General features: G+C 55.4%; 44 protein-coding genes and 5 tRNA genes (2 of these 49 only partly in view). 40 read left to right on the forward strand and 9 right to left on the reverse strand.

Features of this window, described 5'->3' with window-relative positions; translation table 11 throughout:
• On the forward strand, nucleotides 1–405 hold the final stretch of the coding sequence (locus KGP21_RS00995) for an IS110 family transposase (RefSeq protein WP_059199132.1). 531 nt of this gene lie to the left of the window's left edge; the window shows 405 of its 936 coding nt (coding positions 532–936); its start codon lies beyond the left edge, outside the window; it ends in the stop codon at nucleotides 403–405.
• Nucleotides 406–502: 97 nt separating this feature from the next.
• Here the strand turns inward: KGP21_RS00995 and KGP21_RS01000 are convergent, their stop codons facing one another.
• Nucleotides 503–1102, reverse strand: coding sequence for an HD domain-containing protein (locus tag KGP21_RS01000; protein ID WP_021807723.1), 600 nt, complete (start codon nucleotides 1100–1102; stop codon nucleotides 503–505).
• A 130-nt stretch (nucleotides 1103–1232) separates the two neighbouring features.
• Between KGP21_RS01000 and KGP21_RS01005 the strand changes: the two genes are divergently transcribed.
• From KGP21_RS01005 to KGP21_RS01055, 10 genes are all read left to right on the forward strand, one after another.
• Nucleotides 1233–1658: an organic hydroperoxide resistance protein gene (locus tag KGP21_RS01005; protein ID WP_024486966.1), complete on the forward strand. Its 426-nt coding sequence runs from the start codon at nucleotides 1233–1235 to the stop codon at nucleotides 1656–1658.
• Between the two features lie 222 nt (nucleotides 1659–1880).
• A complete protein-coding gene (gene eptB, locus KGP21_RS01010; RefSeq protein ID WP_094982243.1) occupies nucleotides 1881–3575 on the forward strand; it encodes a kdo(2)-lipid A phosphoethanolamine 7''-transferase in 1695 nt (564 codons plus the stop codon).
• Between the two features lie 125 nt (nucleotides 3576–3700).
• A tRNA-Pro gene (locus KGP21_RS01015) sits at nucleotides 3701–3777 on the forward strand.
• A 1034-nt stretch (nucleotides 3778–4811) separates the two neighbouring features.
• A complete protein-coding gene (gene dppA / locus KGP21_RS01025; protein ID WP_223500644.1) occupies nucleotides 4812–6419 on the forward strand; it encodes a dipeptide ABC transporter periplasmic-binding protein DppA in 1608 nt (535 codons plus the stop codon).
• Nucleotides 6420–6581: 162 nt separating this feature from the next.
• Entirely contained in the window at nucleotides 6582–7601 is a 1020-nt protein-coding gene (dppB, locus tag KGP21_RS01030; RefSeq protein WP_071681699.1) for a dipeptide ABC transporter permease DppB, read from the forward strand.
• Nucleotides 7602–7612: 11 nt separating this feature from the next.
• Nucleotides 7613–8515: a dipeptide ABC transporter permease DppC gene (dppC, locus tag KGP21_RS01035; RefSeq protein WP_218520002.1), complete on the forward strand. Its 903-nt coding sequence runs from the start codon at nucleotides 7613–7615 to the stop codon at nucleotides 8513–8515.
• A gap of 14 nt (nucleotides 8516–8529) precedes the next feature.
• Nucleotides 8530–9510 carry a dipeptide ABC transporter ATP-binding protein gene (gene dppD / locus KGP21_RS01040; RefSeq protein WP_021807726.1) on the forward strand — a complete coding sequence of 327 codons (981 nt, stop codon included), beginning with the start codon at nucleotides 8530–8532 and terminating at the stop codon, nucleotides 9508–9510.
• A complete protein-coding gene (dppF, locus tag KGP21_RS01045) occupies nucleotides 9507–10496 on the forward strand; it encodes a dipeptide ABC transporter ATP-binding subunit DppF (protein WP_021807727.1) in 990 nt (329 codons plus the stop codon). The genes dppD and dppF overlap by 4 nt, the downstream gene beginning before the upstream one ends.
• A 286-nt stretch (nucleotides 10497–10782) precedes the next feature.
• Entirely contained in the window at nucleotides 10783–11073 is a 291-nt protein-coding gene (locus KGP21_RS01050; RefSeq protein WP_371822216.1) for a type II toxin-antitoxin system RelE/ParE family toxin, read from the forward strand.
• The gene (locus KGP21_RS01055; RefSeq protein ID WP_021807729.1) at nucleotides 11070–11369 is read left to right on the forward strand and encodes a helix-turn-helix domain-containing protein; all 300 of its coding nucleotides are present in this window, start codon (nucleotides 11070–11072) and stop codon (nucleotides 11367–11369) included. The genes KGP21_RS01050 and KGP21_RS01055 overlap by 4 nt, the downstream gene beginning before the upstream one ends.
• 161 nt (nucleotides 11370–11530) lie before the next feature.
• Here KGP21_RS01055 and bcsG read toward each other — a convergent pair whose 3' ends face one another.
• The 3 genes from bcsG to bcsE are packed head-to-tail and all read right to left on the reverse strand — an operon-like array spanning nucleotide 11531 to nucleotide 14945.
• Nucleotides 11531–13186: a cellulose biosynthesis protein BcsG gene (gene bcsG / locus KGP21_RS01060; protein ID WP_094982245.1), complete on the reverse strand. Its 1656-nt coding sequence runs from the start codon at nucleotides 13184–13186 to the stop codon at nucleotides 11531–11533.
• Between the two features lie 2 nt (nucleotides 13187–13188).
• Nucleotides 13189–13386, reverse strand: a complete 198-nt coding sequence (gene bcsF, locus KGP21_RS01065; protein WP_021807731.1) for a cellulose biosynthesis protein BcsF — start codon at nucleotides 13384–13386, stop codon at nucleotides 13189–13191.
• The gene (bcsE, locus tag KGP21_RS01070; RefSeq protein ID WP_094982246.1) at nucleotides 13383–14945 is read right to left on the reverse strand and encodes a cellulose biosynthesis protein BcsE; all 1563 of its coding nucleotides are present in this window, start codon (nucleotides 14943–14945) and stop codon (nucleotides 13383–13385) included. Before bcsE ends, bcsF begins: the two co-directional genes overlap by 4 nt.
• 194 nt (nucleotides 14946–15139) lie before the next feature.
• Between bcsE and bcsR the strand changes: the two genes are divergently transcribed.
• The 9 genes from bcsR (at nucleotide 15140) to KGP21_RS01115 (ending at nucleotide 31396) form a co-directional block, all read left to right on the forward strand.
• Nucleotides 15140–15334, forward strand: a complete 195-nt coding sequence (bcsR, locus tag KGP21_RS01075; protein ID WP_021807733.1) for a cellulose biosynthesis protein BcsR — start codon at nucleotides 15140–15142, stop codon at nucleotides 15332–15334.
• A gap of 3 nt (nucleotides 15335–15337) precedes the next feature.
• The gene (bcsQ, locus tag KGP21_RS01080; RefSeq protein ID WP_021807734.1) at nucleotides 15338–16075 is read left to right on the forward strand and encodes a cellulose biosynthesis protein BcsQ; all 738 of its coding nucleotides are present in this window, start codon (nucleotides 15338–15340) and stop codon (nucleotides 16073–16075) included.
• Nucleotides 16072–18675 (forward strand): UDP-forming cellulose synthase catalytic subunit, encoded by a 2604-nt coding sequence (bcsA, locus tag KGP21_RS01085; RefSeq protein WP_059199121.1) that lies wholly within the window; start codon nucleotides 16072–16074, stop codon nucleotides 18673–18675. Before bcsQ ends, bcsA begins: the two co-directional genes overlap by 4 nt.
• A gap of 64 nt (nucleotides 18676–18739) precedes the next feature.
• The gene (bcsB, locus tag KGP21_RS01090) at nucleotides 18740–21049 is read left to right on the forward strand and encodes a cellulose biosynthesis cyclic di-GMP-binding regulatory protein BcsB (protein WP_223536954.1); all 2310 of its coding nucleotides are present in this window, start codon (nucleotides 18740–18742) and stop codon (nucleotides 21047–21049) included.
• Between the two features lie 8 nt (nucleotides 21050–21057).
• Nucleotides 21058–22170, forward strand: a complete 1113-nt coding sequence (gene bcsZ, locus KGP21_RS01095) for a cellulose synthase complex periplasmic endoglucanase BcsZ (RefSeq protein WP_037376586.1) — start codon at nucleotides 21058–21060, stop codon at nucleotides 22168–22170.
• Nucleotides 22152–25625: a cellulose synthase complex outer membrane protein BcsC gene (gene bcsC, locus KGP21_RS01100; protein WP_223536955.1), complete on the forward strand. Its 3474-nt coding sequence runs from the start codon at nucleotides 22152–22154 to the stop codon at nucleotides 25623–25625. Before bcsZ ends, bcsC begins: the two co-directional genes overlap by 19 nt.
• A gap of 334 nt (nucleotides 25626–25959) precedes the next feature.
• Nucleotides 25960–27972: a biofilm formation regulator HmsP gene (gene hmsP, locus KGP21_RS01105; RefSeq protein ID WP_223536957.1), complete on the forward strand. Its 2013-nt coding sequence runs from the start codon at nucleotides 25960–25962 to the stop codon at nucleotides 27970–27972.
• Nucleotides 27973–28287: 315 nt separating this feature from the next.
• On the forward strand, nucleotides 28288–29580 hold the full coding sequence (locus tag KGP21_RS01110) for a dicarboxylate/amino acid:cation symporter (RefSeq protein WP_021807740.1): 1293 nt from the start codon (nucleotides 28288–28290) through the stop codon (nucleotides 29578–29580).
• 319 nt (nucleotides 29581–29899) lie between these two features.
• The gene (locus tag KGP21_RS01115) at nucleotides 29900–31396 is read left to right on the forward strand and encodes a pitrilysin family protein (RefSeq protein WP_223536960.1); all 1497 of its coding nucleotides are present in this window, start codon (nucleotides 29900–29902) and stop codon (nucleotides 31394–31396) included.
• A 234-nt stretch (nucleotides 31397–31630) separates the two neighbouring features.
• Here the strand turns inward: KGP21_RS01115 and ppiC are convergent, their stop codons facing one another.
• Nucleotides 31631–31912: a peptidylprolyl isomerase PpiC gene (gene ppiC / locus KGP21_RS01120; protein WP_021181563.1), complete on the reverse strand. Its 282-nt coding sequence runs from the start codon at nucleotides 31910–31912 to the stop codon at nucleotides 31631–31633.
• A gap of 115 nt (nucleotides 31913–32027) precedes the next feature.
• On the opposite strand from ppiC, the gene rep reads away from it, so the two are divergent.
• A complete protein-coding gene (rep, locus tag KGP21_RS01125) occupies nucleotides 32028–34052 on the forward strand; it encodes a DNA helicase Rep (protein ID WP_021181562.1) in 2025 nt (674 codons plus the stop codon).
• Nucleotides 34053–34082: 30 nt separating this feature from the next.
• Here the strand turns inward: rep and KGP21_RS01130 are convergent, their stop codons facing one another.
• The 3 genes from KGP21_RS01130 to rhlB form a co-directional block, all read right to left on the reverse strand.
• Nucleotides 34083–35234 carry a Fic family protein gene (locus tag KGP21_RS01130; RefSeq protein ID WP_021807743.1) on the reverse strand — a complete coding sequence of 384 codons (1152 nt, stop codon included), beginning with the start codon at nucleotides 35232–35234 and terminating at the stop codon, nucleotides 34083–34085.
• A gap of 181 nt (nucleotides 35235–35415) precedes the next feature.
• Entirely contained in the window at nucleotides 35416–36909 is a 1494-nt protein-coding gene (ppx, locus tag KGP21_RS01135) for an exopolyphosphatase (protein ID WP_021807744.1), read from the reverse strand.
• A gap of 9 nt (nucleotides 36910–36918) precedes the next feature.
• Complete coding sequence (rhlB, locus tag KGP21_RS01140) at nucleotides 36919–38208, reverse strand: ATP-dependent RNA helicase RhlB (protein ID WP_024484189.1); 1290 nt, start codon at nucleotides 38206–38208, stop codon at nucleotides 36919–36921.
• 131 nt (nucleotides 38209–38339) lie between these two features.
• On the opposite strand from rhlB, the gene trxA reads away from it, so the two are divergent.
• From trxA to KGP21_RS01235, 19 genes are all read left to right on the forward strand, one after another.
• Nucleotides 38340–38666 carry a thioredoxin TrxA gene (trxA, locus tag KGP21_RS01145; RefSeq protein ID WP_021181559.1) on the forward strand — a complete coding sequence of 109 codons (327 nt, stop codon included), beginning with the start codon at nucleotides 38340–38342 and terminating at the stop codon, nucleotides 38664–38666.
• A gap of 447 nt (nucleotides 38667–39113) precedes the next feature.
• The gene (gene rho / locus KGP21_RS01150) at nucleotides 39114–40373 is read left to right on the forward strand and encodes a transcription termination factor Rho (RefSeq protein ID WP_021181558.1); all 1260 of its coding nucleotides are present in this window, start codon (nucleotides 39114–39116) and stop codon (nucleotides 40371–40373) included.
• Between the two features lie 277 nt (nucleotides 40374–40650).
• Nucleotides 40651–41748 (forward strand): UDP-N-acetylglucosamine--undecaprenyl-phosphate N-acetylglucosaminephosphotransferase, encoded by a 1098-nt coding sequence (gene wecA / locus KGP21_RS01155; protein WP_024484187.1) that lies wholly within the window; start codon nucleotides 40651–40653, stop codon nucleotides 41746–41748.
• Nucleotides 41749–41767: 19 nt separating this feature from the next.
• The gene (gene wzzE / locus KGP21_RS01160) at nucleotides 41768–42820 is read left to right on the forward strand and encodes an ECA polysaccharide chain length modulation protein (RefSeq protein ID WP_021181556.1); all 1053 of its coding nucleotides are present in this window, start codon (nucleotides 41768–41770) and stop codon (nucleotides 42818–42820) included.
• A gap of 86 nt (nucleotides 42821–42906) precedes the next feature.
• Nucleotides 42907–44037 (forward strand): non-hydrolyzing UDP-N-acetylglucosamine 2-epimerase, encoded by a 1131-nt coding sequence (gene wecB / locus KGP21_RS01165; protein ID WP_021181555.1) that lies wholly within the window; start codon nucleotides 42907–42909, stop codon nucleotides 44035–44037.
• Nucleotides 44034–45296, forward strand: coding sequence for a UDP-N-acetyl-D-mannosamine dehydrogenase (wecC, locus tag KGP21_RS01170; protein WP_021807747.1), 1263 nt, complete (start codon nucleotides 44034–44036; stop codon nucleotides 45294–45296). Before wecB ends, wecC begins: the two co-directional genes overlap by 4 nt.
• Nucleotides 45293–46360, forward strand: a complete 1068-nt coding sequence (rffG, locus tag KGP21_RS01175) for a dTDP-glucose 4,6-dehydratase (protein WP_021807748.1) — start codon at nucleotides 45293–45295, stop codon at nucleotides 46358–46360. Before wecC ends, rffG begins: the two co-directional genes overlap by 4 nt.
• A gap of 66 nt (nucleotides 46361–46426) precedes the next feature.
• A complete protein-coding gene (rfbA, locus tag KGP21_RS01180) occupies nucleotides 46427–47308 on the forward strand; it encodes a glucose-1-phosphate thymidylyltransferase RfbA (protein ID WP_059199113.1) in 882 nt (293 codons plus the stop codon).
• The gene (gene rffC / locus KGP21_RS01185) at nucleotides 47286–48005 is read left to right on the forward strand and encodes a dTDP-4-amino-4,6-dideoxy-D-galactose acyltransferase (RefSeq protein ID WP_223536962.1); all 720 of its coding nucleotides are present in this window, start codon (nucleotides 47286–47288) and stop codon (nucleotides 48003–48005) included. Before rfbA ends, rffC begins: the two co-directional genes overlap by 23 nt.
• Nucleotides 47992–49122, forward strand: coding sequence for a dTDP-4-amino-4,6-dideoxygalactose transaminase (gene rffA, locus KGP21_RS01190; protein WP_223536964.1), 1131 nt, complete (start codon nucleotides 47992–47994; stop codon nucleotides 49120–49122). Before rffC ends, rffA begins: the two co-directional genes overlap by 14 nt.
• Nucleotide 49123: 1 nt before the next feature.
• Nucleotides 49124–50374 carry a lipid III flippase WzxE gene (gene wzxE / locus KGP21_RS01195; protein ID WP_059199111.1) on the forward strand — a complete coding sequence of 417 codons (1251 nt, stop codon included), beginning with the start codon at nucleotides 49124–49126 and terminating at the stop codon, nucleotides 50372–50374.
• Nucleotides 50371–51456: a TDP-N-acetylfucosamine:lipid II N-acetylfucosaminyltransferase gene (locus tag KGP21_RS01200; protein WP_037376579.1), complete on the forward strand. Its 1086-nt coding sequence runs from the start codon at nucleotides 50371–50373 to the stop codon at nucleotides 51454–51456. The genes wzxE and KGP21_RS01200 overlap by 4 nt, the downstream gene beginning before the upstream one ends.
• Nucleotides 51453–52820: an ECA oligosaccharide polymerase gene (wzyE, locus tag KGP21_RS01205; protein WP_021807752.1), complete on the forward strand. Its 1368-nt coding sequence runs from the start codon at nucleotides 51453–51455 to the stop codon at nucleotides 52818–52820. Before KGP21_RS01200 ends, wzyE begins: the two co-directional genes overlap by 4 nt.
• An 8-nt stretch (nucleotides 52821–52828) precedes the next feature.
• Nucleotides 52829–53569, forward strand: a complete 741-nt coding sequence (gene wecG / locus KGP21_RS01210; protein ID WP_021807753.1) for a lipopolysaccharide N-acetylmannosaminouronosyltransferase — start codon at nucleotides 52829–52831, stop codon at nucleotides 53567–53569.
• Between the two features lie 349 nt (nucleotides 53570–53918).
• The gene (locus KGP21_RS01215) at nucleotides 53919–55322 is read left to right on the forward strand and encodes an amino acid permease (RefSeq protein WP_209529123.1); all 1404 of its coding nucleotides are present in this window, start codon (nucleotides 53919–53921) and stop codon (nucleotides 55320–55322) included.
• Nucleotides 55323–55457: 135 nt separating this feature from the next.
• Nucleotides 55458–55534: transfer RNA gene (locus KGP21_RS01220), tRNA-Arg, on the forward strand.
• A gap of 70 nt (nucleotides 55535–55604) precedes the next feature.
• A tRNA-His gene (locus KGP21_RS01225) sits at nucleotides 55605–55680 on the forward strand.
• Between the two features lie 47 nt (nucleotides 55681–55727).
• Nucleotides 55728–55814, forward strand: a tRNA-Leu gene (locus KGP21_RS01230).
• Between the two features lie 76 nt (nucleotides 55815–55890).
• Nucleotides 55891–55967, forward strand: a tRNA-Pro gene (locus tag KGP21_RS01235).
• A 1653-nt stretch (nucleotides 55968–57620) separates the two neighbouring features.
• Here KGP21_RS01235 and hemY read toward each other — a convergent pair.
• Nucleotides 57621–57671: the end of a protoheme IX biogenesis protein HemY gene (hemY, locus tag KGP21_RS01240; protein ID WP_021181545.1), read on the reverse strand. It continues 1143 nt past the right edge of the window; 51 of the gene's 1194 nt are visible here — the last part of the coding sequence; its start codon lies beyond the right edge, outside the window; its stop codon occupies nucleotides 57621–57623.

Here is a 57671-nt window from a genome sequence, read left to right on the forward strand (position 1 = left end):
AGGCAAATAAAAGTGATGCCTCTGTGGCGGGAAAAGGCGACGTTGTTGGAGGAAGTCAAAGGTATCGGGCCGACAACGATGGCGGTGCTTCTTGCGATGTTGCCGGAGCTGGGGAGGCTGAATCGGCACAAAATAAGCGCGTTGGTTGGCGTGTGTCCCTATGCCCATGACAGTGGAAAAATGAAAGGGAAGCGAAGTATCTGGGGAGGGCGAAGCGCGGTGCGTTCAGCGCTATACATGGCGACCTTGTCAGCGGTGCGGTACAACCCGACAATCCGGGAGTTTTACGAGCGCCTGACAGGGCGTGGAAAACCGTTCAAGGTGGCGGTAACCGCCTGCGTGAGAAAGCTGCTAACCATCCTGAATGCGATGCTGCGGGATAATAAAAAATGGGTGACAAATTAATCATCACCCGTTGACTTTAAACACAGCTGCTCTCCCTGTGGGAGAGGGCTAGGGTGAGGGGCCATAGCAGTGCTTATGTCTCCCACCTATCTCAAGCTTACGTCACCTCGTTTGCCTGATATCGCTGCCGGGCATGGTCAAACCAACGGGCCGGGACGTTATGCGGAGGCAGCTGCAGCGCCTGCAAGCCCTGTTCGATGATATAGCTAGCCTGCCGCCACAGCTGTGGATCGCCTTCGGTCAGCACTTCCAGCAGGCGCTGTTTTTCCACCAGGTAGGTTTTGGCGAAGTGGCTATCGTATTGCAGCAGGGAACGGGTGTTGTCGATCAAATCGGCCAGCTTGATGGTTTTGGCCTGTGGGGAGGCATTGGCGCTGTGGCGACGATCGCGGTTCTTGCGTTGATAGCGATTTTCCGCGCTGCCGACGCTGACGTTGGTCAGCATAGCGACCAGGCTGGCAACCTGCAGGCCAAAATGGCTTTCGATATCGGCCAGCGTAGAGGGGGTATCTTCCACGGTGTCATGCAACCAGGCCGCAGCCAGCATCTCTTCGCTGTGCGGCACGCTGCTGACAATCTCCATCACTGCCTGCGGATGCACAATATACGGGTCGTTCGTGTATTTGCGGCGCTGATCGATCGCTCCATGCGCTTTGGTGGCATAGCGGCGGGCGCGTTCGGCCAAGGTGTCAGTCATGCTTTGATTTCCCTGCGGCATCCGATAGATAGAACTTAGCATACCGTGCTTAACGTCGGTTGTGCGAGCCTGGGCTACGCGCAGAATGGTCTACACTGGATCGGGTCACCAACCCGAAAAGGAACGATCTATGTCTATTGAGAAAGTGGTTTATCGCGCCCATGCCAAGGCAACCGGTGGCCGAGACGGCCGTGCAACCTCATCCGACGGCGTGTTGGACGTGAAATTAGGCGTGCCGAAAGAGATGGGCGGCGCCGGTGGGGAGGTTACCAACCCTGAGCAACTGTTTGCCGCGGGCTATTCGGCCTGTTTCCTGGGGGCACTGAAGTTTGTCGCCTCGAAGGAAAAAGTGAAAATTCCTGCTGAAGCCTCCATCGAGGGCACCGTCGGTATCGGTGAGATCCCCAACGGTTTTGGCATTGAGGTTCAACTGGATATCAGCTTGCCGGGCGTTGAGCGTAGCGTCGCGGAAGACTTGGTGAAGAAAGCCCATGTGGTCTGCCCCTACTCCAACGCCACGCGCGGCAATATCGATGTAACCCTTAACATTAAATAATGTTCTCTGCCAATAACCGGTGAAAGAGGGGGACAGTGCTCCCCCATTCACAAGTCCTGTCTCCCCGCTATTTTTCTCACAAAATTGGCAAAAAATGCTCGTTTACTGAGATTTTTCTTGATTCTGTTCTGCAGAATGATGCTTATTGCCCATCGGCTGAACCTGAGGGCATATCGACTGTCTGATGGTTTCAGAACTTGAAGCCCGGAGCCACTGCGTTACATGAACAAAGTTAAATCGCTATCACAGCAGAATTTATCGTTATTGTTAGCGATCTATATCGGCATCTTTTTAAACCTTTCCGTTTTCTATCGTCGTTTTGATTCTTTTGCGCACGGCATTCAGGGGATCAAGGTGGTTTCTGCGGTGACAGAAGTCATTGCCATTGTCCTGTTCACCTTCTTTATCATGCGGCTGGTATCCCTCGGGGGCCGGCTGTTTTACCGCATCGTCGCCTCTTTGCTGGTATTGATCTCCGTCGCTGCCAGTTACTACATGACGTTCTTCAACGTGGTGATTGGCTATGGGATTATCGTTTCGGTGATGACCACCGATATCGATCTCTCCAAAGAGGTGGTCGGGCTGAATTTTGTGCTGTGGATGATCGTGGTCAGCGCTTTGCCGCTGTTGTGCATCTGGAGCAATAACCTGCGCGATACCCTGATCGAACAAATGAAAACGCCAGGGCAGCGGATTAAGCCACTGTTGATCATGTTGGCGGTGGTCGCGCTGGTGTGGCTGCCGTTGCGTACCTTGGATAAAGAGCAAAGCGCACAGGAAAAGATCACCAATATCGATCTGCCGAGCTATGGGGGGGTGGTTGCGCACTCTTATCTGCCTTCCAACTGGCTTTCGGCGCTGGGGCTGTTTGCCTATACCCGTTATGATGAAAGCTCGGATGCAGCCAACATGTTCGATCCCAGCAAGAACTTTACCTATGTTGCGCCAGAGGGCATTGATGACACCTACGTGGTGTTTATCATCGGTGAAACCACCCGCTGGGATCATATGGGCATCCTGGGCTATGAGCGTGATACCACGCCAAAGCTGTCGCAGGAGAAAAACCTGGTGGCATTTCGTGGGGAATCTTGTGATACCTCTACCAAGCTTTCGTTGCGCTGTATGTTCGTGCGCGAGCATGGTACCTCGGATAACCCGCAGCGAACCCTGAAAGAGCAGAATATCTTTGCCGTACTGAAAGAGCTGGGCTTCAGTTCCGAACTGTTCGCGATGCAGAGCGAGGTATGGTTCTACAACAATACTGATGTAGATAATTATTCATTCCGTGAAATGATCGCCTCAGAGAAGCGTAACGACGGTAAATCGGTGGACGATATGCTGTTGGTGGATGAGATGAAAGAGTCGCTGGCCCGCCATCCCAACGGTAAGCATCTGGTGATCCTGCATACTAAAGGGTCGCATTACCTCTATTCACAGCGCTATCCGCGTAGTTTTGCTCGTTATCAGCCGGAATGCATGGGCGTGGATGAGTTCTGCTCCAAAGAGCGCTTGATTAACGCCTATGACAATTCGGTGCTGTACACCGATACCTTTATCGACAGTGTGATTGACCAGGTGCGCGATAAGAAGGCTATCGTGTTCTACGCGGCCGACCATGGCGAATCCATTGGTGAAAACTCGCACCTGCATGGTACGCCGCGTGAAATGGCCCCGCCGGAGCAGTTCCGTGTGCCGATGATCGTCTGGGCTTCCGATAAATACCTCGAAGACCCACAGCACAAGAGTGCGTTTGAGCAGTTGCAGACCCAACAGCGTGTGGGCCAGCCGCACCGTCACGTAGAACTGTTTGACTCTATCCTCGGCTGCCTGGGTTACACCTCGCCAGACGGTGGTATTGTTGAGAGCAATAACTGGTGTCGTCTGCCGCAGAGTAAAGCGGACGCCAAAGTGCTGTAAACCGAACCTGAAAGGCCGTATCCGCTCAGATACTGGCCTGTTTGGCGCTTTTAGCGCCACTTGGTGTGCGGGGGTGAAAAAGAGATTGACGCGTATACGGCCCGGCAGTAAGATGCGCCCCGCATCGGCGAGTAGCGCAGCTTGGTAGCGCAACTGGTTTGGGACCAGTGGGTCGGAGGTTCGAATCCTCTCTCGCCGACCACATTCAAGAAAGCCCGCTTTTTTAAGCGGGCTTTTTTACGTCTGGAGTTTATGAGGATGAGAACCTCCGCGGAGGTCGACAAATCTGTCGGGAACAGATTTGCATATCGCGTCAGCGATACCCCGAAGTGGCGAGTATCATGGACGATACGAGTGAATCCTCTCTCGCTGAGTACATTCAAGAAAGCCCGCTTTTTTAAGCGGGCTTTTTTACGTCTGGAGTTTATTGCTCAGGCTGCCTTACCAATGACAAAATCGAAATGGATTTGGTCGTAGGGGAAAATCACCCCGGCTGTACCCTTATCAACGATGCCGCAAGCCAACAACGCCTGAAGATCCGTATGCACAGCTTTGACATCCCGCTCAACGCGACGAGCAACTCCTGCCCGTATGGCAAAAAATGTCTACCTCTAGCTAGGCATCAATAGTGTGAGGGGAAGTAGAGGCTGGCAAGAGGGCTCTTTTAATGGTTGCGAGTCCACTCGCAACGTGGGGTCAGTAGCCAGCGGAATGGTAAGAAATCCCTCACGCACAACCCCTCCACCCAGCTCCCTCTTTCGGGTAGTGCCCCAGCATTTCCTCCTGTCTTTTACCAGGATCACAAAAATAACCGCTCAGATATTCATCATTCAGCAATAATCTTTTTTGGTTTTTTATTGGAGGTTAATGCTGGATAGGTCCTTAACGCTGGTTCATGACGCCAAGATTTAACCGGTAGCACAAGTTTTAATGCTGTAAATGTTGCTGAAAGGTTTTTTTTATGTTTGCTTGCTGTTTCTCACAGTCTAGGTAAATCCCTACTGGTTATATTGACGGCACCCCAAACAGTTGGCAATTTGGTACCCTCAGGGATAAGAGTGAGAGGTGTATGAGTGGAATTCACTCGCTCAAACGCCCTGCCGTGATGCGTTCCATCCGGCATTCTCGCGTTTTTTATTCCTCCTGCCTTCGGGCACTGACCGCACAGGCCGCGTAACAAAAAATATTAGGCTCTGGCGGTAATACACACACCACATCACATACGGAGCACTAGCGATGACAAGTTCCTTGGGTAAATCAGGGATTCTGAAATTCGGTATCGGCCTGATTGCGCTGACCGTTGCGGCCAGCGTGCAGGCAAAGACGCTGGTTTACTGTTCTGAAGGCTCTCCTGAAGGGTTCAACCCGCAGTTGTTCACCTCCGGTACCACCTATGATGCCAGCTCAGTGCCAATCTATAACCGTCTGGTTGAGTTCAAACTGGGCACCACCGAACTGGAACCCGGCCTGGCAGAGAAGTGGGACGTCAGCGAAGACGGTAAAACCTATACCTTCCACCTGCGCAAAGGCGTGAAGTGGCAGGACAGCAAAGATTTCAAACCTAGCCGTGAACTGAATGCCGACGACGTGGTGTTCTCCTTCATGCGTCAGCTCGATCCAAACCACCCTTACCACAAGGTTTCTGGCGGCAGCTATGAATACTTCCAGGGTATGGGCATGCAGGATCTGATCAGCAAAGTCGAGAAAGTGGACGACAACACCGTTCGCTTCACGCTGACCCGTCCAGAAGCGCCATTCCTGGCTGACCTGGGCATGGACTTCGCTTCTATTCTGTCTGCAGAATATGCCGACAAGATGATGAAAGCCGGTACGCCAGAGAAAGTGGACCTGAACCCTGTGGGTACCGGGCCGTTCCAACTGTTGCAGTACCAGAAAGACTCCAAAATCCTCTACAAGGCCTTTGACGGTTTCTGGGGCACCAAACCGAAGATCGATCGCCTGGTGTTCTCCATCACGCCAGATGCCTCTGTGCGTTACGCCAAACTGCAGAAAAACGAGTGCCAGGTCATGCCGTACCCGAACCCGGCAGACATCGCTCGCATGAAGCAGGACAAAACCATCAACCTGATGGAACAGCCTGGCCTGAACGTCGGCTACCTGTCGTTCAACACCGAGAAGAAGCCGCTGGATAACGTGAAGGTGCGTCAGGCACTGACCATGGCGGTGAACAAGCAGGCCATCGTGGATGCGGTGTATCAGGGGGCGGGTCAACCTGCCAAGAACCTGATCCCACCAACCATGTGGGGCTATAACGACGAGATCAAAGATTACACTTACGATCCGGTCAAGGCCAAAGAGCTGCTGAAAGAAGCAGGCATGCCAGATGGCTTCTCCATCGATCTGTGGGCGATGCCGGTACAGCGTCCGTATAACCCGAACGCACGTCGTATGGCTGAGATGATCCAGTCCGACTGGGCGAAGATTGGCGTCAATGCCAAGATCGTCACCTACGAGTGGGGCGAGTACCTCAAGCGTGCCAAAGACGGTGAGCACCAGACGGTCATGATGGGCTGGACCGGTGACAATGGGGATCCAGACAACTTCTTCGCCACGCTGTTCAGCTGTGCGGCCGCTAAAGATGGTTCCAACTACTCCCGTTGGTGCTACAAGCCGTTTGAGGATCTGATCCAACCGGCCCGTGCCGAAGCAGACCACGACAAACGCGTCGCACTCTACAAGCAGGCTCAGGTAGTCATGCACGATCAGGCCCCGGCGCTGATTGTTGCCCACTCCACCGTTTACGAGCCAGTGCGTAAAGAAGTGAAGGGCTATGTGGTCGATCCGCTTGGTAAACATCACTTTGAGAACGTTTCTCTGGACTAAGCCTACCAAGGCGGGTTGAAGGACTGGGATAGTTAATCTGCAGGGGCGCAATACGTTGCGCCCCTGCATTCCCGTCCCCAGAAGAATGTCGTGAAGCGTGTGAGTTTTAATAAGCCTGGCGGACGATGAGCTGCCAGGCACTTTATACAGAGAGTTCGGGATATGTTGCAGTTCATACTCCGACGTTTGGGGTTAGTTATCCCAACGTTTATCGGCATAACGTTGCTGACTTTTGCATTCGTCCATATGATCCCCGGCGATCCGGTGACCATTATGGCCGGGGAACGCGGGATCTCCGCAGAGCGCCATGCACAACTCATGGCAGAGATGGGGCTGGATAAACCGCTCTATCACCAATACTTCAATTACGTCACCAACGTGCTGCAGGGCGATTTGGGGACGTCCCTCAAAAGCCGTATCTCCGTGTGGGAAGAGTTTGTGCCGCGCTTTAAGGCCACCCTGGAACTGGGCCTGTGCGCGATGCTCTTCGCGGTGATTGTCGGTATCCCGGTGGGGGTGCTGGCGGCCGTCAAGCGAGGTTCGGTGTTTGACCATACCGCCGTGGGTCTCTCCCTGACCGGCTATTCAATGCCGATCTTCTGGTGGGGCATGATGCTGATCATGCTGGTCTCGGTACAGCTCAACCTCACGCCCGTATCGGGGCGAATAAGCGATACGGTCTTCCTTGATGACAGCCTGCCGCTGACCGGCTTTATGCTGATCGACACCCTGTTCTGGGGGGAGCCGGGTGATTTCATCGACGCCGTGATGCATATGATCCTGCCTGCCATCGTGTTGGGCACCATCCCGCTGGCGGTTATCGTGCGTATGACCCGTTCCTCCATGCTGGAAGTGCTGGGTGAAGACTATATCCGTACTGCGCGCGCCAAGGGTGTGAGCCGTATGCGGGTGATCGTGGTGCATGCGTTGCGTAACGCCTTGCTGCCGGTGGTGACGGTGATCGGCCTACAGGTCGGTACCCTGCTGGCCGGGGCGATCCTGACCGAAACCATCTTCTCCTGGCCGGGGCTTGGCCGCTGGCTGATGGATGCGTTGCAACGCCGTGATTATCCGGTTGTTCAGGGCGGCGTATTGCTGGTCGCCTGTATGATTATTCTGGTTAACCTGCTGGTAGACGTGCTCTACGGCGTGGTCAACCCGCGTATTCGCCACAAGAAATAAGGGGCGCTCTGATGTCTCAAATGACCGAGTCTGTAGTGAAAGGTGCGCCGAAGCCAATGACCCCGTTCCAGGAGTTTTGGCACTATTTCAAGCGCAACAAAGGGGCCGTGGTTGGCCTGGCTTATATCGTTATCATGCTGGTGGTTGCCGTGGGGGCCGGGTTCCTGGCTCCACATGCGCCTGCCGAACAGTTCCGTGATGCCCTGCTTAGGCCCCCGGTCTGGGAGACTGGCGGAAGCTGGAAGTTTATTCTGGGTACCGACGATGTCGGCCGTGATGTGTTGTCGCGCCTGATGTACGGTGCCAGGCTCTCGCTGTTGGTCGGCTGCCTGGTGGTGGTGCTTTCGCTGGTGATGGGCGTGGTATTCGGCCTGTTAGCCGGTTATTTCGGCGGCGTAGTCGATGCCATCATCATGCGCGTGGTCGATATCATGCTGGCACTGCCAAGTCTGCTGTTGGCGTTGGTGCTGGTGGCGGTGTTTGGGCCCTCGATCGTTAACGCCTCGCTGGCGCTGACCTTCGTTGCTTTGCCGCACTATGTCCGCTTGACTCGCGCTGCGGTGCTGGTGGAAGTGAACCGCGATTACGTGACGGCTTCCCGCGTGGCGGGGGCTGGGGCGGCGCGTCAGATGTTCGTCAATATCCTGCCAAACTGCCTGGCACCGCTGATCGTGCAGGCTTCTCTCGGTTTCTCGAACGCCATTCTGGATATGGCCGCTCTCGGCTTCCTGGGTATGGGTGCGCAACCGCCAACGCCGGAGTGGGGCACCATGCTCTCCGACGTACTGCAGTTCGCGCAAAGTGCCTGGTGGGTTGTGACCTTCCCAGGGGTGGCCATTCTGCTGACGGTTTTGGCCTTTAACCTGATGGGGGACGGCTTGCGTGATGCTCTCGACCCCAAACTCAAGCAGTAACAGAGGAAGAGAGAATGGCGTTATTAAATGTAGACAAGCTTTCGGTGCACTTCGGTGACGAAGGTGCGCCGTTCCGCGCGGTAGACCGAATCAGCTACAGCGTAGAACAGGGGCAGGTGGTTGGCATCGTCGGTGAATCCGGCTCCGGTAAATCCGTCAGCTCGCTGGCGATCATGGGGTTGATCGATTTCCCCGGCAAGGTGATGGCCGACAAGCTGGAGTTCAACGGCCAGGACCTGCGGAAAATCTCGGAAAAAGAGCGCCGCCAGCTGGTGGGCTCCGAAGTCGCGATGATCTTCCAGGACCCGATGACCAGCCTGAACCCGTGCTATACCGTCGGTTTCCAGATTATGGAAGCGCTGAAGGTGCATCAGGGCGGTAATCGCCGTACCCGTCGCCAACGCGCTATCGACCTACTCAATCAGGTAGGCATTCCCGATCCGGCCTCGCGGCTGGACGTTTACCCTCATCAGCTTTCTGGCGGGATGAGCCAGCGTGTGATGATCGCCATGGCGATCGCCTGCCGGCCCAAGCTGCTGATTGCGGATGAACCGACGACCGCGCTCGACGTGACCATTCAGGCCCAGATCATTGAGCTGCTGCTCGAGCTGCAACAGCGCGAAAACATGGCGCTGCTGCTGATCACCCACGATCTGGCGCTGGTGGCGGAAGCGGCACACCACATCATCGTGATGTATGCCGGGCAGGTGGTGGAATCCGGCAAGGCGGTAGAAATTTTCCGTTCGCCGCGCCACCCGTACACCCAGGCGCTGCTGCGTGCGTTGCCGGAGTTTGCTACCGACAAGGCGCGTTTGGCCTCGCTGCCTGGTGTGGTGCCGGGCAAGTACGATCGGCCGGAAGGCTGCTTGCTGAACCCGCGTTGCCCGTATGCTACCCAACACTGTCGCGAAGAAGAGCCGGAACTGCGCAGCATTCCCGGCCGTCAGGTTAAATGTCACACACCGCTGGATGATGCGGGGAGGCCGACCGTATGAGCCAGAACCACCCTTTATTGCAGGCCATTGACCTGAAAAAACACTACCCGGTCAAGAAGGGGCTGTTTGCCCCGGAACGACTGGTGAAGGCGCTGGACGGGGTTTCCTTTACCCTTGAGCGTGGTAAAACCCTGGCGGTGGTTGGGGAGTCTGGCTGTGGCAAGTCCACGCTGGGCCGCCTGCTGACCATGATCGAAATCCCTACCGGTGGTGAGCTGTACTATCAGGGGCAAGATCTGCTTAAGCCGGACGTGACGGCAGAGAAGCTGCGCCGCCAGAAGATCCAGATCGTGTTCCAGAATCCTTACGGATCGCTTAACCCTCGTAAGAAGGTGGGGCAGATCCTCGAGGAGCCGCTGTTGATCAACACCTCGTTGAGCAGCGCCGAACGGCGTGAGAAAGCGCTGGAGATGATGGCGAAGGTCGGCCTGAAAACCGAGCATTACGACCGTTACCCGCATATGTTCTCCGGCGGCCAACGTCAGCGTATTGCCATTGCGCGTGGGCTGATGCTCAACCCGGACGTGGTGATTGCCGATGAGCCGGTCTCTGCGCTGGACGTGTCCGTGCGTGCGCAGGTGCTGAACCTGATGATGGATCTGCAACAGGATCTGGGGTTGTCTTACGTGTTCATCTCCCACGATCTGTCGGTGGTGGAGCACATTGCTGATGAAGTGATGGTGATGTACCTTGGCCGTTGCGTGGAGAAGGGCAGTAAAGACGCCATCTTCAACAATCCGCGCCATCCGTACACTCAGGCACTGCTTTCCGCTACGCCGCGCCTGAATCCGGACATGCGCCGGGAGCGCATCAAGCTGACCGGCGAGCTACCAAGCCCGATGAATCCACCGCCGGGTTGTGCGTTTAACGCCCGCTGCCGCCGTGCCTTTGGCACCTGCACCCAGCTGCAACCGCAGCTCAAGCAGTATGGCGATCAGATGGTGGCCTGCTTTGCCGTCGACCAGGACGAAGCTACCGGGTCTTGAGACTACTAACCGGGCTCGCAGCGTAGATACTCTGCGTGCTGCGCCTGGTTACCTCAGCGACATTAACACTCGATCTTCAATCTGACGCCGGTAGCGATACCGGCGTTTTTTTACTTATAGATGCGAAGCAAATCCCATGGTGATTACTTTTTAGTCGATATTGTTGACGCTATAAGTTATGACTTATAGAATTAATTATAAGTTGTAGCTTATAAAGGAGAGGGCTTTGTGGACTGTTATTTTTACCTCGACATTTGATTCTTGGTTGCAAGAGCAGGAAGAAGGGATGCAGGAGAAGGTACTGGCTGACCTGATGAACCTGGAGACGTATGGGCCTCAACTGCCACGTCCTTACGCTGACACGGTAAAAGGTTCAAGATACAAGAATATGAAAGAGCTGCGTGTTCAGTATTCGGGCCGCCCAATCCGTGCCTTTTTTGTTTTCGACCCCAAACGCCAAGCCATTGTGTTGTGCGCTGGTGATAAAAGTAATGATAAGCGTTTTTACGAGACAATGATCCGAATAGCGGATGATGAATTTACGGCGTATTTAGCCACACAAGAGGTATCCAAATGAAAACGTTACGTGATGCAGTCGCTGCCCGTTCTCTTGAGAGCCAAGCCCGTATCAAGGAAATGGCCGACGAAATGATGCTAGAAACAGGTTTGCAACTGATGCGTGATGAGCTGCAACTGTCACAGAAAAGCCTGGCCGAAGCTATGGGCGTAAGCCAATCCGCGGTTGCACAAATAGAGCAGCGTGGTAATGACGTAAAGTTAGCGACGCTAAAACGCTATATTGAAGCTATGGGTGGGAAGTTGAGTCTGACTGTAGAGATGCCGGAAGGCGGTGGGCGAGTCTTCCATATCTGATCGAAGGTGCTTTGGTCTCGAGCCAGGTCTAATTAACCGAAGATTGCAAAAATTCCCCAATCAACTCAAAACGGGGCGCAGCATGCCGCGCCCCTATATTTTGAGCCCGGTGAGGGAATGTCTGCAGTTTCAGTCTATAACCGCAAAACTCCCTTCACCAGTTACTGGGGATAAGGCACCCAATCCCCGCCATTAAGGCGAATATACGCCTTACCCTGATACTGCATCACGATGGCATTGTCATTCTCCGAGATCACCGCAGTCTGCGGCAGGTTCTGCGTCAGCACTTGCCAGTCGACGCTTGGCGCGCTGAATACCTTGCCATCCACCAGACGGGAAATCAGCTCAGACAGCGCCAGATAGCTGCTCGGCGTTTTAATCTCCACCGGGCTGCCCTGGTGCGGGGCCTGCATCCCTACCAGTTTGATACCAACCGGCGTATGGGTAATGTTCAGGCTTGGGATATCCCGCAGGCCAGACATCTGCATTTTGTCGCCTGCCAGCGCCGCACCGTGCTCCGGCACGATCACCACCATCACCTTGCGTCCGGATTTCTGAAGCTCATCAAGGAAGGTGTTCAACTGATCAAACAGCTTTTGCGCTCGAGGCTGATAATCGGCGGTCTGTTTACCCCCGACAAAGCGGTTGCCGTCATGCAGCGGGATCAGGTTGAAGAAGGTGGCGGTGCGGGCATCGCCGCCCTGTTTCTGCTGATCGAGCCAGCGGTTGAGCAGTTGTAGGTCGTTATAGATTGGTTCACCGTCGAATGAGGCCAGCTCATTGCCGATCCCTGCCTGGGACATCAGCGGAGCCTGCATATCACCTTGCTCACGCAGCTCTTTCAGGAAATTACCGAACACGCCAGAGTGATCCAGCATCAACTGTTGTTTAAAGCCCAGCCTGGCCAGGTTGTCAAACAGATAACACTGCTGATTGGCGGGTTGATACAGATCGTGATGCGAAGGCTGGCCGCAGCTGGCGCGTAGCAGGCGGATGGCCGCCGGGCCGCTGTACGCGGTGGCTGAGTTAAAGTTGGTGAACATAATGTCCATCTTGGCCCACAGCGGATGGTTGCGCAGATTGACGGCGTCCAGATCGGCCCAGGCCAGCGAACAGATGTTGATGATCAGCACGTCAAACGGCTGGGCATCGGCGGGTAAGGTGGCCGGGAAGGTGGTCGCTCGGGCTTTTTCCTGCTGGTAGAACTGCTCCAGGTAGGCCGTGAGGTTGGCATTGGTCGGTGGGCCATTGGCCGCAGGCAGATTGCCGCCTGGCGTGCTCGCCGTGGCCGGTGTAGACGGGGTATCCGTCACCGTAGCGGTATGGGTGGCAGGCAGCAAGGAGACCGCCGGGCCAGCAATATTGACCACGTTCAACCACACCAATGCCGCCACGGTAAATACCGTGATGCGTATCCATTGGGCCAGGAACAGGTAGGCAATCAGCAGCACGAAGGCGGCGCCAATCATCTGCCAGTTGATAAAGCGGTTGGTCAGCTCCAGTAGATAATCCGCGCTGAAACCGGTGAGCTGCGAGCCCTGGCTAAGGATGCTGTTAATCCCCGGTAGCCAGGTATCGTGGTAAAACAAACCGATACCGATAGGAATGGCGATCAGGTGACGCCAGCGGTGCCAGCGCGGCGACGGGATCGGCATCAGTAAAAAGGCCATAAACACCAGGTTGGGCAGCGCATGGAAGTTCAGATAGCCGAACCACAGCAGGCCGAACTTGGCCAGGAAATAGAAGTTCCAGCCGCCAAGACCGCGCCAGTATCGCCATAAGGTATTGTTAGGTTGCGTTATTTTATTGTCACTCATGGTTATTTTTTACGCTTGATTTGAGAGGTGGAACCTGCGCGCACCCATAGCCCTGCCGACTTTAAATAGCGCGGTGATAACAACAAATTCTGCCAAGATCGGTGCCAGTTAGGGAAACGGCGATGCAGCAGGTATCCCGTAGGGATAAACACTATGGCGCACAGGATCACCAGTTGCACGATATCGTCAAGTGCGTTCATGGCTGTTCCTCCTGCCCGAGGCTCATCAGGGTGAAGGGAATGGGTTCCCGGCGTTCGGTCTGGTGTTCCGTTTCTACGGCGTGGGTGGTGACAGCGGCCGATTGCAGCTTGCTGGCGGGGAGCGAAAACTCGATATGCTGCCGCATCAGCCTGATTTTATCGATAATATCTACATCCAGATGCCACACTACTCGGTTACTGAACGCCTCACTCACTGGCAGGCGGAAGACGAATTTCAGTGCGGTATCCAGATCGTTAATCCGGCAGGTGGAAAGGAACAGGAACAGTCGATTCTGCGCCACGGTCATGATGTCGCCAAAACGCCGCAAATGGCACAGCGTCATCGACTGGCGGGCGCTCAACCCCGGTGCTGGGCGCAGGGCGACCATCACCCCTTTGCCATCTTCCGGCAACAGGGTATTTTCCATAAGGGAAGTCACCGCCCGGCTGAATTCCTCCAGCGGCAGGTAGCCTTTCAGTTGCATTGGCCGCAAACCGGCGAGCAGGTTATCGATATCCGCCGGAATATGGCGCGATAGTCGCTGGCCCTGGATACCTTCCAACATGGTCAAAAAATTGGAAAGCGGTGCCACGTGGGGCACGATCAGATTGGCACCGCAGGCCAGCAGCAGGCGTTCGTCGCTGTAGCGCAGGCTGGCGCTCATCTCGCGCACCACAATCTTCAGTCCGTCGCCCCTGCTGCGGCGCAGGCTATGGATCTGATGGGCCAACTCGTCAATTTCGTCACTTTGATACAGGGCGAAGATCAGCGTGGCGGCGATGGTCAGCATGCCACGCTGCATCAACTTGGTATTGTCCTCAAACAGTTGCCAACTGGCCGATAGCGGCGGGGCGCCCTCGAGAATGCGTTGTTCCGCCAGGCACAGGCCCTCGTCGTTGCGTTCCGGGGTAGGGGAGGGTTGGTTACTGTCGTCTGCCCCTTGCCAGCCTTCCGGGCCTTCGGTCAGGGTGAACAACTGATTGGCATTGATGCCGTTTGCCGTGCTCCACCAGTGCACCAGATACTGGGCACTGCCTTGCAGCCCCTGCAGGCTGGCCAGGCCGTTGAGAATGCGGTGCTCGGCGGCTAGCTGGCCTTTGAGTTTACTCACGCCGCTGCCGTGGCTGAGTATCACCAGCGTACACTGCCGCTGGTGTAACCATTGGCCGAGTTGAGCGGCCCAGTTGCGCATTTCATCGCTGGTAAAAGTTTGCCACAGGCTAGCGTGGGCCAACAGGATCAGTAAGCGGTTGCTGGGTTTTAGCTCACGCATCAGATCGTCAGCCAAATGCAGTAGCGCCGCCTTTTTTTCTGGCAGGCTATATAAAGGGAATTTTTTAATCGCAGGGGAAAGAGGCGTGGCCAATAAGATGTCTGCCTGATTGCCGCTACAAATCAGTGCCAACTGGGCATTTTCTTCCTGGGCGGCGATGATCTGCCGGCAAAACAGATTGGCATCGTTCTGGCGATCGATATTCACCCAGTAAAAGCCTGGGGTTTGCATAGCCGACAATTCTTGCCAAATCCGTCGGATGCCTAATGAAAAAGAGTGCGCCATAGATTTATTCTACTTTTGTTGAAAGTGGCGTAGACCAAACCCGATCGGGTCACTTTAAAAGCGTAATGTCACAGTTAGCATAGCAAATCTAGCCATTAGAGGGATAATACCCGTTAAGATTCATCTTATTGGCCCAATTTTTTCCGAACGTTGCTATAGTCATTTAACATTAGCCTATTTTATGAGGCGGCAAGATGAATAATGATGCGTTAAGAGGGCTTCGGGAGAAAGCTTCGGTAGAACTTCAGGACGATCTGCAGGCTTTGAGCCGCGCTTTTTCGTTGCCCAAGTTAAACTACATCGATATTGCACGCCAGGAACGGCTAGCACAAATGATGGTCCGCTGGCCGCTGTTGGCGGAGCTGGCCAACAAGACGGGGAGTGCTTGAGTCATGCCGGTCATTGCACTGCAAGGGGTTCGAGGCGGTATTGGCACCACGTCAATCACTGCGGCGTTAGCCTGGGCGCTACAGCAGTTGGGCGAGTCGGTACTGGCGATTGACCTGTCACCGGACAACCTGCTGCGATTACACTTTAATATGCCCTTCGAACTGAACCGGGGCTGGGCTCGTGCAGAGCTGGATGGCATCGGTTGGCAGCAAGGGGCAATGCGTTACGGTAAAAAACTCGATTTTCTGCCGTTTGGCCAGTTAAGCGTAGCCGAACGGGTCAAAGCCCGGCAGCAACAGAGTGATACTCCACAACGTTGGCATGATTTTCTGGCTCAGCTGCGTGCTTCTGGGCAGTATCGCTGGATCTTGCTGGATATTCCGGCGGGTGACGGTCCCCAGATTGAACAGCAGCTGGCGTTGGCCGACCAGGTTTTCCTGTTGCTTAACCCCGATGCGAATTGCCATGCGCGCCTACATCAGCAACCGTTGCCTACGGGGTGCCACCTGCTGATTAATCACTACTCCTCGGCCAGTCCGTTGCAACAAGATCTGCACCAGCTGTGGCTGCAAACGCTGGCAGGTCTGTTACCGCTGGTGATCCATCGTGATGAAGCGCTGGCGGAAGCGATGGCGGTCAAGCAGCCGCTGGGAGAGTATCGACCGGAAAGTCTGGCGGCCGACGAAGTGCTGACGCTGGCCAACTGGTGTCTGCTCAACCTGCAGGACGCCGAGGTATGAGCAGGGTATTGAGCCTGCTGCTGGTGCCTCCCGTTCACCGGGCGGTGCAACAACGCTACCGCGCTTATCGCCATGCGGGGGCTCCGGCATTTACCGCTGGCCTCACGACCCTGATGGTGGCCATCGGCTGGCTGTTGCTGCGGTTTGAGTCCCCTAGTTGGCAAAAGGTGCAGGCAGGCCAAAGCTATTGGTTCCCCCATATTTCTCCTCATCGTCCACGCCCGGCAGATGCACTGCGTTATTTGTTACAGGGGTTTTGGCTGCTAGTGACCCACAGCGGTCCGGCACCGATGGGACGATCCTACTTTGCCGGTTGGCACCGTTTGCAACTGCGTTATGCCAACTGGTTGCAAAGCTTGCCGCAACGCTTGCAGGGTGCCGGAATGGAGGAGCGTACGGTACAACGCCTTAATCGGATGAATCACCGGGTGCGTCGGGTGCTGTTTATCTTTGCTGGCCTATTGGCCGGGCTGCTGGCTCTGCTGTGCATTTCCCAGCCCTTTGAACTGCCCGCCCAGTTTATTTTTGTGCTGCTGTTGTGGTGTATTGCCATGGTGGTGCGGCGTATCCCGGGCCGGTTACCCAGCCTGATGCTGATTGTGCTGTCGCTGACCGTTTCCTGCCGTTATTTATGGTGGCGCTATACCTCAACGCTGAACTGGGACGATCCGCTCAGCCTGACCTGCGGCCTGCTATTGCTGGCAGCGGAAACCTATGCCTGGGTCGTGTTGGTGCTGGGCTACTTCCAGACCGTGTGGCCGTTGAATCGCCAGCCGGTGCCGATGCCTGCCGACAGTAACACCTGGCCGACCGTCGATCTGCTGGTGCCGACCTACAACGAAGATCTGGGCGTGGTGAAACCCACCGTGTATGCGGCGCTTGGTATCGATTGGCCGAAAGACAAAATCAACATCTATATCCTCGACGACGGTAACCGGCCAGAGTTTAAAGCCTTTGCCGCCGAGGTCGGGGTGAAATACATCGCCCGGCCGACTCATGAACACGCCAAAGCGGGCAATATCAACAATGCGCTCAAGCACGCTAGCGGTGATTTTGTTGCCATCTTCGACTGCGATCACGTTCCCACGCGTTCTTTCCTGCAACTGACCATGGGTTGGTTCTTTAAAGACAAGAAGCTGGCGATGCTGCAAACGCCGCACCACTTCTTTTCGCCCGACCCGTTTGAGCGCAACCTGGGGCGTTTTCGCCAGACGCCGAATGAAGGTACTTTGTTTTATGGGCTGGTGCAGGACGGCAATGATATGTGGGATGCCACTTTCTTCTGTGGCTCCTGCGCCATCTTGCGCCGGACGGCATTAGATGAGATCGGCGGTATCGCGGTGGAAACGGTGACCGAAGATGCCCATACCTCGCTGCGTCTGCACCGTCTTGGCCACACCTCTGCCTATATCCGTATTCCGCAGGCCGCCGGGCTGGCAACGGAAAGCCTGTCTGCCCATATCGGCCAACGTATTCGTTGGGCGCGCGGCATGGTGCAGATCTTCCGTTTGGATAACCCCCTGCTGGGCAAAGGGCTGAAGTTTGCCCAGCGCCTGTGCTATGCCAACGCGATGCTGCATTTCCTGTCCGGTATTCCGCGCCTGATCTTCCTGACCGCGCCGCTGGCGTTTTTGTTGATGCATGCTTACATCATCTTCGCGCCAGCCTTGGCGATTGCGTTGTATGTGCTGCCCCACATGATCCACGCCAGCCTGACCAACTCACGTATTCAGGGTAAATACCGCCACTCCTTCTGGAGTGAAATCTACGAAACCGTGCTGGCCTGGTATATCGCTCGACCGACCACCGTGGCCTTGTTCAACCCGCATAAAGGCAAGTTCAACGTCACCGCCAAAGGCGGGCTGGTTACGCAAGAGCACGTTGATTGGGTGATCACCCGGCCTTACCTGCTGTTGGTGACACTCAATCTGGCAGGTCTGGGTTTTGGCGTGTGGCGCTTTTTCTACGGCCCGACGGACGAGATGATGACGGTGGTGATCAGCCTGATTTGGGTGATCTACAACATGACCATCCTCGGTGGAGCGGTGGCCGTGGCGGTGGAGGCCAGGCAGGTACGGCAATCGCATCGCGTAGAGATCGCCATGCCTGCCGCGATAGCCCGGGCTGACGGACATCTGTTCCCCTGTACGTTGCGTGATTACTCCGATGGTGGCGTGGGTATCGAAATGCGTGTAGCGGATCGGTTGCAAGAGCATGACCAGATTGCGCTGCTGCTTAAACGAGGCCAGCAGGAGTTCAGCTTCCCTTGCGTGGTGACGCGATCTCATGGCCGCTCGGTGGGGGTCCGCTTGGTCGAACTCTCGACCCGCCAACATATCGAATTTATTCAATGCACCTTTGCCCGGGCGGATACCTGGGCACTGTGGCAAGACGCATTCCCGGAAGACCGGCCAGTGGACAGCCTGCGGGACGTACTGATGCTAGGTTTTCACGGCTACCGGCGCATGGCGGACTATGCGCCGCCAACGTTGCGCAAGATCCTGCTTGGCCTGACCTCGCTGGCCACCTGGATCCTGTCATTTATTCCGCATGGCGTAGGAAGAGACCGCGCTCCTACGGCCCCAGAGGCTGTGGCATAGGCTGTGTATCGTAACTGCCCGTTCGCAAGCCCGGCGAACCGGCCCCAACATTGATGATGATACGATGACGAGAAAAATAAACTGGTTTACCGCGCTGGCCTTAGGCATCAGTAGCTTATCTCAGGCGGAAACGGCCCCCACACCAGCGGCTGGCGTGACTTCGCCCCCGAGTACCGTGGCCGAAGTTCCGCTCACTGAACCTATGGGAGTGGTGGTGCCGCAAGCACCCGATGCGCCGGTGCGCGATGTAAAACTGCCGTTTACCGAGGTAGCACCACCGCCTGGCACCTTTATCCTGCGTGGCACCCGCCCTGAAGGCCAGATTGAGTTTAGCGTGCGCAGTGACGAAGTAGTTTCGCAGGCGCTGCTGGACCTGGAGTTTACCCCTTCACCGTCGCTGATCCCGGTGGAGTCGCACGTCAAGATCTACCTCAACGATGAGTTGATGGGGGTCATCACCATCGCCAAGGAGCAGTTGGGTAAGCCGAATCGTGTCCAGTTGCCGATCGATCCGCGCTATATCACCGATTTTAACCGCATTCGCCTGGTGTTTGTCGGCCATTACCAGAACATCTGTGAGAACCCGGCCAACAGCACGCTGTGGCTGGACGTCAGCAAATCCAGTTCGCTGAGCCTGCGTTACCAGACGCTGCCGGTGAAAAATGAGCTTTCCCACTTCCCGGAACCCTTCTTTGACAGCCGCGACGATCGGCCATTAACGCTGCCGATGGTGTTTGCCGGGCAACCGGACCTGGAACAACAACGAGCAGCGGGGATTCTGGCCTCCTGGTTCGGCACCCAGGCGCAGTGGCGTGGTCAGTCTTTCCCGACGCTGTTTAACCGTTTACCGAGCCAGCATGCCATCGTGTTTGCCACCAATAAACAGCGCCCGGACTTCTTGAAAGATTATCCGGCGGTCAACGGGCCGACAGTGGAGATGATCAGCCACCCGGATAACCCCTATGTGAAGCTGCTGTTGGTGCAGGGCCGTGATGATAACGACCTGATCACGGCGGTGAAGGGCATCGCCCAGGGCAATATTCTGTTCCGTGGCCAGAATCTGAGCGTGGATAAGGTTGAACAGTTGGCCGTTCGCCAGCCGTACGATGCGCCAAACTGGGTGCGTACCGATCGTGCGATGAAGTTCAGCGAACTGCAGCAATATGCCGAGCAGTTGCAGACTAACGGCGTCGAACCTGGGCCGATCTCACTGTCGATGAACCTGCCGCCGGATCTGTTCCTGATCCACAGCAACGGCATCGATATGCAGCTGAAGTACCGCTATACCTCGCCGCGTATTGAAGATGGTTCCCGCCTGAGCATCAGCCTGAACAATCAGTTTGTGCAGTCCTATGCCCTGGTGCCGGAGCATGAGAAGGGCGCACAGCTGTTGCGCCTGCCGCTGGCCCAGGGATTGCTAGATTCTGACAAGGTGGTCAATATTCCGGTACTGAAGTTGGGGGCGACCAACCAGTTGCGCTTTGACTTCGATTACACCACGCTGCTGGCCAGCGGTGCCGAAGGGCGTTGCGAAACCTATTCCTTGGCGCCGAACCATGCGGTGATCGACGGCAATTCCACCATCGATTTCTCCGGCTATCGTCACTTTATTACCATGCCCGATCTACGCTCCTTTGCCAACGCCGGTTTCCCTTTCAGCCGCCTGGCAGATCTGTCGCAAACGTTGGTGCTGGTGAACAAACAGCCACAACCCGCTCAAGTGAGCGCCTTGCTCAACGCCATGGGTAACATGGGGGCGCAAACCGGTTATCCGGCGCTGGCTTTCTCGCTGTCCGATGACTGGTCGCAGGCCAAGGATAAGGACGCAGATATCCTGTTGATCGGCACCATTCCACCGGAACTGCGTGATGACAAGAAAATCAATCTGCTGGTAGAGGCGACGCTGAGCTGGGTGAAAATGCCGATGCGCCAACTGCCGCTGCCGAGTATGGATGTGCAGCAGGACGACGCCACACCGGGCAGTAAAACCACCATCAGCTCGGAAGGGGCGATGGCGGCCGTGATCGGCGTGCAGTCCCCGTTCCACGATCAGCGCAGTATTGTGGCCCTGCTGGCAGACAGCCCACGGGGTTATGAGTTACTGAACAATGCGCAGTTAGACAGCGGTAAGCGTGCGGCGATGTTTGGTTCCGTGGCGGTGATCCGTGAGTCCGGCGTCGATAGTTTGCGTGTGGGGGATGTTTACTACGTTGGCCATCTGCCGTGGTGGGAACGTATATGGTTCGCGTTGTCGACGCATCCACTGTTGCTGGGCGCGATAGCCGCGCTGGTGGTGGTAATGGTGGCCCTGTTGCTGCGGCGTGGTCTGAAGGCCTTTAGCCGTCGTCGTCTGTCACCGGAAGATCGGGATTAATTGCCATGATGGGGATTTGCCTGCGCCGCCTGCTGCCTGGTCTGATGCTGCTTTGTGCGTTCAGCACGGCGGCAAGCTGTGATTGGCCTGCCTGGCAGCAGTACCAACGGTTTTATCTTAGCGAGGAAGGGCGGGTAATCGATCCCAGCAGCCCGAAGCGCATTACCACGTCCGAAGGGCAGAGCTATGGCATGTTCTTCGCGCTGGTGGCCAACGATCGGCCTGCCTTCGATAAGCTGTTGGCGTGGACGGAGAACAATCTCGCCTCTGGTGACCTGAGCGCACATCTGCCGGCTTGGTTGTGGGGGCAGGATGATAACAAGGCCTGGAAGGTGCTGGACAGCAACTCGGCTGCCGATGCGGATCTGTGGATTGCGTATAACCTGCTGGAGGCGGGGCGGCTGTGGCAAAGCCGCCGCTATCAAACATTGGGCACGCTGTTGTTGCAACGGATTGGCCGTGAAGAGGTGGCGAATATCCCCGGTTTGGGGCTGATGCTGCTGCCGGGGAAGATGGGTTTTGTGGCCGAGGACCGCTGGCGCTTGAACCCTAGCTATTTACCGCCGCAGTTGCTGGCCCGTTTTGCCCAATTGAACGGGCCGTGGCGAGCGATGCAGAAAACCAGCCAGCGGTTGCTGTTGGAAACGGCTCCGCAAGGATTTTCACCAGACTGGGCCGAGTGGCAAGCGGGCAAAGGCTGGCAGCCCGATCCCGTCAAACCTGATGTCGGCAGCTATGACGCCATCCGCGTTTATCTCTGGGCCGGGATGTTGGCGGACGACGATCCTCATAAAGCGGCGCTGATGAAGCAGTTCCAACCGATGGTACGCCTTACCGCCCAGCTTGGTGCAGTGCCGGAGACGGTCGATACAGCTAGCGGAAAAGCCAACGGTACTGGCCCGGTAGGCTTCTCCGCCGCGATGTTGCCGTTATTGGCCGCACAGCCTGATGCCCTGGCGGTGCAACGCCAACGTATTCAGGATAACCCTCTGGGTAATGATGCCTATTTCAGCGCCTCTTTGCTGCTGTTCGGCCAGGGATGGGATCAGCAACGCTATCGTTTCAATCGTCAGGGTGAACTTCAACCCGCCTGGAGTAGCCAATGCGCAACTTCACACTAGGCTGGCTAAGCCTGTTTCCTTTAAGTCTGGCTTTGCTGCCGCAGGCGCAGAGTGCCGAGAGCGTTGCCCCGGAGCAATGGCTGCTTGAGCAGGTACGCATCGGCGAAGCCAGCAACAAAGATGAACTGGTACGTCAATCGCTGTATCGTCTTGAGCTGATGGATCCGAATAATCCTGATGTGATAGCGGCGCGTATGCGCCTGGCGCTGCGGCAGGGGAATCAGGTCTTGGCGCAGCAACAGTTGGATAAGCTGAAGGGGGTGGCACCACAATCGCCGGTGTTCCGCCAGGCAGAAATGAACATGCTGCTGACCCAGCCGGAAACCCGCCAGAAGCTGCAACAGGCACGCCTGATGGCGGCCGCAGGGCGCTTGCCGGAGGCTAAAGCCCAGTACGACGAGCTGTTTCACGGCAATCTGCCAACGCTCGATCTGGCGGTGGAGTATTGGCGTCTGGTGGCCAGGCTACCCGGCCAGGAATTAGCAGCGACAAAGCAACTACAGGCGCTGGATCGGCAATATCCCGGCAACATCACGCTGCGCATGGCGCTGGCGCGGATGCTGTTCAGCCAGGATCGCGACGCTCAGGCCTATGAACTGTTACAGCAAGTGGCGGCCGATCCCGCAGGCCGCGGTTCTGCGGCGGACTTGTGGTTGGAACAGGTCAAAGCGTTGCCCGTCAGCCCGCAGAGCGTGGCGGCGTTGAACCGCTTCCTCGGTGTGTTTGAAAGCGGTGAGCAGGCGCTTGGCGCGCAACAGGAACTGGCGCGCCAGCGGACGCTGTTGGCCGATCCGGCCTATCGCGCGCGCATGACCGGGCTGGCGCAGGTGAATAAAGGCGGCGGTCGTGCGGCAATCCCGGAACTGAAAAAAGCGCTATCGAGTGCGCCTAATGATGCCGAAGTGCTTGGCGCACTTGGCTTGGCCTATTCCCGCGCCGGCAACCGGCAGCAGGCGTTGAGCCTGTTCCAACAGGCGCAGAAGGCAGACAAGGATAACTACGACAGCAGCAAATGGCAGAGCCTGATCAAAACCACCCGTTACTGGCTGGCGATCGATGCGGGTGACAAGGCGTTAAAGGCCAATAACCTGCCGTTGGCACAGCAACAATACCAGCAGGCACGGCAGATTGATAACAGTGACAGCGATGCGTTGATCGGCCTGGGCGACGTTGCCGTCGCCCGTAAGGATGATGCTGCCGCCGAGCGCTATTATCAGCAGGCTCTGCGCCTGGATCCGGGCAGCGGTAGCGCGGTGCGGGGTTTGGTGAATATCTACCAGCGGCAGTCGCCACAAAAAGCGCTGGCCTACCTTAATGGTCTGCCCCGCGTGCAGCAGAACAAGCTGCGCAGCACCCTCGACGGGCTGCAATTGGATATGCTCAAACAGCAGGCCGACGAACTGGCCCAGCGACAGCAGTGGCCAGAGGCGGCGGAAAAGTACCGGCAGGCGCACCAGAAGGATCCTGATGACGTCTGGCTGACCTACCACTATGCGCAGACGCTGCGTCAGGCCGGGCAACCGCAGCAGGCCGACATACTGATGCGTCAACTGGCCGCGAAGAAGTCCGGCGATCCGCAGCAGGTTTACGCTTATGCGCTGTACCTGGCTGGCAGCGATCGTGATAACCAGGCGTTGGCCCAGTTGAATACCTTGCCCAAAGCGCAGTGGAACGACGGGATGCGTGAGATGGCCCAGCGTTTGCAGATGCAGGCCACGCTCGATCATGCTGAACGGCTCCGAACTGCCGGTGATGAACCCGCAGCCATCGCCTATCTGCGCCAGCAGCCCCCGGCAACGCGCATCGACCTGACCTTGGCTGACTGGGCGCTGGAGCGGGGAGAGTATGACGAGGCGCTGGCGGATTATCAGCGGGTGCGTGCTCGTGAGCCGAATAATCCGGATGCGCGTTTGGGGGAGATTGAAGCCTATGTGGCTCAAGGTCAGCTGAGCGAGGCCCGCCAACGGCTGCAAACGGCACCGGTGCAACCGGACGAGTCGATCAATGGCCAGCGCCGTGTTGCCAATGCCTGGACGGCGGTGGGTGAGCCGCAGAAAGCGACCGATATCTTCAAACGGTTAAAAGTGGCTGCCCAGCAAGAGCCGCCGGGACAGGCCAAAGCCTTGGTGTATCGTGATGCTGCCAGGCTGGAACAAAAGCAGTTGCAACCGCAACCGGCGCAGCAGGATTATCGCCAGGCGATGGTGGCCAGCGGCATTGCGCCAACGGTTCCTGAGGATAATGACGGTTATACCCGTCTGACCCGCAATAACGCGAAGGATGACTGGCTAAAACGCGGCATTCGCTCCGATGCCGCCGATCTTTATCGCCAACAGGACGTCAGGGTCACGCTCGATCATGACTACTGGCGTTCGAGCGGCACCGGTGGCATCTCGGATTATCAGGCACATGACACCATGTTGCAGTTGGATATGCCGCTGTATGACGGCCGGGCGTTCCTGCGAACCGACACCGTCCAACTGAACGCGGGCAGCTTCTCGACCGATAATAACGGCAAGTACTTCGAAACCTTTGGCACCTGTAACACGCAGGGTTGCAGCGGTAACGAACGGCAAAAAACCACCGGCACTAGCGTGGCGGCCGGTTGGGCCAACGACCATTGGCAAACCGATATCGGCACTACCCCGATGGGATTTGAGGTGGTGGATTGGGTCGGCGGCGTGGCCTATAGCGGTGACTGGAATCATATCGGTTGGACGCTGGGCGCCTCACGGCGGCCGATTACCAGCTCGCTGTTGGCCTTCGGCGGGACGCGCGATCCGAACACCGGCACTACCTGGGGCGGCGTACGTGCTACCGGTATCAACCTGAGCGCCAGCTACGATCGCGGTGAAGCCAACGGCGTGTGGGCCGATCTCAGTGCTCATCAGCTTACCGGCCAGAATGTCGAGGATAACCAGCGCCAGCGCTTGATGGCCGGTTATTACTATAAGGTGATAAACGAAGATAACCGCCGTGCCACCGTTGGGCTGAGCACCATGCTCTGGCACTATCAGAAGGACTTGAGCGGTTACTCTCTTGGGCAGGGGGGCTATTACAGCCCGCAGCAATATGTTTCGCTGGCGGTGCCGGTGAACTATCGCCAGCGCACGGAAAACTGGTCGTGGGAAGTGGGGGGATCGGTGTCGATCTCGCACTCGAAAACCAACGATGAAAAACGCTATCCCCTGCAAGGACTGATCCCAAGCTCCCTGCCAGACAGGGACGCAGTGGAAAGTGGTGGCTCCTCCTCTGGCGTGGGCTACACGCTGCGAGCTCTGATCGAACGCCGCCTCAGTTCCCATTGGACGCTGGGGGCCGGCATCGATATTCAACAGGCTAAAGACTATACCCCGAGCCATGCGTTGATTTATCTGCGTTACTCGCTCGCCGGTTGGCAGGGCGATCTCGATCTGCCACCGCAGCCGCTGACGCCTTACGCCGACTTCAAGTAACGTGAAATTGGTCGATTCGTGGTGTCGCCCACAGGGTAGTTTTGCTACCCTGTGGCTAATCCGGCTAGGATAATACCGAAACCCACGCTTTTCCTGCTGCCACTAGGCGGTTGGTAAGGAAAACACGCGGGGCAATCGAGTATACTCAAGCCGCTTATCCAGCAAGCAATTTTTCCCCTTACCCCAGTCCCTCCTTGCAGGAACTGATATGGAGCTGCGGTCAGGCACAAGAGTCAGGTTTTAGAGCATTCAATCCCTTCTCCCTGTGGGAGTGGGTTAGGGTGAGGGGGGCATAACTCTCTATCCGTCCTTATCAATCTAGGAGTGCAGGTTTTTGCGGGTCAGGCGTTCATTAACGATTAAGCAGATGGCGGCGGTGTCTGGTGTGGCACTGGTGACGATCTGTATCTTCATCGTGATCCAGTTATTCCACTTTGTGCATCAGCGCAGGGATGACTACGCTCAGCAACTGGAGAATGTAGCCCAGGCCGTGCGTCAGCCTCTGGCAGAAGCCGTGCTGCGGATGGATGTGCCGGAAACCAAACGCGTGCTCAACTCTCTGCAGCCAGTGGGGATCCTCACCCGAGCGGATATCGTCCTGCCGAACGAGTTTCAGGCGCTGCATGCCAATTTCCCGCCGGAACGCCCGGTCCCTGCGCTAGTGGCGCGTATCTTTGAGCTGCCGGTACAGATTTCTGTGCCGCTCTATTCGCTTGAGCGGGTGCCTGCCAACCCTCAGCCGCTGGCCTATCTGGTGTTGCAGGCCGATTCGTACCGCATGTATCAGTTTATCCTCAGCACGTTATCGACCATGCTGTCGACCTATCTGCTGTTGGCGCTGATCCTGTCGATCGCCGTTAGCTGGTGCATGAACCGGCTGCTGGTGTATCCATTGCGAGCCATGGCGCGCGAACTGGAAAATGTCCCTCAGGAAGATCTCCCTTACCATCAACTGATGTTGCCAGCCCAACATCAGGACGATGAATTGGGCTTGCTGGTGCGCAATTACAACCGCAACCAGCAAACGCTGGCCAAGGCACATACCGCCATGAGCCGCCTGAGCACCCATAACTCGATGACCGAATTACCCAATCCGGTGCTGTTTGCTGCGCTGCTTGAAGAGCATATTGTTGCCAGTATGCGGCCACCGCGCTTTAATCTGTTGGTCGTGGGGATCGAAACCCTGCATGAAGCCTCCGGCGCGCTGAACCCATCCATGCGTGAAGCGCTGTTGCTGACGCTGGCGAAAAAGCTGCGTCAGGTTATCGGCGTGGACTGCGTGCTGGCACAGCTGAGCAATGCCGAGTTTGCCATCCTGGCGAAAAATATTGAGCAACCCATTCACGCCATGCAGTTGGCCAGAAGAGTGATGGCGGCCATCAACGCGCCACTGAACCTGCAACAGAAGATGCCGCTGCGGCCAAGCGCCAGTATCGGCATCGCCCATTATCCCAATTCGGGGGAAAGCGCGGAGCAACTGCTGCGTAGTGCCACCTCGGCCATGATGTCGGCGCATCGTGAGGGTAAAAATCAGATCCTGTTCTTCGAACCTTGCCTGACCGAAAAAACCCAAAAACGTCTGACGCAGGAAAGCGAGATCTTGCAGGCCTTGGAGCAAGGTCAGTTTGCGCTATTCCTGCAACCGCAGTGGGATATGCAAACCAATCAGGTGACCGGCGCGGAAGCCCTGCTGCGTTGGCAACTGCCAGACGGGCAGATTATTCTCCCGGCGGATGTGATCCCGCTGGCGGAGGAGTTGGACGTGATCGTGCCACTGGGTAACTGGGTGCTGGAAGAGTCATGCCGTATTCTGGCCGCGTGGCAATCCCAGAGCATCACGTTGCCGTTGGCGGTAAATATTTCGCCGATCCAGCTGCAGCATAAAGACTTTGTGCCCCAGTTGAAACGGCTGCTGGCCGAGCACCAGATCGACCCGCATAAGCTGCTGCTGGAAATCACCGAGACGGTGCGTATCCACGACCTTGATGAGGCGTTGGAATTACTACGTCAGTTGCATGATTTAGGCGTGTTGATCGCCTTGGATGATTTTGGCATGGGCTATGCCAGCCTGAATTACCTCAATCGTCTGAAATCCTTGCCGATCGATCTGATTAAAATCGACAAAAGCTTTATCGATGGCCTGCCAGAGGACGATGCGATGGTGCGGATCGTCAGCTCGATTTCCGAGGTGCTTAACCTGCCGGTAATGGCGGAAGGGGTGGAAACCGCGGCGCAGCGAGACTGGCTATTACAGCACGGTATTCGTACTGGCCAGGGTTTCCTGTTTGCCAAACCCTTGCCCCGTCATGAGTTTGAAGCGCAGTTTACCTCGGTTGCCAAAGCGTGACCTGGTTGACCTGATGCTGAATTTTTATCCTCCCTCTGGTACTTTTCAGGCGGGAGAGGCCGCTTTATTTCCCCAGTCAAAAACTAGTTTCTACTGCTACCCAATCTGAGTTAATGCAAAGGAAAGTTGACGTAACGCCGGAACTTGTACACTGACTGACGCGTTTCAGCTCTTAAATTCACACCATTAGGCCTGGATTTTTCCATCAAGTTATTTCCATGTTGTTATGGGGGTGTTATTTTCCGCGCAAGCGATAAACAGGACGGACGAGTGATTGCCCGCCTGCCGCGTTGTCCCCCCCCAAAGGATGTGCTAATGAAAACAACTATATTTAAGAGCCTCTATTTTCAGGTGTTAACAGCGATTACGCTGGGGATCCTGCTTGGCCATTTCTACCCTGAACTCGGTGCCCAGATGAAACCCCTGGGCGATGGATTTGTTAAATTAATCAAAATGATTATCGCTCCGGTGATCTTCTGCACCGTGGTGACCGGCATCGCGGGCATGGAAAGCATGAAGGCCGTGGGCCGTACCGGGGCGATTGCCCTGCTGTACTTTGAAATCGTCAGTACCATTGCATTGCTGATCGGCTTGGTGATCGTTAACGTGGTGCAACCCGGTGCCGGGATGAACGTTGATGCGGGAACGCTGGATGCCAAAGCGGTGGCAGTCTATGCCGAGCAGGCTTCGCAGCAGGGCATCGTGCCTTTCCTGCTGGATATTATCCCGGGTAGCGTGGTCGGTGCCTTTGCCAGCGGCAACATCTTGCAGGTGCTGCTGTTTGCGGTGCTGTTCGGTTTTGCTCTGCATCGCCTGGGTGAGAAAGGCCAGGTGATCTTTAACGTCATCGACAGCTTCTCCCGCGTTATTTTCGGCATCATCAATATGATTATGCGCCTGGCGCCGCTGGGGGCCTTTGGTGCCATGGCGTTCACTATCGGTAAATACGGTGTGGGCACCCTGTTGCAACTGGGCCAGCTGATTGTCTGCTTCTATGTCACCTGTGTGCTGTTTGTGGTGGTGGTGCTGGGCTCGATTGCCCGTTACAACGGCTTCAATATCTTCAAATTTATTCGCTATATCAAAGAAGAACTGCTGATCGTACTGGGTACCTCGTCTTCCGAATCGGTGCTGCCACGCATGCTCGATAAAATGGAAAATCTGGGGTGCAAGAAATCGGTGGTAGGTCTGGTGATCCCGACGGGTTACTCGTTCAACCTTGACGGCACCTCGATCTATCTGACGATGGCGGCGGTGTTTATCGCCCAGGCAACCAACACCCATATGGACATCATGCATCAGGTGACCTTGTTGGTGGTGCTGCTGCTCTCCTCGAAAGGGGCTGCAGGGGTGACAGGCAGTGGCTTTATCGTACTTGCGGCGACCATTTCGGCAGTAGGACATTTACCGCTGGCCGGTTTGGCGCTGATCCTCGGTATCGACCGCTTTATGTCCGAAGCCCGCGCCTTGACCAACCTGGTCGGAAACGGTGTGGCAACGGTAGTGGTGGCCAAATGGTGTAACCAACTGGATGAGAAGCAGCTGCAAGACGTGCTGAATAACAGAACAGATAAGGTTGCTACTGACAAAAAGCTGCCTTCTGCCTAAGTTTTTTCCTATCTTCAATATCGGCTGCCATGGCAGCCGATATCATTCCCCCTTGCTTCTTGTTCATTTTTTCTCCATAACACCCTACAGCTATTATTTTTCACTGTGATGAGTGACATCCGCCAAGGCGCGCGGTCTAACAGAATGGTACACTTTGCGCTTTCCGCCCTACGGTGAAACTCAGGGTGTGATCGTTGCTGTGCCACGCACAGTTCAGGCCGTACTCGTCAACATCGCGGCGAGACGATGCCTTATATTCCAATGAACGGAATATCCGTATTTGCATAAAAAATTGGCTAGTCATTAAGTAGGGGTTCACATGCAGGGCACCAGAATTCGTCTTTTAGTGGGTGGGCTGCTGTTGGTTGCGGCCAACGGCAGCGTGCACGCTGAAGCGCTACAACCTGATCCTGCCTGGCAGCAGGGGCAGCTGAATAACGGTTTTTCTTGGCAGATCCTTGATACACCACAGCGCCCGAGCGATCGAGTTGAGTTAAGGTTGATGGTCAATACCGGATCGCTGGTGGAGTCGGCCCAGCAGATCGGTTTTGCCCATTTGCTGCCGCGTATTGCGATTACGCGCAGCGAGAGTTTTACCCAGCCGCAGCTACAGTCGCTGTGGCAACAGAGCGTGGACAGTGAACGGCCATTGCCGCCAGCCATTAGCTCTTATGATTTCACCATCTACAACCTTAGCCTGCCCAATAACCGCCCCGATCTGTTGAAAGAGGCGCTGGCCTGGCTGGCGGATACCACGGGTAAGCTGGCTATCGATGAGCCAACGGTAGAGGCGGTGATGAATGCCAATATGGATCCTATCGGTATCTTCCCGCCGGATCCCAAAGACAGCTGGTGGCGTTATCGCCTGAAAGGCTCAACGTTACTGGCACACGATCCGGGCCAATTGGTCAAGCGGCCTGTCAATATCGAGCAACTGCAGAAATTTTATCAGCAGTGGTATACCCCAGATGCCATGACGTTATACGTGGTGGGTAAAGTTGATAGCCGTAGCCTGACCGAACAGATCAACAAGGCGTTCTCGCCTCTCCAAGGCAAGCGCGAAGCGCCGGCAACTATGCCAACTCTGACTCCTCTGCCGCCGCAGCCAGTCAGTCTGATCAGCGATCAGGTGAAGCAGGATACGCTGTCGATCATGTGGGATACGCCATGGCATCCGATTCGCGATTCGCAAAGCCTGAGCCGTTACTGGCGCAGTGATATGGCCCGTGAAGCCCTGTTCTGGCACATTCAGCAGGTGCTGCAAAAGAGCGAGCAGAAAAACATCAAGCTGGGCTTTGACTGCCGGGTGCAGTATCAACGCGCCCAGTGTGCGATCCATCTGAATTCACCGAATGATAATCTGAACAACGGCCTGGCCTTTATTGCCCGCGAATTGGCTAATGTGCGTAACAACGGCCTGTCTCAGGATGAGTTCAATGCCTTGCTGGCACAGAAAACCGATCAGTTGAGCAAACTGTTTGCCACCTATGCCCGCACTGATACCGACGTGCTGATGAGCCAGCGTCTGCGTTCACAGCAAAGTGGCGTAGTGGATATCGCTCCGGAGCAATACCAGAAGCTGCGTCAGGCCTTCTTGTCGTCGCTGACGCTGGAATCGCTGAATCAGGAACTGAAGCTGCAACTGTCGCAGGATGCCACCTTGGTGCTATTACAGCCTAAGGGGGAGCCGGAGATGAATATGAAGCAGCTACAGGAAACCTATAACGGCATCATGGCGCCAGCACCGGCCGTAGTGAGCGAAGAGCCAAAACCGGCGGAAGCGGCTACCGCAGCACCGGATGCCAGTGCACAGTAATCATTGACCCCTCACCCCAACCCTCTCCCACAGGGAGAGGGAGCTGGTCCGGTGTTGTGGTCAAGTATTGTGATCGATCTGTCCCTAGGTAAAAGGGGCCTTAATTGGTGCCGTGATCGTTCAATTCCCTACGTAAAGGGAGCTGATTGGGTACTGTGGCGAGGTAATTCGCTGTAACTGATAGCTAGCTCGATCGGTCCCCTCTCCCTGTGGGAGAGGGTTAGGGTGAGGGGCCTAGTTGCGATAAAGTACCTTGATGATGTGATAGCCGAACTGGGTTTTCACCGGGCCATAGGGCTTGAGCAACGGGATGCTGAACACCGCCTTATCGAAGGCTGCGACCATAGTCCCCTTGTTGAACTCACCCAGGGAGCCGCCGTTGCGCTTGGACGGGCAGCTCGAGTATTTGCGCGCCAGCGTATCGAAGCTGACACCGCGCTTGAGTTTGGCCAACAGTTCGTTGGCCAGTGTTTCGTTATCCACCAGGATGTGCAGCGCGCTAGCGGTCTTTGCCATCTTAATAATCCAATCAGTCGTGTAGAATTTGCCGCCATTATACCTGTTAAATCTGTTTGGCGCTTTCTGCTACAATCCCTCTCCCCAGCACTCCAATATTGAGCAACAAAGCGCCATGCGATTAAACCCCAGCCAACAACAAGCCGTCGAATTCGTTACCGGGCCTTGCCTGGTGCTGGCCGGTGCCGGTTCCGGCAAAACGCGTGTGATCACCAATAAAATCGCCCACCTGATCCACCAATGTGGCTATCAGGCGCGGCATATTGCCGCCGTAACCTTTACCAACAAGGCGGCGCGTGAGATGAAAGAGCGTGTGGCGCAAACCATGGGGCGCAAAGAGTCGCGTGGCTTGATGATCTCCACTTTCCATACGCTGGGGCTGGAAGTGATCAAACGCGAATATGCCGCGTTGGGGATGAAGTCCAACTTCTCGCTGTTTGACGATCAAGACCAGCTCGCGTTGTTGAAGGAATTGACCGAGAAGTGGCTGGAAAACGACAAGACTCTGGTGGCACAACTGATCTCGACCATTTCCAACTGGAAGAACGATCTGGTGGATCCGCAGCGGGCAATGGGGCTGGCGCGCTCCGAGCGGGACAAACTGTTCGCCCACTGCTACGGGCTGTATCACGATCACATGAGGGCCTGTAACGTCCTGGATTTTGACGATCTGATCCTGCTGCCTACCTTGTTGCTACAGCGTAATGAGGAGGTGCGTGAGCGCTGGCAGAACCGTATCCGCTACCTGCTGGTGGATGAATATCAGGACACCAACACCAGTCAGTACGAACTGGTGAAACTGCTGGTGGGTCACCGCGCACGCTTTACCGTGGTGGGGGATGACGATCAGTCGATCTACTCCTGGCGCGGTGCTCGTCCGCAGAACCTGGTACTGCTAAAGGAAGATTTCCCGGCGTTGCAGGTGATCAAGCTGGAGCAGAACTACCGTTCCAGTGAACGTATTCTGAAAGCTGCCAATATCCTGATTGCCAACAACCCGCACGTCTTTGAAAAACGCCTGTTCTCTGAGCTGGGCTACGGCGAAGAGTTGAAGGTGGTCACGGCCAACAATGAAGATCACGAGGCCGAGCGGGTGGTGGGAGAACTGATCGCTCATCACTTTGTGAAGAAAACCAATTACGGTGATTATGCGATCCTCTATCGCGGAAACCACCAGTCGCGGCTGTTTGAAAAAATGCTGATGCAGAACCGCATTCCGTACAAGATTTCTGGCGGCACCTCGTTCTTCTCGCGCCCGGAAATCAAGGATTTGCTGGCCTATCTGCGGGTTTTGACCAACCAGGATGACGACAGCGCCTTCCTGCGTATCGTCAACACGCCGAAGCGGGAAATTGGCCCGGCGACGCTGCAAAAGTTGGGGGAGTGGGCCAATCAGCGTAACAAGAGCCTGTTCCGCGCCAGCTTCGATCTTGGCCTTGGTCAGTATCTAACCGGGCGGGGGTTGGAGTCTTTACAGCGTTTCACCCACTGGATGGAAGGGATCATCCAAATGGTGGAGCGTGAGCCGGTGGCAGCGGTGCGCGATCTGATCCGCGGCATCGACTATGAAAGCTGGTTGTTTGAAACCTCGCCCAGCCCGAAAGCGGCCGAAATGCGTATGAAAAACGTCAACACCCTGTTTGGTTGGATGACCGAGATGCTGGAAGGCAACGATCTGGACGAACCGATGACGCTGACCCAGGTGGTCACGCGCTTTACGTTGCGTGACATGATGGAGCGCGGTGAAAGCGATGAAGAGTTGGATCAGGTACAGCTGATGACCCTGCATGCTTCCAAGGGATTGGAGTTCCCCTATGTGTTCCTGGTGGGGATGGAAGAGGGATTATTGCCGCATCAGAGCAGCATTGACGAGGATAATGTCGATGAAGAGCGGCGTCTGGCCTATGTTGGGATCACTCGTGCCCAGAAAGAGCTGATTTTCACCCTGTGTCGCGAACGTCGCCAGTACGGTGAACTGGTGCGGCCAGAACCCAGCCGTTTCCTGTTGGAATTGCCGCAGGACGATCTGGCCTGGGAGTCGGAACGCAAAGTCGTTAGCCCGCAGGAGCGGATGGAGAAGGGCCAGAGCCATTTGGCCAGCGTGAAGGCGATGCTGGCCAAGGCTAAGGGCGGTAGCTGAGGGTCAGGGCGCGAAAACGCCCTGTTGCTATTATTCATTACGTAAAGTATCTACGTAGGCTTGATAGACATAGCTTTTACCTCTCACTCGACCTGTAGTTTCCACCAGTATCCCCGCATTCTCTAGTGCTTTAATGGCCGTGCTCGCTGTAGGAAACGTGACATCTAACTCTGCCTGGGCTCTTTCTACCGTTAATTTTGGCATTGTTGGTAGTAATTCAAAAAGACGCAACGTTTGTAATGTACTGGATGCCGTATCGAGAACTTTTTTCCGATCGACAGCAATCAGTGAGGCTATCTGAATGATGCTCTGTTGTGCTTCCCCTGCGGCAATTTCAACGCCTTCAAGGAAGAATGATACCCAAGACTCCCAATCACCATTTCTCCTTGTTTCAGATAAACAGCGATAATACTCAGCCTGATTGGCCTTCAGATATCCTGATACATACAATAGTGGTTCAGGCAGAAGCTTCCACGTTTCGAGTAACATGGCAATCAACAGACGACCTATGCGTCCGTTACCATCAAGAAAAGGGTGAATGGTTTCGAACTGGGCATGTATCAGCGCTATCCTCACCAACGGGGGTAATGTTGGTTGCTCGTCGTGAATAAAAAGCTCCAGCTCTGCGAGTAAATTGGTAATTTCCTCTGGGGGAGGAGGGACATACGACGCGTTACCTGGCCGCGTGCCACCAATCCAGTTTTGACTGGTCCGTACACTACCGGGTTGCTTATCTGTACCCCGAACACCAGCCAGAAGAACTTTGTGGGCTTGTGTTAGTAACCGGACTGATACAGGTAATCCTGTTGGCGAGAGTATCTGCTCACGCACAAACTTGAATGCTTGCAGGTACCTGGTGACCTCCTCAACATCATTCACATTTGTTACGGCCAGCCCTGCTTCCTCATCAAAAACGTCAGTCAGTGTTGCCTGTGTCCCCTCAAGCTGGGAGGTGAGTAAAGCCTCTCTACGTATTGCACTGTAAATTAACCATTCTCCAGATGTAACCAGACCGGACATAGCTGATAGTCTAGCTAAAGCCAATTCAGCTCGATTATTGAGTTCCTGATAGGATTTGGCAACAATGGGGGGATCAGTTGGTGGTAAAGGCGCAGGTACGAAGGCATTGACCGTTTCCTGATGACTCTGAATTGTCACAAATCGACCAGAAATACGCTTCATTAAAACCCCCCTTTAATAAGATTGTGCGTTATTAAACTATTCTTTAATAACATAGGAGGTCATTAAAAGTCTCTTTAATTAGCCTTGTTATCACGCAACCTCTTAGGACGGAGTCAGCCATTGAGTTGCGTTTTCACATAAAACGGTTAAAGAGACGGTTGCAGAAAAGGGGGAAATGCTCTTAAGACTGCTCTTCCAAAAACAGAGGCCAGTGGGCATAGCTCTGCCAGTGGCTTTCCTGATCCAGCGCCTCTGCGCGCAGCGGATGTCGTTCCAACCAGCCGCGCGGCAAAATCACATGCAACTCTTCATCGTTGGCACGCAGGCGTACCGCGGGCAGGGTATCGTCACGGCGGCGGCTGGCAAAGATGATGGCCAGACGTAACAGACGACACATGCGCTGTGCCACGCGGGGTGGCACGGCGTTCTGTTGGCTCAGCAGCGGCAGATCGAGGGCATTGCTCTGGTTTTGCAACAGGGTGGCTAACAGTTTTTTCTGCGCCGGGGTAAAGCCAGGTAAATCAAGATGGCTGACCAGATAGGCGGCGTGTTGAGGAGCCTGTTTGAAATCGACGCTCAGGCCGATTTCGTGGATCAGGCACGCCGCATGCAGTAGTTCACGACATCGCGTATCCAATTGCCATTCGTTGGTGGTCTGCAAACAGAAGTTCGCTGCCAACTGGCTGACGCGTTCGGCCTGCTCGATATCCAGCAGGTAACGGCGTTGCAGATTACGTAACGTGCGGCTGCGGATATCTTGCTCGACCGGCAGATGCAGCATGCCATACACCAGCCCTTCGCGCAGAGCACCACCGGCCAGCGTCATGCTTTCAATGCCTAACTCTTGGAAAATGGCCAGCAGTATCGACAGGCCGCTTGGGAACACCAAGGCACGTTCCAGCGTCAGGCCTTCGATTTCCAGCTCTTCCAGCTTGCCACACTGAATGGCTCGTTGTTTCAACTGCCGCAGTTTGGGCAGGGTAATACGTTCGTCCATCCCCTGCGCCACCATGATTTCCTGTAGCGCTTGCACGGTTCCGGAGGCACCGACGCAAATCTGCCAGCCATGTTGGCGAAGTTGTGCGGCTATCGGCCGCACCTTTTCACGCGCGGCCTGTTCGGCGGCTTCGAAGTTATCCCGCTCCAGGTTGCGATCGCTGAAGAAGCGCTCGAGCCAGGTGACACAGCCCATCGAAAGGCTATACAGCTGTGCGGCTTGCGCCCCTGTCCCTACGACCAACTCCGTGCTGCCACCCCCGATATCGACCACCAGACGCCGATCCGGGCCGCCGGTGGTATGGGCAACGCCGTGGTAGATCAGGCGGGCTTCTTCTTCGCCGCTGATGACCTGAACGGGGCAGCCAAGGATAGTTTCGGCGGTTTGCAGGAATTCGGCCGCGTTGTTGGCCAGGCGCAGCGTTGCGGTGGCGACGACCCGAATTTGATCGCGCGGGATATCCTGCAGGCGTTCCGAGAACAGCCGCAGACATTGCCAACCGCGCTGCATGGCTTCCTGTGACAGGTGATTGTGCTGATCCAGCCCGGCCGCCAGGCGCACTTTGCGCTTGATGCGAGCTAGCGTCTGGATACTGCCAGCCACCTCACGTACCACCAACATATGGAAGCTGTTGGAACCCAGATCGATGGCGGCATAGAGGGTGCTGGAACCTGGCATAGTCGTCTATTAGCCCGAACGTTTACGGTTGTTACGCGGCGCACCACCACGACGTGGCGCGGAAGAGTTACGGCGTGGGCCGTTGTTGCCACGAGGTCGCACCAGGCGCTTCGGTGCTGGCAGATCGCTCAGCAGCGCATCGCTGTTGTACTTGCTCACCGGAATGCTGTGGCCGGTATAAGTCTCGATGGCTGGCAGATTCAGCGCGTACTCTTCACAGGCCAGGCTGATGGAGTGACCGCTTTCGCCCGCGCGGCCTGTACGGCCAATGCGGTGCACGTAGTCCTCGCAGTCATCCGGCAGATCGTAGTTGAAGACGTGAGTCACCAACGGAATATGCAGGCCGCGTGCGGCGACATCGGTGGCGACCAGGATATCCAGGTTACCTTTGGTGAAGTCGTCCAGAATACGCAGGCGTTTTTTCTGCGCCACGTCGCCGGTCAGCAGGCCTACGCGGTGACCATCGGCAGCCAGATGGCCCCAGATGTCTTCACAGCGGTGCTTGGTGTTGGCGAAGATGATGCAGCGGTCCGGCCACTCTTCCTCGATCAGCGTCTGCAGCAGGCGCATTTTTTCTTCGTTGGAAGGGTAGAACAGCTCTTCCTGAATGCGGTGGCCGGTTTTCTGTTCCGGTTCAACTTCCACATATTCGGCATTGTTCATCTGCTCAAAGGCCAGCTCGCGTACGCGATAGGACAGGGTGGCAGAGAACAACATGTTCAGGCGTTGATCGACCGCGGGCATACGGCGGAACAGCCAGCGGATATCTTTGATAAAGCCCAGATCGTACATGCGGTCGGCTTCATCGAGCACCACAACCTGGATAGCACCCAGATCGATATAATTTTGTTTGGCGTAGTCGATTAAACGGCCGGTGGTCCCCACCAGAATATCTACGCCGCTTTCCAGCACTTTCAGCTGTTTGTCATAGCCATCACCGCCGTAGGCCAGGCCAAGCTTCAACCCGGTAGATTGCGACAGCGCTTCTGCATCGGAATGGATCTGCACCGCCAGTTCACGCGTAGGCGCCATGATCAAGGCGCGCGGCTGGTTGGTCTGGCGACCTTCTTTCGCCGGGTGGGACAGCAAATAGTGAAAAGTAGACGCTAAAAATGCCAGCGTCTTTCCGGTACCGGTTTGCGCCTGACCTGCAACGTCGCGCCCACTGAGGGTGAGCGGCAATGCCAACGCCTGGATGGGCGTGCAGTTGTGAAACCCTTTTTTCTCAAGGGCTTCAAGGACTAACGGGTGCAGGGCGAAGTCGGAAAACTTCTGTTCGGTCAAGTGTGTTTTGCTCATAGTGTGGTAGAATATCAGCTAACTATTGCTTTACGAAAGCATATCCGTTGAAATAAAAGCGGTGAAATAAAATCACCTGAGTTGGTTTGATGCTACACCAACAAGGTAGACCTAATCCTGTGGAGTAGAACATGAGCGATAAAATTATTCACCTGACTGACGACAGCTTCGATTCCGATGTGCTGAAAGCCGAAGGGCCAATCCTGGTCGATTTCTGGGCTGAATGGTGTGGTCCGTGCAAGATGATTGCTCCGATCCTCGACGAGATTGCCGAAGAGTTCGCCGGCAAGCTGACCATTACCAAACTGAACATCGATCAAAACCCGCTTACCGCGCCTAAGTACGGCATCCGCGGTATTCCGACGCTGTTGTTGTTCAAGAACGGTGAAGTGGCAGCGACCAAGGTCGGCGCGCTGTCCAAGGGCCAGCTCAAAGAGTTCCTGGACGCGAATCTGTAATTAGGGCGGGAAGCCCCGTGACGGGCGTCTGGAGGGGGATTTTCATTCACCGCTAGACGCCTGCCAAGAAGCGTGTTAAGTTTAACCATACTGCATTCTGAACTTGCCATAAGTATTAAATCTAAAGAGTCTGAATCTAAGCGTTACTCTACGTTGAACCATCGGCACTAGCATTTTACTGTGAACCGAGCCCGTGTTTTGACGATCAAGCGGTTTTACAAAAAAATCAGTTTTAAGGCACCTTCGATCTTAAACCGTCAGCGTGTGCGCCCCAGCTAAGCCATTTCTTACTGCGGCGGCCCAGCAGCCCGGCGATCGAACGTCCAGTAACAGGCACGCATACCCTATGAATTTCACGTTGTAGCTTGAAAGGTTATGGGTATAACACGCTGCCATACCATTCACGATACTAGTTCGAGACACACCCCGAGTTTAAGAACCCCCACTATGAATCTTACCGAATTAAAGAATACGCCGGTTTCTGAGCTGATTACTCTCGGCGAAAATATGGGGCTGGAAAACCTGGCCCGCCTGCGCAAACAGGACATTATCTTCTCTATACTCAAGCAACATGCGAAAAGCGGAGAAGATATCTTCGGTGATGGCGTGCTGGAGATATTGCAGGATGGATTTGGTTTCCTCCGTTCCGGAGACAGTTCCTACCTCGCAGGCCCCGACGATATCTACGTTTCTCCCAGCCAAATCCGCCGCTTTAACCTCCGCACAGGTGACACCATTTCCGGTAAGATTCGTCCGCCAAAAGAAGGCGAGCGCTATTTTGCCCTGTTGAAAGTTAACGAAGTCAACTACGACAAACCGGAAAACGCCCGTAACAAGATCCTGTTCGAAAACCTGACGCCGCTGCACGCCAACTCACGTTTGCGTATGGAGCGCGGCAACGGCTCTACCGAAGATCTGACGGCTCGCGTACTGGATCTGGCAGCGCCAATCGGCCGTGGCCAGCGTGGCCTGATTGTGGCACCGCCGAAAGCCGGTAAAACCATGCTGCTGCAAAACATTGCGCAGAGCATCGCATACAACCATCCAGACTGCGTGCTGATGGTGCTGCTGATCGACGAACGTCCGGAAGAAGTGACCGAGATGCAACGTCTGGTAAAAGGCGAAGTGATCGCTTCTACCTTCGACGAACCCGCATCCCGCCACGTACAGGTTGCCGAAATGGTGATCGAGAAGGCCAAGCGCCTGGTCGAACACAAAAAAGACGTGATCATCCTGCTGGACTCCATCACCCGTCTGGCGCGTGCCTACAACACCGTAGTACCTGCCTCAGGCAAAGTGCTGACCGGTGGTGTGGACGCCAACGCCCTGCATCGTCCGAAGCGCTTCTTCGGTGCGGCTCGTAACGTTGAGGAAGGCGGCAGCCTGACCATCATCGCTACCGCACTGGTTGATACCGGCTCGAAGATGGACGAAGTGATTTACGAAGAGTTTAAAGGTACGGGTAACATGGAACTGCATCTGGCGCGTAAAATCGCCGAGAAGCGCGTGTTCCCTGCTATCGATTACAACCGTTCCGGTACGCGTAAAGAAGAGTTGCTCACTACCTCTGAAGAACTGCAGAAGATGTGGATCCTGCGCAAGATCATTCACCCAATGGGCGAGATCGACGCGATGGAGTTCCTCATTAACAAGTTGGCGATGACCAAAACCAACGATGAATTCTTCGACATGATGAAACGCTCATAAATAAGTAAAATATTCGAGGAACGCCACGCCTAGTCGTGGCGTTTTTTGCTTTTGGCGGATACGATAAGTAACAGTAAAGGAAAGTAAGTTATTCTTGTGACTTATTGAGAACTTATCTTATTTGTGCCTGTTTTTGCATTAATGCGTTGAAGCAAGACACGTTTTGGGCATTGATAAGTGTCTATGTCATAGGAAATGACTGAAAGGTCGCTTGGTCATGTGGCGCGGTTTTTTACCCATGTTAAGCTGCCTCATCTTCTTCAGAGATTTGTTAACCGTGAACTTACTCACCATGAGTACTGAAATTCTTTTTGTTTTTCTGTTTTCTCTGGCTTTTTTATTTGTTGCTCGCAAGGCAGCAAAACCTATTGGTTTGGTTGATAAGCCTAATTATCGCAAACGTCATCAGGGGCTGATCCCGCTGGTGGGTGGGATTTCTGTTTACGCTGGCATCTGCTTTGCCTTCCTGATCACCGACCAGACGATTGCGCACAGCAAACTCTATCTCACCTGCGCCGGTGTCCTGGTCTTCGTCGGGGCGCTGGACGATCGCTTCGATATCAGCGTCAAGATCCGCGCCACTATTCAGGCACTGGTCGGCATCGCCATGATGGTATTTGCTGGCCTTTATCTGCGCAGCCTCGGCTATGTGTTTGGTGGCTGGGAAATGCAGTTGGGGCCGTTTGGCTATTTGGTGACGCTGTTTGCCGTTTGGGCGGCGATTAACGCCTTTAACATGGTCGACGGTATCGACGGCCTGCTCGGCGGTCTCTCCTGCGTGTCGTTCGGCGCGATGGGGATCCTGCTGTATCAAGGCGGCCATAGCGAGCTTGCCTTCTGGTGCTTCGCGATGCTGGCGGCCATTGTTCCCTATATTCTGCTCAACCTCGGCATCCTTGGCCGTCGTTATAAAGTCTTTATGGGTGACGCCGGGAGTACGCTGATCGGTTTTACCGCCATCTGGCTGCTGGTGCAAAGCTCGCAAGGGCCAAACCATCCGATCAAACCGGTCACCGCGCTGTGGATTATCGCCATCCCGCTGATGGATATGATTGCCATCATGTATCGCCGTCTGCGTAAGGGCATGAGCCCGTTCTCGCCAGACCGTCAACACATCCACCATTTGATTATGCGAGCGGGCTTTACGCCTCGTCAGGCTTTTGTGCTCATTACCTTGGCCGCAGCGCTGTTGGCGGCGGTTGGCGTGATAGGCGAACGTCTGACTTTCATACCTGAATGGGTTATGTTGGCATTATTCTTGCTTGCATTCTTCTTGTATGGCTATTGCATTAAACGTGCATGGCGGGTCGCGCGCTATATCAAACGTCTCAAGCGCCGCCTGCGGAATGCAACGAACAATAAGCAAGTACCTTAACTGAGGCTTTAGGGCAGTGATGAATCCTGAAACAACGTCTGACAAGAATACCCCGGTGGTCGATAACGAACTCGATATCCGCGGTCTGTGCTGCACCCTGTGGCGCGGCAAAAAATGGATTATCGGTTTTGCGGTGTTGTTTGCTGCCGTCGCGCTGATCGTTTCCTACCTGGTGAAACAGGAGTGGAGCGCTACGGCGATCACCGATAAGCCAACGGTGAATGCGCTGGGGGGATATTACTCTCAGCAGCAGTTCCTGCGTAACCTGGATCAGCGCACGCTGCCTGCGGTTGCCAGCGATCAGCCAGGCATCGCCGATGAAGCCTATAATGAATTTATCATGCAGTTGGCCGCCTATGACACGCGCCGTGATTTCTGGCTGCAAAGCGATTACTACAAGCAGCGCCAGGAAGGGGATGCCCGTGCCGATGCGGCGTTGCTTGATGACCTGATTAACAATATCCAGTTCACGCCGCGCGACGACAAAAAAGTGCTGAATGATAGCGTGAAACTCACCGCCGAGACCGCGCCAGACTCCAACCATCTGCTGCGTCAGTATGTTGCCTTTGCCAGCCACCGCGCGGCGCAGCATCTGAATGAAGAGATCCAGGGAGCCTGGGCGGCGCGTACCACCTCGATGAGTGCACAGGTCAAACGCCAGGAAGCGGTAGCCGATGCGGTTTATCAGCGTGAGCTCAAGACCGTGCAGCAGGCGCTGAAAATCGCCGAGCAGCAGGGGATTAGCCGTACGCAGACCGATACGCCAGCCGAACAGCTGCCAGACTCCGATCTGTTCCTGCTGGGCAAACCTATGCTGCAGGCGCGTCTGGAAGGTTTACAGGCTTCCGGCCCGGCTTACGATGTGAGTTACGATCAGAACCGGGCGATGCTGGCAACTCTGAACGTTGGCCCGACGTTGGATGCCAAATTCCAGACCTACCGCTATTTACGTACGCCGGAAGAGCCGGTGAAACGTGATAGTCCACGCCGGGTATTCTGGCTGATTATGTGGGGCGCAATCGGTGGCCTGATTGGTGCGGGCGTCGCCTTGGTACGCCGGCCACGTAGTTAACTAATAATATAATAATTTCGCTGTTGGGCACTGAGTGCCCAACTTTGCAGGTTCGCCTGCACTTCACCGACCAAAAGAGATTCGCTGTGAAAGTGTTGACTGTTTTTGGCACCAGACCGGAAGCCATCAAAATGGCACCTCTGGTACATGCTCTGGCTCAGGATGATGCCTTTGAGTCAAGAGTCTGCGTTACGGCACAGCATCGCGAGATGCTGGATCAGGTACTGCGTTTGTTTGAAATCGTACCGGATTACGACCTGAATATTATGAAACCGGGCCAGGGGCTGAGTGAAATCACCTGCCGCATTCTGGAAGGGATCAAAGGCGTACTGGAGGACTTCAAGCCGGACGTGGTGTTGGTTCACGGTGACACGACGACCACCATGGCGACCAGCCTGGCGGCGTTTTATCAGCGTATCCCGGTGGGGCATGTCGAAGCGGGCCTGCGTACCGGTAATCTCTATTCTCCTTGGCCTGAAGAGGCCAACCGCAAGTTGACGGGGCATTTGGCGATGTATCACTTCTCGCCAACCGAAAATTCACGGCAGAACCTGTTACGTGAATCGCTGCGGGACGACCATATTTTCGTCACGGGTAACACCGTGATCGATGCGTTGCTGTGGGTGCGCGACCGCATCATGCACAACCCAGAGCTGCGCAGCAGCCTTGACCAACGTTATCCTTTCCTGGATGCCAACAAAAAGCTGATCCTGGTGACTGGGCACCGTCGCGAAAGCTTCGGCGGTGGGTTTGAGCGCATCTGTAGCGCCTTGGCCGAGATTGCTCTTCAGCATCCTGACGTGCAGGTGGTGTATCCGGTGCATCTCAACCCGAACGTCAGCGAGCCGGTTAACCGTATTTTGAAGGGGATCGATAACATCATTCTGATCGATCCGCAGGATTACCTGCCGTTTGTCTATCTGATGACGCGATCTTATCTGATCCTGACCGACTCGGGCGGCATTCAGGAAGAGGCGCCATCGCTGGGGAAACCGGTGTTGGTGATGCGTGATACCACCGAGCGGCCAGAAGCGGTAGATGCCGGCACGGTACAGCTGGTGGGAACGGACGTAGCTAAAATTGTTGATGCGGTAACCCGGTTATTGACAGACGAAGGCGAATACCACGCCATGAGCCGGGCGCATAACCCATACGGTGACGGGCATGCCTGCCAACGTATCCTCGAAGCTTTAAAGAATCATCAGGTGACACTATGAGTTTTAACACTATTTCAGTTATTGGCCTGGGCTATATCGGTTTGCCAACGGCGGCGGCGTTTGCTTCCCGCAAGAAGAAAGTGGTGGGCGTAGATGTTAACCAGCACGCGGTAGATACCATTAACCGCGGTGCCATCCACATCGTCGAACCTGATTTGGATCGCGTGGTAAAAGAAGCGGTAGAAGGCGGTTACCTGCAGGCGGTGACTAAACCGCTGGCGGCCGATGCGTTCCTGATTGCCGTACCAACGCCGTTCAAAGGCGATCACGAACCCGATCTGGCCTACGTTGAAGCCGCCGCCAAGTCATTGGCACCGGTACTGAAAAAGGGCGACCTGGTGATCCTGGAGTCTACTTCACCGGTGGGCGCTACCGAGCAGATGGCCCTGTGGTTGGCAGAGGCGCGTAGCGATCTGAGCTTCCCGCAGGATGCCGGTGAGCAGGCCGACGTGAACATTGCCTACTGTCCTGAGCGCGTGCTGCCTGGGCAGGTAATGGTTGAGCTGATCCAGAATGACCGAGTGATTGGCGGGATGACGCCAAAATGCTCCGAGCGCGCCAGCGCGCTGTACAAGATTTTCCTCGAAGGTGAGTGTGTGATCACCAACTCGCGCACCGCCGAGATGTGCAAACTGACGGAAAACAGCTTCCGCGACGTTAACATCGCGTTTGCCAATGAGCTTTCGCTGATCTGTGCCGAGCAGGGCATTAATGTGTGGGAACTGATCCGCCTGGCCAACCGTCATCCGCGCGTCAACATTCTGCAACCTGGCCCAGGCGTGGGCGGGCACTGTATCGCCGTTGACCCTTGGTTCATCGTGGCGCAGAACCCGCAGCAGGCTCGTCTGATCCATACTGCGCGCCTGGTAAACGACGGCAAACCGCTCTGGGTGGTCGATCAGGTCAAGGCAGCCGTGGCAGATTGCCTGGCGGCCACCAATAAGCGCGCTTCTGAAGTGAAAATCGCCTGCTTCGGTTTGGCGTTCAAACCTAATATCGACGACCTGCGTGAAAGCCCGGCGGTTGAAGTAGCCCACCTGATTGCCGACTGGCACGTAGGTGAAACCCTGGCGGTCGAGCCTAACGTTGAGCAATTGCCGAAGTCACTGGCGGGCCTCGTTACGCTGAAAAAACTGCCTGAGGCCTTACAGCAGGCGGATGTGATCGTCATGCTGGTCGATCATAAAGAATTCAAGGCCATCAGGCCGGAAGAGATTAAGCAGTCCTGGATCGTGGACACCAAAGGAGTTTGGCGTTGAAACGTATTTTGGTCACCGGCGGGGCCGGATTTATCGGCTCTGCCGTGGTAAGACATATCATCGAGGGGACCCGCGATAGCGTGGTGGTGGTTGATAAGCTCACCTATGCCGGTAACCTGGAGTCGCTGGCGGGTGTAGCGGACAACGAGCGCTATGCTTTCGAGCAGGTAGATATCTGCGACCGTGCCGCACTAGACCGCGTATTTGCGCAGTACCAGCCGGATTTCGTGATGCACCTGGCGGCAGAAAGCCACGTTGACCGCTCGATCGACGGCCCGGCGGCCTTTATCGAAACCAACATAGTGGGCACTTACACCATGCTGGAAGCTGCCCGCCATTATTGGCAGGCGCTGGCGGCAGAGAAAAAGCAGGCTTTCCGTTTCCATCATATCTCTACCGATGAAGTGTACGGCGACCTGCACGGTACCGACGATCTGTTTACCGAAACCACGCCTTACGCGCCAAGCAGCCCGTATTCTGCCTCCAAGGCCTCAAGCGACCACCTGGTGCGCGCCTGGCTGCGTACCTACGGTTTCCCTACCGTCGTGACCAACTGCTCCAACAACTACGGCCCTTACCACTTCCCAGAGAAGCTGGTGCCGCTGGTGATCCTTAATGCCATCTCCGGCAAACCGCTGCCGGTCTACGGCGATGGTGCGCAGGTGCGTGACTGGCTGTTTGTGGAAGACCATGCGCGGGCGTTATATCAGGTGGTGACAGAAGGTGTGATTGGGGAGACCTATAACATCGGCGGCCACAACGAGCGCAAAAACATCGAAGTGGTACAGACCATCTGCGATCTGCTGGAAGAACTGGCACCGAACAAACCGCAGGGCGTGGCGAAATATCGCGATCTGATCACTTACGTCAAAGATCGCCCAGGCCATGATATGCGTTATGCCATCGACGCGGGCAAAATTGAACGTGAACTGGGTTGGCGCCCACAGGAAACCTTTGAAAGCGGCATCCGCAAAACGGTTTCCTGGTATCTGAACAATGAAACCTGGTGGCGCCGCGTGCAAGACGGTTCCTATGCAGGCGAGCGTTTAGGGCTAAACCAATAATCCTATCTAGATAAACGCACGGAAGGCTATAAGCGCCGTGCGGCTAGCGGAAGTTCAGGAGTCATGATGAAAGGTATTATTCTAGCCGGCGGTTCGGGGACGCGTTTGCACCCGATCACCCGCGGCGTCTCCAAGCAGTTGCTGCCCATTTACGATAAACCGATGATTTACTATCCGCTCTCGGTGCTGATGCTGGCCGGGATCCGCGATATTCTGATTATCTCTACGCCTGAAGATCTGCCCTCGTTTCGCCGTTTGCTGGGCAGCGGTGAAGAGTTTGGCATCAACCTCAGCTACGCCGAACAACCGAGCCCGGACGGGTTGGCACAGGCCTTCCTGATTGGCGAAGAGTTTATCGGCGGCGAGCCGTGCTGCCTGGTGCTGGGCGACAATATCTACTTCGGCCAGGGCTTCAGCCCGAAACTGAAAAGCGTGGTCCAGGGTCTGAAAGGTGCCACGGTATTCGGTTACCAGGTCATGGACCCAGAGCGCTTTGGCGTAGTGGAGTTCGACGATAACTTCCGCGCGCTGTCGATTGAAGAAAAGCCGTTGAAGCCGAAGTCCAACTGGGCGGTCACCGGTCTCTATTTCTATGACAACCAGGTGGTGGATTTCGCCAAGCAGGTGAAGCCTTCCGAACGCGGCGAGCTGGAAATTACCAGCATCAACCAGATGTATCTGGAGCGTGGCGAGCTGAGCGTCGAGCTGCTGGGGCGTGGTTTTGCCTGGCTCGATACCGGTACCCACGACAGCCTGATCGAAGCCAGTACCTTTGTGCAGACGGTAGAGAAGCGCCAAGGGTTCAAGATTGCCTGTCTGGAAGAGATCGCCTGGCGTAACGGTTGGCTGGATGATGATGGCGTAAGACGCTCGGCGCAGGCGTTAGCCAAAACCGGCTATGGCAAATACTTACTGGATTTACTGCATGTCCGTCCACGCCAATATTGAGCCTTTGGGCTGGGAAAGCGAGTATTTCCAACTCACCAGCGCCAAATTGCATTTTGACGAGGCGGCTCCTGCGCTTACGGCAACTGAACTGGATGCGTTTGCGCTGGTTCAGGCCAAGATCCCGGCCCAGCGTCTGGATTTGGCCGATGGTTTGGCAGCCGCGGGGTTTCGGCTGGTGGAGGGCGAAGTGGACTTTGCCCTGGCAATTGGCACAGATTGTGCATTGAATTTACCGGCCATCCGCATCGCCCAGTCCGAAGATATTCCACTGTTGCGTTCGGTGGCGGCCAAGGTTTTTGCCGCCAGCCGTTTTCGCGCGCCTTGGTATCAGCCGCAGGACAGCGGGCGTTTTTACGCCACCTGGATTGAAAAAGCGGTGCTGGGGACGTTTGACCATCAGTGCCTGCTGGTGCTGGGTAGCGATGGGGAGCCAGAAGGGTTTGTCAGCCTGCGTGATATTGGCCAGCAAGAGGCGCGTATCGGCCTGCTGGCGGCATTTCCAGGTGTACAAGGTAAAGGGACCGGTTCTCGGCTGATGACTGCCGCGATCGCCTGGTGCCAGCAGCAACGGCTGCAGCGCCTGCGGATCGCGACTCAAATAAGTAATATTGCCGCGTTACGGCTCTATCAACGGCACGGTGCCACCCTAGAAAGCACCGCGTATTGGTTCTATAGAGGTTTACATGATCCCATTTAACGCTCCACCGGTTGTTGGCACGGAACTCGATTATATGCAGGCTGCGATGAGCAGCGGCAAACTCTGTGGTGATGGTGGTTTTACCCGTCGCTGCCAGCAGTGGATGGAACAGCATTTTGGCTGCCCAAAAGTGCTGCTGACGCCGTCTTGCACCGCGTCACTGGAAATGGCCGCCATCCTGCTGGATATCCAGCCGGGTGATGAAGTGATCATGCCGAGCTACACCTTCGTGTCCACCGCTAACGCCTTTGTGCTGCGCGGGGCGGTGATGGTGTTTGTCGATCTGCGTCCAGACACCATGAACATCGATGAGACCAAGATCGAAGCGGCGATCACCGATAAAACCCGTGCCATCGTGCCGGTGCATTACGCTGGCGTAGCCTGTGAAATGGACACCATCATGGCGCTGGCGAAGAAGTACAACCTGATGGTGGTGGAAGATGCCGCGCAGGGCGTGATGTCGACCTATAAAGGCAAAGCCTTGGGGACTATCGGCCATATCGGTTGCTTCAGTTTCCATGAGACCAAAAACTACACCGCTGGCGGTGAAGGTGGCGCGACGCTGATTAACGACCCGGCCCTGATCGATCGTGCCGAAGTGATCCGTGAAAAAGGCACCAACCGCAGCCAGTTCTTCCGTGGTCAGGTAGACAAATATACCTGGCGCGATATTGGTTCCAGCTATCTAATGTCAGATCTGCAAGCCGCTTATCTGTGGGCACAGCTGGAGGCCGCCGAGACGATCAACCAGCGCCGCCTGAAGCTGTGGCAGAAATATTACGATGCATTGAAACCGTTGGCAGACTCAGGGCGTATCGCCTTGCCGGTCATTCCGGCCAACTGCGTGCACAACGCCCATATGTTCTACATCAAGCTGAAAGACGTGCAGGATCGTACCGCGTTTATCGACTACCTGAAAGAAGCCGAAATCATGTCGGTGTTCCACTACATCCCACTGCACGCCTGCCCGGCGGGTGAGAAGTTTGGCCGTTTCTCCGGCGAAGACCGCTTCACCACCAAAGAGAGCGAGCGCCTGGTGCGTCTGCCGCTGTTCTTTAACATGTCAGACGTCAATCAACGTACGGTGATCAATACCATTCTGAGCTTCCTCGCCTGATATGTCGCTGGCAAAAGCATCGATTTGGACCGCGGGCTCCACGCTGATCAAGATCGGCGTGGGGTTGCTGGTGGTAAAAATGCTGGCGGTGGCCTTCGGCCCCAGCGGGGTCGGGCAGGCGGGTAACTTCCGCCAGTTGATCACCGTGCTGGGCGTGCTGTCGGGGGCCGGAATTTTTAACGGTATCACCAAGTATGTGGCGGAATACCATCAGGATCCGCAGCGGTTGCGTATGGCGGTGGGCACCGCGTCCAGCATCGTGCTGGGTTTCTCAACCCTGCTGGCGCTGGTGTTCCTGTTTGCTGCCGAGCCGATCAGCCGTGGGCTGTTTGGCCATGGTGACTATGTGAACGTGGTGCGTGCGGTGGCGTTTATCCAGATGGGGATTGCCTACGCCAACCTGTTCCTGGCGATCCTCAAAGGTTATCGCGATGCGATGGGTAACGCGCTGGCGGTGATCGCCGGTAGCCTGATAGGTGTGGTGGCCTTTACGCTATGCTTTAAGCTGGGCGGTTATGAAGGCGCGTTGGCCGGGTTGGCTCTGGTTCCTGCCCTGGTGGTGTTGCCTGCTGGTTTCATGCTGTGGCGGCGCAAGGCGCTGCCGCTGCGTTATCTGGCGCTGGCCTGGGATAAGGCGCTGGCCAGCCATCTCGGTAAGTTTACCCTGATGGCGCTGATCACCTCCGTGACCTTGCCGGTTGCCTATGTAATGATGCGTAACCTGTTGGCAGAACATTACGGCTGGGACGAAGTAGGGATCTGGCAAGGGGTGAGCAGTATCTCCGATGCCTACCTGCAGTTTATTACCGCTTCTTTCACCGTTTATCTGCTGCCAACGCTGTCGCGCCTGCAAGAGAAAAGCGCCATTTCGCGGGAGATCGTGCGCTCGCTGAAGTTTGTGCTGCCTGCGGTCGCCGCTGCCAGCTTTACCGTCTGGCTGCTGCGTGACTTCGCCATCTGGCTGCTGTTCTCTGAGAAATTCGTTGCCATGCGCGATCTGTTTGCCTGGCAACTGGTGGGGGACGTGCTGAAAGTCGGGGCCTACGTCTTCGGTTACCTGGTGATCGCCAAGGCGTCGCTCCGTTTTTATATTCTGACAGAGGTCAGCCAGTTTGCCTTGCTGACGCTGTTCTCGCACTGGCTGATCCCGCTGCACGGCGCATTAGGGGCGGCACAGGCCTATATGGCAACCTACATCGTGTATTTTGCGCTCTGTAGCTGCGTATTTATTCTTTATCGTAGACGAGTATGACCATACTAATCCACGTACTGGGATCTGATATCCCGCATCATAATCAGACGGTGCTGCGCTTCTTTAATGACGTGCTGGCTGACCGCCTGCCCGCAGAACAAGTGTGTCACTTCATGGTGGCAGCCAAAGACGTGGCCGCGTTGGGCCACTTTCCAAAGTTGACCATCGAGGCTTTCCCTGGCAAGAAGAGCCTGGCAGAGGCAGTGATTGCCCGTGCCAAGGCCAACCGTGACACTCGCCTGTTCCTGCATGGCCAGTTTAACGCAACGTTGTGGCTGGCCTTGCTGAGCGGCAAGATCAAGCCGCGCCAGGTGAGCTGGCATATCTGGGGGGCCGATCTGTATGAAAACGCCACCAGTTGGAAATACCGCCTGTTCTACGTGCTGCGCCGCATTGCCCAAGGGCGGGTGGGCCACGTGTTTGCTACCCGAGGCGACCTGATCCACTATCAGCAGCGGCACGCACGCGTTCCGGCCTCGCTGCTGTATTTCCCAACGCGGATGGATCCTGCCCTGACGGGTATCGAAGTTGAAAAGAACCTGGCTGGGCCGATGACTATCCTGGTGGGCAATTCTGGTGATACCACCAACCGCCATATTGAGGCGTTGCAGGCGATCCATCAGCAATTTGGTGACAAGGTGCGGGTGATTTTGCCGATGGGCTATCCGGCCAATAACGACGCCTATATTGCCCAGGTGCGCGCGGCGGGCCTGAAGCTGTTCTCCGAACAGAATCTGCAACTGCTGACCCAACAGGTGGCGTTTGACGATTATCTCAATATTCTGCGTGAGTGCGATCTCGGCTACTTCATTTTCGACCGTCAGCAGGGGATCGGTACGCTGTGCCTGTTGATCCAGTTTGGCGTGCCTTTTGTACTGAGCCGCAAGAACCCGTTCTGGCAGGATCTGGCTGAGCAGCATCTGCCGGTGCTGTTCTATGGCGACTCGCTGGATGAAGCCGTGGTGCGCGAATCACAGCGCCAACTGGCAACGCTGGATAAGCAGTCTATTGCCTTTTTCAATCCGAACTACGTGGATGGCTGGCAGCAGGCATTGGCGCTGGCGGCGGGGGAAAACCCATGACGCTGGCACAGTTTGGCGGGCTGTTTGTCGTCTATCTGATCGGGGCGCTGTTTGTGCTGACCCTGACCTATCAGGAGTTTCGGCGCGTCCGCTTCAACTTTAACGTCTTCTTTTCCCTGCTCTATCTGCTGACGTTTTACTTTGGCTTCCCGCTGACCTGCCTGCTGGTATTCCAGTTTGACGTGGCCGTGGTGCCGGTAGAGTTCCTGCTTTACGCCATCCTTTCGGCTACCGCCTTCTACGCGATTTACTACGTCAGCTACAAGACGCGGTTGCGTAAACGCACTGGCCAGCCGCATAAGCCGGTGTTCACCATGAACCGGGTTGAGACGCATATCACCTGGATATTGCTGGCGCTGGTGGCGATCGGCACCGTGGGCATCTTCTTTATGCAGAACGGTTTCCTGCTGTTCAAGCTTAACTCCTACAGCCAAATCTTCTCCAGCGATGTGTCAGGGGTGGCGCTCAAGCGCTTCTTCTACTTCTTTATCCCGGCGATGCTGGTGGTCTATTTCCTGAAACAGGATCTGCGCGCCTGGTTCTTCTTCCTGGCGGCCACGGTGGCGTTTGGCATTCTGACCTACGTGATCGTGGGCGGCACCCGTGCCAACATCATCATCGCGTTCGCTCTATTCCTGTTTATCGGCATTGTGCGCGGCTGGATCTCGCTGTGGATGCTGGTGGCCGCCGGGGTGTTCGGCATCGTCGGCATGTTCTGGCTGGCGTTGAAACGCTATAGCCTGGATGTCAGCGGCCCGGAAGCGTTCTACACTTTCCTGTATCTGACCCGTGATACCTTCTCGCCGTGGGAGAACCTGGGGCTACTGCTGCAAAATTACGACAAGATCGATTTCCAGGGGTTGGCCCCGATCGTGCGTGATTTCTATGTCTTCATCCCTGCCTGGCTGTGGCCGGGGCGGCCGGATCTGGTGCTGAATACTGCCAACTACTTTACCTGGGAAGTGCTGGACAACCACTCCGGGCTGGCGATTTCCCCAACGCTGATTGGCTCGCTGGTGGTGATGGGTGGGGTGCTGTTTATCCCACTGGGCGCTATTGTGGTGGGCCTGATCATCAAGTGGTTCGACTGGCTGTATGAGCTTGGCAAAAGTGAACAGAACCGCTTTAAGGCGGCGATTTTGCAAGGGTTCTGCTTTGGTGCGGTGTTTAATATCATCGTGCTGGCGCGTGAGGGGGTCGATTCGTTTGTCTCACGCGTGGTGTTCTTCTGCATCATTTTTGGTGCCTGCCTGATATTGGCAAAATTACTGTACTGGCTGTTTGATGCTGCCGGGCTTATCAAGACTCGAATTATGCGCAAGCGCGCGTTGGCTCCAGCAGCCAACTCCCTTGTGCCAAGGTAATAGTGACAATGGAAGCAAACATTTCGGTTCCCAAGTATGAGCTGCGTGGTTTCAGCCTGTGGGGCTTTCGCAACATGGCGCAGTGCATGGATTTTCTGTTCGACGGTGGCAGGGTCAAGCAAGGCACCCTGGTGGCGATGAACGCCGAGAAAATCCTCAATGCAGAAACCGATCCGGCGCTGCATGCCCTGTTGGATGAGGCGGAGTATAAATATGCCGATGGCATCAGCATGGTGCGCTCCATCCGCCGCAAGTATCCTGGCGCGGAGGTGTCGCGTGTGGCTGGGGCCGATCTGTGGGAAGCCATGATGCAGCGTGCCGGGCAGGAAGGTACGCCGGTGTTTCTGGTTGGCGGCAAGCCTTCGGTGCTGGCAGAGACCGAGCAGAAGCTGCGTAGTCAGTGGAATGTGAATCTGGTTGGCAGCCAGGATGGCTACTTCAAACCAGAACAGCGGGATGCCTTGTTTGAACGCATTCGTGCCAGCGGCGCGGCTATCGTGACCGTGGCAATGGGATCGCCCAAGCAGGAAATCCTGATGCGGGATTGCCGCAAGGTACATCCACAGGCGCTGTATATGGGGGTTGGTGGCACCTATGACGTGTTTACCGGCCATGTGAAGCGTGCCCCCAAGGTGTGGCAGAATCTGGGCCTGGAGTGGCTCTATCGCCTGCTCAGCCAGCCGAGCCGTATACGCCGCCAGCTTCGGCTACTCAAGTTCGTCGGCTATTACTATACCGGCAAGATGTGATCCTCCGGCTGGAGCAGCCCATCTGTTGCTCCAGCGTCTGTTTTGCGCAAATAATCTCCCTGTCGGCCATAACGTGGTCAAAGCTATAACCTCGGTCAATCATTCCCTCGTCACTTATTCCATAAGGTTTTAATTCGCGGTTTGCTTATAGCGGCAAAATGCGAAACCATAACGCCCGCAAATTTCCCCAGGCCCTAGTGTCACTTCCTCGTCATTACATGGTGCGGATTGCTCGCCAAGTAGCGTTTTGCGCGGGTGGGGGATGAATTACACTCAACTTGTCTAAAACAATAATGACCGGCACCGATCGGCAGGCAAACAACATCATAAAAGATATGACTGAGGATTTATGGCAAGCAAAGAAAAACCACAAGGTTTACATCGCGGGTTAGAAGCGCGACATATAGAGCTGATCGCCCTGGGTGGGACGATTGGCGTGGGTCTGTTTATGGGATCGGCCAGTACGCTAAAATGGGCAGGGCCTTCAGTGTTGCTGGCCTATATCATCGCCGGCCTGTTTGTGTTCTTCATCATGCGTTCGATGGGGGAGATGCTGTTCCTGGAGCCGGTGGCGGGCTCTTTCGCCGTCTATGCGCACAAATACATGAACCCCTTTTTCGGCTATCTCACCGCCTGGGGCTACTGGTTTATGTGGCTTGCCGTGGGGATATCGGAAATCACGGCTATCGGCGTCTATGTACAGTTCTGGTTCCCTGAGGTACCGCAGTGGCTGCCAGCGTTAATTGCGGTCGCCATGGTCGCGTTAGCCAACCTGGCGGCGGTGCGTCTGTACGGTGAGCTGGAGTTCTGGTTTGCCATGATCAAGGTTACCACCATTATCGTGATGATCCTGGTGGGCTTGGGGGTGATCTTCTTCGGCTTCGGCAACGGCGGGCAGCCGACCGGGTTTGCCAACCTGACGGCTCACGGCGGCTTCTTTGCTGGTGGCTGGAAAGGCTTCCTGTTTGCGCTGTGTATCGTGGTGGCCTCTTACCAGGGAGTTGAGCTGGTCGGTATTACCGCCGGGGAAGCCAAAAACCCGCAGGTAACGCTCAAACGTGCGATCAACAACATCCTGTGGCGTATTCTGATTTTCTATGTCGGTGCCATCTTCGTGATTGTCACCATCTTCCCGTGGAACGGTATCGGCACCGCTGGCAGCCCGTTTGTGCTGACCTTTGCCAAGATTGGTATTGTTGCCGCTGCGGGTATCATCAACTTTGTGGTGCTGACCGCCGCACTCTCCGGCTGCAACAGCGGCATGTATAGCGGCGGCCGCATGCTCTATGCCTTGGCCAAGAACCGTCAACTGCCTGCGGCATTGACCAGGCTTTCTGCCAGCGGCGTGCCGGTCAACTGTATTGCCATCACCATCATTTGCCTGTTGGTGGGGTCGGCGCTGAACTACGTTATTCCCAATCCTCAGCAGGTGTTCGTCTATGTCTATAGCGCCAGCGTGCTGCCGGGCATGATGCCGTGGTTCGTGGTGTTGATCAGCCAGATCTACTTCCGCCGAGCCCACAAAGAAGCGATGAAGACTCACAGCTTCAAGTCATTTATGTTCCCTTACATGAACTACCTGACCATCGCTTTCCTGATTTGTGTGCTGGTTGGCATGGGGATCAATCCGGATACGCGGATTTCGTTGGTGGTGGGGATGATTTTCCTGGCTGCGGTGAGCCTGTGCTACTTTGTATTCGGTATGCACAAAGTCCATCATGAGCCTGAAAAGCGGACAGAAAGTCAGCGCTAAGCTTAAGAAAAGGGCCCTGTCGGGCTCTTTCTGCTGCAAGAGTGAGCAAAGGGTCAGCGAACTCAACATTTCTGAGAAAAAGCACTAGACAGGATGGGCATAAAACCGTAGTATCCCCACCCGCAACGGCGCTACGCGCCCGTAGCTCAGCTGGATAGAGCGCTGCCCTCCGGAGGCAGAGGTCTCAGGTTCGAATCCTGTCGGGCGCGCCATTAATTTTGTGCGCAGGAGCTGCGGTGGTATGATTACCGCGTGAAGTAAGCAGTAGATAAAGTAGTTATGGTGGCTATAGCTCAGTTGGTAGAGCCCTGGATTGTGATTCCAGTTGTCGTGGGTTCGAGCCCCATTAGCCACCCCACTTTACCTAGGGTAAAGTACAAGAATTGAAAGCTGTTTTGTGACAGTGCGAAGGTGGCGGAATTGGTAGACGCGCTAGCTTCAGGTGTTAGTGTTCTTACGGACGTGAGGGTTCAAGTCCCTCTCTTCGCACCACACACAAAATGTCTGATAAATTTAATATTTACATAGACATAGGCTGGAAAGTTCGGTAGTATCAGCAACAAGAAATCGGCGAGTAGCGCAGCTTGGTAGCGCAACTGGTTTGGGACCAGTGGGTCGGAGGTTCGAATCCTCTCTCGCCGACCAATTTCAAGAAAGCCCGCTTTAAAAGCGGGCTTTTTTACGTCTAGGATTTGTGTAGCCCGTTCAGCAATGAGCGGGTTTTTTGCTTTTTATACTGGCGGAAAGGGTGGGGCGTCCGATACCTGAGATATCGTGCTGGCCCCTCACCCTAACCCTCTCCCACAGGGAGAGGGGACCGATCGAGTTCGTTGATTTCTCTGAGTAATGCCCGACCTTTCTTCTTACTCATTACTCTCCGAAGTGGTACGTGCTAATCGGGCGATCCGGACAACTTCCTTTCTTTTGGGGACCGATCGAGTTCGTTGATTTCTCTGAGTAATGCCCGGCCTTTCTTCTTACTCATTACTCTCCGAAGTGGTACGTGCTAATCGGGCGATCCGGACAACTTCCTTTCTTTTGGGGACCGATCGAGTTCGTTGATTTCTCTGCGTATAACCCTGCCTTTCTTCTAACTCATCACTCTCCGAAGTGGTACGTGCTAATCGGGCGATCCGGACAACTTCCTTTCTTTTGGGGACCGATCGAGCTCGTTGATTTCTCTGCGTATAACCCTGTCTTTCTTCTAACTCATCACTCTCCGAAGCGGTACGGGCTAATCAAGGGCTCAGGGCAGCTCCCTCTCCCTGTGGGAGAGGGTTGGGGTGAGGGGAAGCAGACAACTTTAGAGCTGGCCTTACAAGGGAATGATCAGAAGGAAGCAGAGGTAAGCGCTGGAAAAACGCTAGGGTGCGAAATGGAGGATAAACAATGCAACGACTTCTGGAGCATATCGGCATCATGCCGTTCTTGCCCCAGATAACAGTCGTTTTATTTCAGACAGGCATTACGTCGGTAATCAGAGATTGATGGTGCCGAATGAGAAGTCTACGTTGTTGAAAGCGGTGATGATTTTGTTAATCAGTTTCATAGTGGCAGTCCCCAGAGAGTTATTAATAGTGTGATTCACGTCACACAAATAGGCTACACCTGGCCGCCAAATCGATCAAGTATTTTGTGATGTGCCTCACAAAAATATTAAACCAGCGTTTTATTTTATCGCGAGTCGTTTTATCGAGCGGCTTTATCTTGGCAAACCCTGAGAAATTTCAACCTGTCTCCTTTTGTCCTTTATGGGCATGCCTGTTGTCGTCAGTTTGAGACATTTAACCTGATGATTTTAATCAATAAAAGAGGCTTCTCATTAACCCGTCGTTTTAAGGCGACAGGATCCGTAGAGGGGCAAATCGCAGCGAACGGGAGGGAAAAATCAGAGGGGTCAATGGAGATAATTTAAAATCGTTTAAATTCAAAATGATGAGTTAATTTTTTGCCTGTTGGCACTCAGCAGTTAAAAGTTGGCACGCCAAGTGCAATACCTCTATCGTAGATGCTCATTCCACTTCTTATGTTCGCCTTAGGCCTCATAAACCCAGGAATGATGCAGAGCCGATTTTAGGGTGCCTATTGCCCACCTGAACGATGAAAGGGTTGCTTGCAACGGCTTCATCACACTCCGGGCAAAACGTTGAGTGAGGCACCACCCCAGTTGTCCTAGACCTGATTGCTTCTTTTATACACTTGTCTCGCGGCAAGTGTTTTTTTTTGCCCCAAGGAAAGTTTCAGGCAAAAAAAGGGCCCAGCACGGCATGCTGAGCCCTGACAAGCCAACCGGGGAAGTTACTCGCCGTTTTGCTTGAGCGTTAACATCAGCCCTTCACGGCGCATCTG

Source organism: Serratia sp. JSRIV004 (assembly GCF_019968705.1).
In the GTDB taxonomy this organism is placed as follows: domain Bacteria; phylum Pseudomonadota; class Gammaproteobacteria; order Enterobacterales; family Enterobacteriaceae; genus Chania; species Chania fonticola_B.

Bases quoted from the DNA above. Each gene is read 5' to 3' on its own strand.
- wzyE (WP_021807752.1), top strand. From the start codon at position 51,453: ATGACGCTGGCACAGTTTGGCGGGCTGTTTGTCGTCTATCTGATCGGG.
- bcsG (WP_094982245.1), bottom strand. From the start codon at position 13,186: ATGAGTGACAATAAAATAACGCAACCTAACAATACCTTATGGCGATAC.
- KGP21_RS01200 (WP_037376579.1), top strand. From the start codon at position 50,371: ATGACCATACTAATCCACGTACTGGGATCTGATATCCCGCATCATAAT.
- wzzE (WP_021181556.1), top strand. From the start codon at position 41,768: ATGAATCCTGAAACAACGTCTGACAAGAATACCCCGGTGGTCGATAAC.
- KGP21_RS01110 (WP_021807740.1), top strand. From the start codon at position 28,288: ATGAAAACAACTATATTTAAGAGCCTCTATTTTCAGGTGTTAACAGCG.
- dppD (WP_021807726.1), top strand. From the start codon at position 8,530: ATGGCGTTATTAAATGTAGACAAGCTTTCGGTGCACTTCGGTGACGAA.
- wecG (WP_021807753.1), top strand. From the start codon at position 52,829: ATGGAAGCAAACATTTCGGTTCCCAAGTATGAGCTGCGTGGTTTCAGC.
- ppiC (WP_021181563.1), bottom strand. From the start codon at position 31,912: ATGGCAAAGACCGCTAGCGCGCTGCACATCCTGGTGGATAACGAAACA.
- rhlB (WP_024484189.1), bottom strand. From the start codon at position 38,208: ATGAGCAAAACACACTTGACCGAACAGAAGTTTTCCGACTTCGCCCTG.
- rffA (WP_223536964.1), top strand. From the start codon at position 47,992: ATGATCCCATTTAACGCTCCACCGGTTGTTGGCACGGAACTCGATTAT.
- KGP21_RS01005 (WP_024486966.1), top strand. From the start codon at position 1,233: ATGTCTATTGAGAAAGTGGTTTATCGCGCCCATGCCAAGGCAACCGGT.
- wecC (WP_021807747.1), top strand. From the start codon at position 44,034: ATGAGTTTTAACACTATTTCAGTTATTGGCCTGGGCTATATCGGTTTG.
- dppB (WP_071681699.1), top strand. From the start codon at position 6,582: ATGTTGCAGTTCATACTCCGACGTTTGGGGTTAGTTATCCCAACGTTT.
- dppA (WP_223500644.1), top strand. From the start codon at position 4,812: ATGACAAGTTCCTTGGGTAAATCAGGGATTCTGAAATTCGGTATCGGC.
- trxA (WP_021181559.1), top strand. From the start codon at position 38,340: ATGAGCGATAAAATTATTCACCTGACTGACGACAGCTTCGATTCCGAT.
- eptB (WP_094982243.1), top strand. From the start codon at position 1,881: ATGAACAAAGTTAAATCGCTATCACAGCAGAATTTATCGTTATTGTTA.
- bcsF (WP_021807731.1), bottom strand. From the start codon at position 13,386: ATGAACGCACTTGACGATATCGTGCAACTGGTGATCCTGTGCGCCATA.
- rep (WP_021181562.1), top strand. From the start codon at position 32,028: ATGCGATTAAACCCCAGCCAACAACAAGCCGTCGAATTCGTTACCGGG.
- bcsC (WP_223536955.1), top strand. From the start codon at position 22,152: ATGCGCAACTTCACACTAGGCTGGCTAAGCCTGTTTCCTTTAAGTCTG.
- bcsR (WP_021807733.1), top strand. From the start codon at position 15,140: ATGAATAATGATGCGTTAAGAGGGCTTCGGGAGAAAGCTTCGGTAGAA.
- bcsE (WP_094982246.1), bottom strand. From the start codon at position 14,945: ATGGCGCACTCTTTTTCATTAGGCATCCGACGGATTTGGCAAGAATTG.
- rfbA (WP_059199113.1), top strand. From the start codon at position 46,427: ATGAAAGGTATTATTCTAGCCGGCGGTTCGGGGACGCGTTTGCACCCG.
- KGP21_RS01000 (WP_021807723.1), bottom strand. From the start codon at position 1,102: ATGACTGACACCTTGGCCGAACGCGCCCGCCGCTATGCCACCAAAGCG.
- KGP21_RS01115 (WP_223536960.1), top strand. From the start codon at position 29,900: ATGCAGGGCACCAGAATTCGTCTTTTAGTGGGTGGGCTGCTGTTGGTT.
- KGP21_RS01055 (WP_021807729.1), top strand. From the start codon at position 11,070: ATGAAAACGTTACGTGATGCAGTCGCTGCCCGTTCTCTTGAGAGCCAA.
- ppx (WP_021807744.1), bottom strand. From the start codon at position 36,909: ATGCCAGGTTCCAGCACCCTCTATGCCGCCATCGATCTGGGTTCCAAC.
- rffC (WP_223536962.1), top strand. From the start codon at position 47,286: ATGTCCGTCCACGCCAATATTGAGCCTTTGGGCTGGGAAAGCGAGTAT.
- KGP21_RS01215 (WP_209529123.1), top strand. From the start codon at position 53,919: ATGGCAAGCAAAGAAAAACCACAAGGTTTACATCGCGGGTTAGAAGCG.
- bcsA (WP_059199121.1), top strand. From the start codon at position 16,072: ATGAGCAGGGTATTGAGCCTGCTGCTGGTGCCTCCCGTTCACCGGGCG.
- KGP21_RS01050 (WP_371822216.1), top strand. From the start codon at position 10,783: ATGCAGGAGAAGGTACTGGCTGACCTGATGAACCTGGAGACGTATGGG.
- dppC (WP_218520002.1), top strand. From the start codon at position 7,613: ATGTCTCAAATGACCGAGTCTGTAGTGAAAGGTGCGCCGAAGCCAATG.
- wzxE (WP_059199111.1), top strand. From the start codon at position 49,124: ATGTCGCTGGCAAAAGCATCGATTTGGACCGCGGGCTCCACGCTGATC.
- rho (WP_021181558.1), top strand. From the start codon at position 39,114: ATGAATCTTACCGAATTAAAGAATACGCCGGTTTCTGAGCTGATTACT.
- dppF (WP_021807727.1), top strand. From the start codon at position 9,507: ATGAGCCAGAACCACCCTTTATTGCAGGCCATTGACCTGAAAAAACAC.
- KGP21_RS01130 (WP_021807743.1), bottom strand. From the start codon at position 35,234: ATGAAGCGTATTTCTGGTCGATTTGTGACAATTCAGAGTCATCAGGAA.
- bcsQ (WP_021807734.1), top strand. From the start codon at position 15,338: ATGCCGGTCATTGCACTGCAAGGGGTTCGAGGCGGTATTGGCACCACG.
- bcsZ (WP_037376586.1), top strand. From the start codon at position 21,058: ATGGGGATTTGCCTGCGCCGCCTGCTGCCTGGTCTGATGCTGCTTTGT.
- bcsB (WP_223536954.1), top strand. From the start codon at position 18,740: ATGACGAGAAAAATAAACTGGTTTACCGCGCTGGCCTTAGGCATCAGT.